55 protein-coding genes and 1 pseudogene are annotated in these 56,310 nt (G+C 60.9%); 30 read left to right on the top strand and 26 right to left on the bottom strand.

What is annotated here, in order from left to right; translation table 11 throughout:
• The first annotated feature begins 646 nt into the window (after positions 1–646).
• The 3 genes from HX866_RS25415 (at position 647) to HX866_RS25405 (ending at position 2,847) form a co-directional block, all read left to right on the top strand.
• Complete coding sequence (locus HX866_RS25415; protein WP_177097589.1) at positions 647–958, top strand: hypothetical protein; 312 nt, start codon at positions 647–649, stop codon at positions 956–958.
• A gap of 210 nt (positions 959–1,168) precedes the next feature.
• Complete coding sequence (locus HX866_RS25410) at positions 1,169–1,864, top strand: fumarylacetoacetate hydrolase family protein (RefSeq protein ID WP_177140615.1); 696 nt, start codon at positions 1,169–1,171, stop codon at positions 1,862–1,864.
• Between the two features lie 77 nt (positions 1,865–1,941).
• The gene (locus HX866_RS25405; RefSeq protein WP_177140614.1) at positions 1,942–2,847 is read left to right on the top strand and encodes a helix-turn-helix transcriptional regulator; all 906 of its coding nucleotides are present in this window, start codon (positions 1,942–1,944) and stop codon (positions 2,845–2,847) included.
• On the opposite strand, the gene rtcA is transcribed toward HX866_RS25405, so the two are convergent.
• The 4 genes from rtcA to HX866_RS25385 all read right to left on the bottom strand — a co-directional run bounded on the left by rtcA (position 2,848) and on the right by HX866_RS25385 (position 7,854).
• Entirely contained in the window at positions 2,848–3,870 is a 1,023-nt protein-coding gene (gene rtcA, locus HX866_RS25400; protein ID WP_177140613.1) for an RNA 3'-terminal phosphate cyclase, read from the bottom strand. It abuts the gene before it with no gap.
• Positions 3,871–3,879: 9 nt separating this feature from the next.
• Entirely contained in the window at positions 3,880–4,668 is a 789-nt protein-coding gene (locus HX866_RS25395; RefSeq protein ID WP_177140612.1) for a nucleotidyltransferase domain-containing protein, read from the bottom strand.
• Between the two features lie 22 nt (positions 4,669–4,690).
• The gene (locus tag HX866_RS25390; protein WP_371319289.1) at positions 4,691–5,917 is read right to left on the bottom strand and encodes an RtcB family protein; all 1,227 of its coding nucleotides are present in this window, start codon (positions 5,915–5,917) and stop codon (positions 4,691–4,693) included.
• A 389-nt stretch (positions 5,918–6,306) separates the two neighbouring features.
• Entirely contained in the window at positions 6,307–7,854 is a 1,548-nt protein-coding gene (locus HX866_RS25385; RefSeq protein ID WP_177140610.1) for a TROVE domain-containing protein, read from the bottom strand.
• 204 nt (positions 7,855–8,058) lie between these two features.
• Between HX866_RS25385 and rtcR the strand changes: the two genes are divergently transcribed.
• The 5 genes from rtcR to HX866_RS25360 all read left to right on the top strand — a co-directional run bounded on the left by rtcR (position 8,059) and on the right by HX866_RS25360 (position 14,705).
• A complete protein-coding gene (rtcR, locus tag HX866_RS25380; RefSeq protein ID WP_177140609.1) occupies positions 8,059–9,666 on the top strand; it encodes an RNA repair transcriptional activator RtcR in 1,608 nt (535 codons plus the stop codon).
• A 122-nt stretch (positions 9,667–9,788) separates the two neighbouring features.
• A complete protein-coding gene (locus HX866_RS25375; RefSeq protein ID WP_177097665.1) occupies positions 9,789–10,544 on the top strand; it encodes a YkgJ family cysteine cluster protein in 756 nt (251 codons plus the stop codon).
• Between the two features lie 171 nt (positions 10,545–10,715).
• Entirely contained in the window at positions 10,716–11,156 is a 441-nt protein-coding gene (locus tag HX866_RS25370; RefSeq protein ID WP_177097597.1) for a CBS domain-containing protein, read from the top strand.
• Between the two features lie 319 nt (positions 11,157–11,475).
• A complete protein-coding gene (gene arnT, locus HX866_RS25365) occupies positions 11,476–13,167 on the top strand; it encodes a lipid IV(A) 4-amino-4-deoxy-L-arabinosyltransferase (RefSeq protein ID WP_177140608.1) in 1,692 nt (563 codons plus the stop codon).
• On the top strand, positions 13,164–14,705 hold the full coding sequence (locus HX866_RS25360) for an ArnT family glycosyltransferase (RefSeq protein ID WP_177140607.1): 1,542 nt from the start codon (positions 13,164–13,166) through the stop codon (positions 14,703–14,705). Before arnT ends, HX866_RS25360 begins: the two co-directional genes overlap by 4 nt.
• A 92-nt stretch (positions 14,706–14,797) precedes the next feature.
• Here the strand turns inward: HX866_RS25360 and ggt are convergent, their stop codons facing one another.
• The 3 genes from ggt to HX866_RS25345 all read right to left on the bottom strand — a co-directional run bounded on the left by ggt (position 14,798) and on the right by HX866_RS25345 (position 19,234).
• On the bottom strand, positions 14,798–16,525 hold the full coding sequence (gene ggt, locus HX866_RS25355; protein ID WP_177125909.1) for a gamma-glutamyltransferase: 1,728 nt from the start codon (positions 16,523–16,525) through the stop codon (positions 14,798–14,800).
• A gap of 234 nt (positions 16,526–16,759) precedes the next feature.
• Positions 16,760–18,115, bottom strand: coding sequence for an MATE family efflux transporter (locus HX866_RS25350; protein WP_177104064.1), 1,356 nt, complete (start codon positions 18,113–18,115; stop codon positions 16,760–16,762).
• Positions 18,116–18,202: 87 nt separating this feature from the next.
• Positions 18,203–19,234, bottom strand: coding sequence for a hypothetical protein (locus HX866_RS25345; protein ID WP_177104066.1), 1,032 nt, complete (start codon positions 19,232–19,234; stop codon positions 18,203–18,205).
• A 243-nt stretch (positions 19,235–19,477) separates the two neighbouring features.
• Between HX866_RS25345 and HX866_RS25340 the strand changes: the two genes are divergently transcribed.
• Positions 19,478–20,299, top strand: coding sequence for a glycosyltransferase (locus HX866_RS25340; protein ID WP_177097666.1), 822 nt, complete (start codon positions 19,478–19,480; stop codon positions 20,297–20,299).
• Between the two features lie 177 nt (positions 20,300–20,476).
• Here the strand turns inward: HX866_RS25340 and HX866_RS25335 are convergent, their stop codons facing one another.
• Positions 20,477–21,355 carry a LysR family transcriptional regulator gene (locus tag HX866_RS25335; protein ID WP_177104068.1) on the bottom strand — a complete coding sequence of 293 codons (879 nt, stop codon included), beginning with the start codon at positions 21,353–21,355 and terminating at the stop codon, positions 20,477–20,479.
• Between the two features lie 247 nt (positions 21,356–21,602).
• On the opposite strand from HX866_RS25335, the gene ampC reads away from it, so the two are divergent.
• Both ampC and HX866_RS25325 read left to right on the top strand, forming a co-directional pair.
• A complete protein-coding gene (ampC, locus tag HX866_RS25330; protein WP_177140606.1) occupies positions 21,603–22,778 on the top strand; it encodes a class C beta-lactamase in 1,176 nt (391 codons plus the stop codon).
• 42 nt (positions 22,779–22,820) lie between these two features.
• Entirely contained in the window at positions 22,821–23,219 is a 399-nt protein-coding gene (locus tag HX866_RS25325) for a hypothetical protein (protein ID WP_177140605.1), read from the top strand.
• A 9-nt stretch (positions 23,220–23,228) separates the two neighbouring features.
• Here the strand turns inward: HX866_RS25325 and HX866_RS25320 are convergent, their stop codons facing one another.
• On the bottom strand, positions 23,229–24,137 hold the full coding sequence (locus tag HX866_RS25320; RefSeq protein WP_177140604.1) for a helix-turn-helix domain-containing protein: 909 nt from the start codon (positions 24,135–24,137) through the stop codon (positions 23,229–23,231).
• Positions 24,138–24,311: 174 nt separating this feature from the next.
• On the opposite strand from HX866_RS25320, the gene HX866_RS25315 reads away from it, so the two are divergent.
• From HX866_RS25315 to HX866_RS25305, 3 genes are read left to right on the top strand one after another with little or no spacing between them, the layout of a single operon-like run.
• On the top strand, positions 24,312–25,670 hold the full coding sequence (locus HX866_RS25315) for a glutamine synthetase family protein (RefSeq protein WP_177140603.1): 1,359 nt from the start codon (positions 24,312–24,314) through the stop codon (positions 25,668–25,670).
• Positions 25,671–25,715: 45 nt separating this feature from the next.
• Positions 25,716–26,804 carry a polyamine ABC transporter substrate-binding protein gene (locus tag HX866_RS25310; protein WP_177097608.1) on the top strand — a complete coding sequence of 363 codons (1,089 nt, stop codon included), beginning with the start codon at positions 25,716–25,718 and terminating at the stop codon, positions 26,802–26,804.
• Entirely contained in the window at positions 26,801–28,102 is a 1,302-nt protein-coding gene (locus tag HX866_RS25305; RefSeq protein ID WP_177140602.1) for an NAD(P)/FAD-dependent oxidoreductase, read from the top strand. The genes HX866_RS25310 and HX866_RS25305 overlap by 4 nt, the downstream gene beginning before the upstream one ends.
• 231 nt (positions 28,103–28,333) lie before the next feature.
• On the opposite strand, the gene HX866_RS25300 is transcribed toward HX866_RS25305, so the two are convergent.
• The 7 genes from HX866_RS25300 to HX866_RS25270 form a co-directional block, all read right to left on the bottom strand.
• Positions 28,334–28,687, bottom strand: a complete 354-nt coding sequence (locus tag HX866_RS25300) for a RidA family protein (protein WP_177097610.1) — start codon at positions 28,685–28,687, stop codon at positions 28,334–28,336.
• 22 nt (positions 28,688–28,709) lie between these two features.
• Positions 28,710–29,939 carry a D-amino acid dehydrogenase gene (locus tag HX866_RS25295; protein WP_177140601.1) on the bottom strand — a complete coding sequence of 410 codons (1,230 nt, stop codon included), beginning with the start codon at positions 29,937–29,939 and terminating at the stop codon, positions 28,710–28,712.
• The gene (locus HX866_RS25290; protein WP_177140600.1) at positions 29,939–31,363 is read right to left on the bottom strand and encodes an amidase; all 1,425 of its coding nucleotides are present in this window, start codon (positions 31,361–31,363) and stop codon (positions 29,939–29,941) included. Before HX866_RS25290 ends, HX866_RS25295 begins: the two co-directional genes overlap by 1 nt.
• 4 nt (positions 31,364–31,367) lie before the next feature.
• Positions 31,368–32,051 carry an amino acid ABC transporter permease gene (locus tag HX866_RS25285; protein WP_177097613.1) on the bottom strand — a complete coding sequence of 228 codons (684 nt, stop codon included), beginning with the start codon at positions 32,049–32,051 and terminating at the stop codon, positions 31,368–31,370.
• Complete coding sequence (locus HX866_RS25280) at positions 32,048–32,704, bottom strand: amino acid ABC transporter permease (RefSeq protein ID WP_177097614.1); 657 nt, start codon at positions 32,702–32,704, stop codon at positions 32,048–32,050. The genes HX866_RS25285 and HX866_RS25280 overlap by 4 nt, the downstream gene beginning before the upstream one ends.
• Positions 32,705–33,493 (bottom strand): amino acid ABC transporter ATP-binding protein, encoded by a 789-nt coding sequence (locus tag HX866_RS25275; RefSeq protein ID WP_256345003.1) that lies wholly within the window; start codon positions 33,491–33,493, stop codon positions 32,705–32,707.
• 66 nt (positions 33,494–33,559) lie between these two features.
• Positions 33,560–34,429, bottom strand: a complete 870-nt coding sequence (locus HX866_RS25270) for an ABC transporter substrate-binding protein (RefSeq protein WP_177097615.1) — start codon at positions 34,427–34,429, stop codon at positions 33,560–33,562.
• A gap of 99 nt (positions 34,430–34,528) precedes the next feature.
• On the opposite strand from HX866_RS25270, the gene HX866_RS25265 reads away from it, so the two are divergent.
• The 3 genes from HX866_RS25265 to HX866_RS25255 all read left to right on the top strand — a co-directional run bounded on the left by HX866_RS25265 (position 34,529) and on the right by HX866_RS25255 (position 37,258).
• A complete protein-coding gene (locus HX866_RS25265; protein WP_177097616.1) occupies positions 34,529–35,617 on the top strand; it encodes a GlxA family transcriptional regulator in 1,089 nt (362 codons plus the stop codon).
• A gap of 91 nt (positions 35,618–35,708) precedes the next feature.
• A complete protein-coding gene (locus HX866_RS25260) occupies positions 35,709–36,671 on the top strand; it encodes a GlxA family transcriptional regulator (RefSeq protein WP_177097617.1) in 963 nt (320 codons plus the stop codon).
• A gap of 104 nt (positions 36,672–36,775) precedes the next feature.
• Positions 36,776–37,258 (top strand): nuclear transport factor 2 family protein, encoded by a 483-nt coding sequence (locus HX866_RS25255; protein ID WP_177097618.1) that lies wholly within the window; start codon positions 36,776–36,778, stop codon positions 37,256–37,258.
• Positions 37,259–37,281: 23 nt separating this feature from the next.
• Here the strand turns inward: HX866_RS25255 and HX866_RS25250 are convergent, their stop codons facing one another.
• The 3 genes from HX866_RS25250 to HX866_RS25240 form a co-directional block, all read right to left on the bottom strand.
• Positions 37,282–37,596 carry an AzlD domain-containing protein gene (locus tag HX866_RS25250; protein WP_177097668.1) on the bottom strand — a complete coding sequence of 105 codons (315 nt, stop codon included), beginning with the start codon at positions 37,594–37,596 and terminating at the stop codon, positions 37,282–37,284.
• On the bottom strand, positions 37,596–38,294 hold the full coding sequence (locus HX866_RS25245) for an AzlC family ABC transporter permease (protein ID WP_177097619.1): 699 nt from the start codon (positions 38,292–38,294) through the stop codon (positions 37,596–37,598). The genes HX866_RS25250 and HX866_RS25245 overlap by 1 nt, the downstream gene beginning before the upstream one ends.
• Before the next feature lie 128 nt (positions 38,295–38,422).
• Positions 38,423–39,079 (bottom strand): ribonuclease T2 family protein, encoded by a 657-nt coding sequence (locus HX866_RS25240; protein WP_177125918.1) that lies wholly within the window; start codon positions 39,077–39,079, stop codon positions 38,423–38,425.
• Between the two features lie 195 nt (positions 39,080–39,274).
• Between HX866_RS25240 and HX866_RS25235 the strand changes: the two genes are divergently transcribed.
• The gene (locus tag HX866_RS25235; protein ID WP_177097621.1) at positions 39,275–40,099 is read left to right on the top strand and encodes an aspartyl/asparaginyl beta-hydroxylase domain-containing protein; all 825 of its coding nucleotides are present in this window, start codon (positions 39,275–39,277) and stop codon (positions 40,097–40,099) included.
• Positions 40,100–40,219: 120 nt separating this feature from the next.
• On the opposite strand, the gene fabV is transcribed toward HX866_RS25235, so the two are convergent.
• Positions 40,220–41,416 (bottom strand): enoyl-ACP reductase FabV, encoded by a 1,197-nt coding sequence (gene fabV / locus HX866_RS25230; protein ID WP_177097622.1) that lies wholly within the window; start codon positions 41,414–41,416, stop codon positions 40,220–40,222.
• Between the two features lie 218 nt (positions 41,417–41,634).
• Between fabV and HX866_RS25225 the strand changes: the two genes are divergently transcribed.
• On the top strand, positions 41,635–42,579 hold the full coding sequence (locus HX866_RS25225; RefSeq protein ID WP_177097623.1) for a sensor domain-containing diguanylate cyclase: 945 nt from the start codon (positions 41,635–41,637) through the stop codon (positions 42,577–42,579).
• A gap of 377 nt (positions 42,580–42,956) precedes the next feature.
• On the opposite strand, the gene HX866_RS25220 is transcribed toward HX866_RS25225, so the two are convergent.
• The 4 genes from HX866_RS25220 to HX866_RS25205 all read right to left on the bottom strand — a co-directional run bounded on the left by HX866_RS25220 (position 42,957) and on the right by HX866_RS25205 (position 45,368).
• A complete protein-coding gene (locus tag HX866_RS25220; protein WP_177125919.1) occupies positions 42,957–43,715 on the bottom strand; it encodes a molybdate ABC transporter permease subunit in 759 nt (252 codons plus the stop codon).
• 11 nt (positions 43,716–43,726) lie between these two features.
• A complete protein-coding gene (locus HX866_RS25215; protein ID WP_177140599.1) occupies positions 43,727–44,653 on the bottom strand; it encodes an extracellular solute-binding protein in 927 nt (308 codons plus the stop codon).
• A gap of 192 nt (positions 44,654–44,845) precedes the next feature.
• On the bottom strand, positions 44,846–45,043 hold the full coding sequence (locus HX866_RS25210; RefSeq protein ID WP_177104095.1) for a hypothetical protein: 198 nt from the start codon (positions 45,041–45,043) through the stop codon (positions 44,846–44,848).
• A 61-nt stretch (positions 45,044–45,104) separates the two neighbouring features.
• Complete coding sequence (locus HX866_RS25205) at positions 45,105–45,368, bottom strand: DUF2790 domain-containing protein (protein WP_177104114.1); 264 nt, start codon at positions 45,366–45,368, stop codon at positions 45,105–45,107.
• A 326-nt stretch (positions 45,369–45,694) separates the two neighbouring features.
• Here HX866_RS25205 and HX866_RS25200 point away from each other — a divergent pair, with 326 nt between their 5' ends.
• The 5 genes from HX866_RS25200 (at position 45,695) to HX866_RS25180 (ending at position 50,091) form a co-directional block, all read left to right on the top strand.
• The gene (locus HX866_RS25200) at positions 45,695–46,435 is read left to right on the top strand and encodes a response regulator (RefSeq protein WP_177097627.1); all 741 of its coding nucleotides are present in this window, start codon (positions 45,695–45,697) and stop codon (positions 46,433–46,435) included.
• Complete coding sequence (locus tag HX866_RS25195; RefSeq protein WP_177140598.1) at positions 46,432–47,742, top strand: sensor histidine kinase; 1,311 nt, start codon at positions 46,432–46,434, stop codon at positions 47,740–47,742. The genes HX866_RS25200 and HX866_RS25195 overlap by 4 nt, the downstream gene beginning before the upstream one ends.
• Positions 47,743–47,919: 177 nt before the next feature.
• A complete protein-coding gene (gene ppnN, locus HX866_RS25190; protein ID WP_177097629.1) occupies positions 47,920–49,293 on the top strand; it encodes a nucleotide 5'-monophosphate nucleosidase PpnN in 1,374 nt (457 codons plus the stop codon).
• A 208-nt stretch (positions 49,294–49,501) separates the two neighbouring features.
• Positions 49,502–49,753, top strand: coding sequence for a type II toxin-antitoxin system HicA family toxin (locus tag HX866_RS25185; protein WP_177097630.1), 252 nt, complete (start codon positions 49,502–49,504; stop codon positions 49,751–49,753).
• An 8-nt stretch (positions 49,754–49,761) separates the two neighbouring features.
• On the top strand, positions 49,762–50,091 hold the full coding sequence (locus tag HX866_RS25180) for a type II toxin-antitoxin system HicB family antitoxin (RefSeq protein ID WP_218177549.1): 330 nt from the start codon (positions 49,762–49,764) through the stop codon (positions 50,089–50,091).
• Positions 50,092–50,203: 112 nt separating this feature from the next.
• On the opposite strand, the gene tam is transcribed toward HX866_RS25180, so the two are convergent.
• Positions 50,204–50,968, bottom strand: a complete 765-nt coding sequence (gene tam / locus HX866_RS25175; RefSeq protein ID WP_177125923.1) for a trans-aconitate 2-methyltransferase — start codon at positions 50,966–50,968, stop codon at positions 50,204–50,206.
• Positions 50,969–51,070: 102 nt separating this feature from the next.
• Here tam and HX866_RS25170 point away from each other — a divergent pair, with 102 nt between their 5' ends.
• Complete coding sequence (locus tag HX866_RS25170) at positions 51,071–51,994, top strand: LysR family transcriptional regulator (protein ID WP_177125924.1); 924 nt, start codon at positions 51,071–51,073, stop codon at positions 51,992–51,994.
• Between the two features lie 54 nt (positions 51,995–52,048).
• On the top strand, positions 52,049–52,498 hold the full coding sequence (locus HX866_RS25165) for an antitoxin Xre/MbcA/ParS toxin-binding domain-containing protein (RefSeq protein ID WP_177125925.1): 450 nt from the start codon (positions 52,049–52,051) through the stop codon (positions 52,496–52,498).
• Here the strand turns inward: HX866_RS25165 and HX866_RS25160 are convergent.
• On the bottom strand, positions 52,471–52,941 hold the full coding sequence (locus HX866_RS25160; protein WP_177097635.1) for a MarR family winged helix-turn-helix transcriptional regulator: 471 nt from the start codon (positions 52,939–52,941) through the stop codon (positions 52,471–52,473). The two genes, HX866_RS25165 and HX866_RS25160, sit on opposite strands and share 28 nt — an antisense overlap.
• Before the next feature lie 77 nt (positions 52,942–53,018).
• Here HX866_RS25160 and HX866_RS25155 point away from each other — a divergent pair, with 77 nt between their 5' ends.
• From HX866_RS25155 to HX866_RS25140, 4 genes and pseudogenes are all read left to right on the top strand, one after another.
• Entirely contained in the window at positions 53,019–54,125 is a 1,107-nt protein-coding gene (locus HX866_RS25155; protein WP_177125926.1) for an FAD-dependent oxidoreductase, read from the top strand.
• A 316-nt stretch (positions 54,126–54,441) separates the two neighbouring features.
• Positions 54,442–55,317, top strand: a complete 876-nt coding sequence (dapA, locus tag HX866_RS25150) for a 4-hydroxy-tetrahydrodipicolinate synthase (RefSeq protein ID WP_177097637.1) — start codon at positions 54,442–54,444, stop codon at positions 55,315–55,317.
• 65 nt (positions 55,318–55,382) lie between these two features.
• Positions 55,383–55,757 (top strand): DUF2784 domain-containing protein, encoded by a 375-nt coding sequence (locus tag HX866_RS25145; protein ID WP_177097638.1) that lies wholly within the window; start codon positions 55,383–55,385, stop codon positions 55,755–55,757.
• 276 nt (positions 55,758–56,033) lie between these two features.
• Positions 56,034–56,310, top strand: a pseudogene (locus HX866_RS25140) (ribonucleotide-diphosphate reductase subunit beta); the annotation flags it as partial.

The raw sequence follows: 56,310 nt of genomic DNA, 5'->3' as shown, positions 1-56,310 counted from the left end.
TAGGCCAGTCTCCCGAGGTTTTACACCGGCAGATCAAGAAAGGTCTGTTGCGCAGGCTGCAACAGTACGAACCCCTTGAATTCACAGGCTGCGACCGTCAAACCTGTGAAAACAAGACTTATCGGTCACATTTCGTCCATTGGGCCCTTTTCCAATGTTGTAAGAAATAACGACTTTGCAATATGTAGTGCTTAAAAATATTCACTACAAAATGGTTGACGCCTTCTTTCGGCACTTGCATGATGGACCCGTCTCCCCGATCGGGAGCGCTGCAAAAGCTGTTGTTACAACAGGCTCGACAAGCCGTCGAGCTGTTCCGGATCTGTACTGCCCACAAGGCAGATTGATGAAGCTGACCTGGCGTGATCGTCCCAACGGGCGAGAAACACTGGCCTAACGTCCTCAAAATGCTTGTGGCTGACTTCGTTACTGTCGTCAGCGCCGTTCTAAGGATTGCGCTGTTGTTTCTGCTCGTTGAAACGTTGTGTGTAGCAGGCTTTCAACCCCGCTACACGAATCGCGCCCAGGGCCGGCGCCACACTCGACGGACACCATTGTCCGTGTGCGGCACCGCAGCAATTCGCCGTCTTGGCAACGATACACACGTAAACCAGACAGATTAACGAGTGGTCAAAGGGGCTTTAACATGAATCTGAACAATCAAACGACTATCGATCAACTGGCTGCCCTGTTCGCCTCGCGCAAGGACAGCCTTGACGACCATATTCTCTGGATCAGCCAGACCGGAGAGGTGAAACTCGACGGCCGCTCGCCTTACGCCGACGAGCGCGCCTTCAGCCAGGCCCAGCCCGCGCTGTTCGCCTGCGTCAAGATGTACCGCCGGGGCCAGGGCTATGTCGGCAAGAAAGCCGCTGCGGACAAAGACTTCATGGCTCGCGTGCTGCAATCGCTGAAATCGGAATGGGCCTCCCACCATGCCCTGCCGAAAAGCGCCTGACGACTCGCTATAACCGCGTCACACAAGGCGTCTCACACAAAACCCGGCTATTGCCGGGTTTTGTTTTTCTGCACGCACGACCCGACGGCACCTTGCTGCCGTGCAAAATCCAGAAGCATGCTGGATTTGTCCAATTTCCCGTCGCCCCGCTCCTCCACACTTGAGCCATGGCCAGAGACCCACGGCCGGATTCCAACGAGGAGAAATACCATGAGCGATTATGTGTTCGCCCCCCACGCCATCCCATCCCTGGCCATTGAAGGCGAGTCGGCACGTTTTCCGATTCGCCGGGTATTCTGTGTCGGCCGCAACTACTCCGAGCATGCCCGGGAAATGGGCCACGACCCGGACCGCGAACCACCGTTCTTTTTCATGAAACCCGCCGATGCGGTGGTGCCGGCCAGTGGTGTGATCGCCTACCCACCGTTGACCGAGGACCTGCACCACGAAATCGAACTGGTGGTGGCTATTGGTGAAGGCGGCACGAATATCGACCCGGACAACGCCCTCGCCCATGTCTGGGGCTACGGTGTCGGCCTCGACCTGACACGCCGGGACATCCAGGCCCAGGCCAAGAAACTTGGCCGCCCCTGGGATTGGGCCAAGGGTTTCGACGAGTCGGCACCTTGCACGGCCTTGCGTCGGGCCACTGCACTGGGGCATCCACAAAGCGGCGCGATCTGGCTGAAGGTCAACGATGTTGAACGCCAACGCGGCGATCTGGCGGACCAGATCTGGTCGGTACCGGACGTGATCAGCCATGTGTCGCGTTCGGTTGAGCTCAAGGCCGGCGATCTGATTTTCACGGGTACGCCGGCAGGTGTCGGTGCCTTGGTCGCAGGTGACCGGATCAGTGCCGGGATTGATGGGATCGCGACGTTCGAGTTGAGCATCGGCCAGCGCTGATCGGCAACCTGGATGCCCGGAGGTCGCCATTGCCCTAGAATGGCGACATTCCGGTTCAGTCATCAAGGACAGTGTCGATGTCGAGTTCCTCCCGTGTGCGCACCTATGGCATGCAGCAACGCAGCGACCGCCCGGACTTCTATATCCGTGACAAGCAGGCCCGCCCGGCCATCGTTACCCCGCACCGGCATGACTATTTCCAGATCCAGATCAACCTGGGCGGCGACACCGTGCAGCACATCGGCGGCGCCATCCGGCCTTATCCACACCAGGCCCTGGCGTTTATCCTGCCCCATCGCCTGCACCTGATCCCGCACCCGGAAGACGGCAATTTTGTCCTGATCAATTTTTCCCAGGCGTTTTTCCTGCCGCACCTGCATTGCGACCCGCTGGATCTGGAAGACCTGTCCATTCATGACCTGCCGGAACTGTCGCCGTTCCAACATCAGGAGCATCTGGACTTCATCCTCGCCGACCGTGACTTCGCCGAAGTCCTTACCCTGCTGGAAAAGATGCGCGAACTGGATCAGGGCCGCGACCTCGGCACCCGCCAAGCGCTGAAGGGCTGCCTGCTGCAACTGACCGGCAAGATTTGCAGCCTGTATGCAAGCGAGCTGCAGGCCTTGTCGGCGAACAAGGCTGCACGACGCGGACGGCGGGATGCCTTGGCGCGGGTCACGCGTTATCTGCGCGAGCATATCGCCGATCCGGCGCTGAACCTCAAGGACACCGCCGAGGCGGCATTCCTGTCCCCCAATTACCTGACGCACTTGCTGCGCAAGGAAACCGGCAGCACCTTCTCGGAGCTGGTCCTGGAGCGACGCATGCACCTGGCACGCACGCACCTGCTCAATAGCGAAAAGCCGGTGAGCCAGATTGCGCAATTGTGTGGTTTTGCCGACGAGGCTTACTTCTCACGCCGCTTCAAGGCCACCCAGGGCCTGCCGCCGGGCCAGTTTCGGCGCCAGCAACAAGCATCCTGATCAGCCATGACACTCGACGAGCAACACACCTTCCGCCAGCGTCGTGCAGGCAATCCTCAGCGGCAGAAAGCTCTCGATCACGCGAATATTGCTTTGCAGATGCTCGGTCATACGGAGTGTGGTGAAACTGCCACCCCCCGCAAGTGCCATGGGCAGCAGCAATTGATCGGCCAGGTGTTCACCCACCGCGGCGCTGCTGTTCAACCAGAGCCTGGCAGACTTGACCGCTTCATCAGCCACGGTCTCGGCCCGCAAGCGAGCCTGCCCAAATGCGCTGAAGACCTCAGTCACCTGCTCACAGCGGTACTCCAGCAACAATACATTCCCGGGACCTTCAGCCGGATCAATCAGTAGCGTACGGCGCGACTTGTTCGGAAAATCCAAGCGACTGCCGACCCTGGCCAGCTCACGCTCGGCCACCGATTCGGCAACACCGCAGAGCAACACGCAGGCCTCACGCCCCAATTCGGCCCCCCGCTCGTTCAGTTGCAAGGCCTTCAGTGGCGAAGGCTGGATAAAGGCTTCCAGTTCACCGCCACCGGCCGGCACAAAGCCATGTCGCGAGAGCTGCAACTCAACCTTCGCCCCCATCCGCCGCAACAATGGTAACCAGGCACGCTCGAGAAACTCGAACGGCGGCGCCAACGGGTTATGTGTTCCGCCGGTAATCACCACCCGGCTCGGCGCTGGTGCCTGCAACAAGGCCGGTAACACAGTTTGCAGCACCAACGTGCAGCTCCCAGCCGTACCGATAGCGAAGCGAAAGTCCCCACCACGAATAGGACCCGGCTCGAAATACAGGCTTTGCGAACCAAGCTCTGCGCCCTCCACTTTAGCGCCGCAAACCTCGGCAGAGGCCAGCACCGCCGCCAGGTGCTGGCGCATCAAGCCGGGGCGACTGCGCTTCGCCCGAATATTGCAGATCCGCAACGCCTGTCCCGTCACCATCGACAGGCTCAGCCCACTGCGCAACACCTGGCCGCCGCCCATGGCGCCATCCAGTTCGATCACTTCCCTTTCCATATCCTTCCTTCACTTATAGCGATGAACCATTTCCCTCAGGTAGTGATCCAGCCGTTGACTGTCCTCAGTGGTACGCGGCAACACCGGTACCGAGCGCTCCAATTGTGTTTCGATAAACCCGTGCAACGCCGGACGCCGAGGGCCATAGGCAGACTCATCGGCGCTGCGCTTGAGCCTCAATAGCTCATCGATCTCTTCCAGCAGCAACGGATCATCGACGGTCTTGAGCAAGGCATCGAACGTCATGGGCGGGCGACCCAGCCCCATGTCAATCCAGCGCACCGCCAACAAGGGGCGCAGCACATAGAAATACTTCTTGAAACGCACCGTCTCGCCCTGCAGGTAGCCACGAAAGTTCTTCCTGGCCATCGACAAGTAGTGATTACGCGCGGCCGGCGGGCTATAGAACGCTTCCGCCAACTCGCGCAGTTGCCGGGTCGCAGCCTCTTCGCTGCGGTACACCAGGGGCGAGTCAAGCCATTCGAGCAAGGTCGGGTTGGACTTGCGCAACAACCCGAGGGTCTTGCGCAGCTCCCAGCCACTGATATCCAACTCATCGTCCAGGGGGCGCTCGATCACATCCCGCACTTCGCTGACCTGGATGAACCAGTCCGGTTTCTCCACGTAAACAAACCGTACGTCGTAATCACTGTCAGTCGACGAAAAGCCCCAGGCACGGCTACCGGACTCACAGGCATACAACACCTTGACGTTGCGCTCACGCTCTATTCGCGCAAGCTCCTCCAGCACCCGGGTGCGCATGGCGCTATCCAGCGGGTGACGTTCTGCATGCTCCATCTTTATTTCCTTTCAATTCGTTTTATCCCTTTACACACACCACCTGCCGCAATGTATGCAGCACTTCCACCAACTCGCGCTGGGCGTGCATCACCTGGTCGATGTCCTTGTAGGCCATCGGAATTTCGTCGATCACCGCCGCGTCCTTGCGACACTCTACGTGGGCCGTCGCGCGGATCTGGTCATCGACGGTGAACAGTTGCTTGGCCCGGGTGCGGCTCATGGTTCGGCCGGCACCATGACTGCAGGAGCAGAACGACTCTTCGTTGCCCAACCCGCGCACAATGAAGCTCTTGGCCCCCATGGAACCGGGGATGATGCCCAACTCGCCCTTCTTCGCCGATACCGCGCCCTTGCGGGTCACCAGCACCTCCTCACCGAAGTGCCGCTCCTTCTGCACGTAGTTGTGATGGCAATTCACCGCCTCAAGCGCAACATCAAAGGGTTTGCTGATCACCTGGCGTGTCGCCGCGATCAATGCCTGCATCATCAACGCACGATTCTGCCGTGCGAAATCCTGAGCCCAGCCGACCGCCTCGACGTAATCGTCAAAATGCCGGCTGCCCTCTTCGAAGTACGCCAGGTCCCGGTCCGGCAAGTCGGCAATGTGCTCGCGCATATCGGCCCGGGCCATCTCGATGAACAGGTTGCCGATGGCGTTGCCGACACCACGAGAACCGCTGTGCAACATGAACCAGACGCGGTTCGCCTCATCCAGGCAGACTTCGATGAAGTGGTTGCCTGAGCCCAGTGTTCCCAGATGGCTGCGGCTGTTGCTCTTCGCAAGCTTGGGGTACTTGTCGGTGATCGCCTTGAACCGCGACTCCAGCGCCGCCCACGCCAGATCGGCCGCACTCGGAATATGATCCCAGGCGCCCTTGTCCCGACCACCGCGAGTACCACTGCGGCCATGGGGCACCGCCCGCTCGATGGCCGTGCGCAAACCGTGCAGGTTGTCCGGCAGATCATTGGCAGTCAGCGAGGTGCAGGCGGCAATCATGCCGCAACCGATATCCACACCGACCGCAGCAGGAATGATTGCACCCACAGTGGGAATCACGCTGCCAATGGTCGAGCCCTTGCCCAGATGCACGTCCGGCATCACTGCCATGTGTTTGAAGATGAACGGCATCTTTGCCGTGTTCATCAATTGCTCACGCGCCTCCGGCTCGACCGGAACGCCCTGGGTCCAGAGTTTGATCGGCTTGCCGTTGGCGACTTCGAGCAAGGTATAGGTCTGGTCTTGCATATTCTTCATTTCCTGATGGCCAATACACTGGCCTTGTCCTGGGGTAACGGCGACAAGAAGGAGGTGAAACATGCGCCGTGCTCTGACCACTGAGCTATTACCTTGCGGCAAGCGGGAATCGAACCCGCCACCACGGCGTGCTGTAGTTCCACCGGCATTCGCCGGGGTAAAACCATCAATCAAAAGCGGTACGACAAGAAGAAGTGACTGATCCGTGTTTCCACGGGCCGGACTCAAGCCGGCATTCAGATGTACAGCCACAGGCATTCGTACCTTCGTTACAACTGACAAGAGTGTGGTGAGACATCTTTGATGTAGTCCCACCGGCATTCAGTTATCGCGAAACTCAGCATCGCTGCACCCGCCCCCTTCGGCGCGAATGCGTTTTTTCATATCGACATGGCGTCAATCACCTGCACCCAATGTCGCGCCCCGTAGGTGCCCTCGGTGAACTGGCTGATGACATCGAACACCGCGTCACTGAAACCTCCGACATTCAAGATGTCTGGCCGGTCCGGCGCCTGGGTGGTCACACCGGGTTGCATGTCGATACAGATCAACCGCGCACTCGGGTTTATCTGGCGGATACGCTCCCATTGCCGCATCGTTTCTGTAACGCCATGACGTCGTTCGTCCATCCAGGATTCGTTATCCGACACCAGAATCAAGGTGTCCACCCGAGCCCCTTCATCAGCCAACTGCGCCAGCGGTGCCGAACAACGGGTTCCCCCGCCACCTATGGCGGCCAGTTTCTGGGCGTTGCTCATCACACTGTCCCGAGGATTGAGCCGCACCTTCACCACCTCGTTCTCGAACGGTATCACCCTCGCCTCCGGCGCCTTGCGCAATACGGCTGCCGCGACCAGTGCCGCCACATCAATGCAACGCACCGTTGTGGTCGCACCCTGGCGGTAACCGGTGACCGGGCTGTGCATCGAACCCGAGACATCCGGGCAGATCACCACCGAGCCCCGCAACGCCGGAACATTGCCCAGGGATAACTCCAACGCATCCTGCAAGGCTTCACGAATCACCTGTGGCACTTCAGCACCGGTCATCTGGTAGGCCGCGAGCAACCGATACGGATAAACCCTCGCCTTGGCCACTGCCTCCGGGTCAGCCAGTCGCGCCGCAACAGCCGCAGCACAACCCGGGACGTCAAAGGCACCGTGGCGAGCCAATGTGTTCAGGTTCATCCGCAAAGCCTGCCAGCCCATGCTTATGGCCAGCGCAGCCCACTGATGCTTGTCCAGCGTCTCGTTGCCAAGCAATTGAAACGGCACTTCAGGCAGTTGCCGAGTCGTGCCGCCGCGAAACTCCAGCAGCGAGCGGGTCAACGGTGGCAAGGTGTCGATTGCCACGGGCTTGCCGATGACCCAGGCAAAGAATGCTCCGCGCCAGTTTTCACTCGGCTTGGGATGAACCATCTTGATGACATCCGCCAAGGAAGGCTGATTACCCACCGATGCTTGCAGCAACTGCTGCTCGCTGGCCGTGTTCAGCCAATCCTGCACCAAGCGTTTGGGCTGTGACCCCAGCGACTTGCGCCCGGTGACACCGCTGCGCAGGATCTGTACGAAATTGCGCAACATCTTGCCGTTATCCACCACCTGTGCGAACACCACCGGCAGCATGGTCGAGTGTTGAGCGGCCAAGGCCGTCAGGAGCAGCGCCGGCATATCTTTCATGTGCCCCTTCTTGCGGGCATAAATCGCAGCCTTGGCGACAAAGACGCTGTCGAGTTCGATAACCCGCTTCAGGACTTCGTCCAGCTGGCTTTCAGCACTTGCATAGAAGGTCGAGTTCAGGCAACCGGTGACGGCCAACTGCGCCAGAGCATGGCGAGCCGTATAGGCATAAGCCGGCGCCTGGGAAGCGTTCAGTGTGTCGTATGCCACAGGCACGGCACGGGTCTGGAACAGTTGGGTATTGGCCATGCTGGCATCTCGCTCTGCTGTCTTGTTTGTTGTCAGAGGTATTGCAGACGCTGTGCCAGATTTTATTTTTTCGTCTTAAAAAATCACAAATAATTGATTTATAAGTAATTTTTTATTTATTCATTCAGAAACTCACTCTTAAGCCAGACAAAAAATCATTTTCTATTTATTATTTTGTATCGCCATTTATCCATAAAGATAAACATGCCCAGCAAACGCTCAGTCACCATCGGTTTTATCGGCTCCACCCTCGATCGCGTCGGCAAAGGCGCCAACCGCTGGAGCCACTGGCGACCCAGCGTGGGTTTATGCCAGCAGCCTGACTTGCTGGTGCATCGCTTCGAGCTGATTCACGGCACGGACGCCCGGGATGTGAGCCTTGCCGAACGGGTACGCCAGGACATCCAACAGGTGTCGCCGGAAACCGAAGTGCGCCTGCACCCCATGACCTTGCGCAACCCCTGGGATTTCGAAGAGGTGTACGCAACGCTGCATGACTTCACCACCGACTACCCCTTCGATACCGAGCATGAGGAATACCTCGTGCATATCACCACCGGCACCCACGTAGCGCAGATCTGCTGGTTCCTGCTCACTGAAGCGCGCTATCTGCCGGCCCGGCTGATCCAGACTTCACCTGCCCGACGCCTGGATGAAGCAGCTCGGGTCACCGGCACCCACGCACTGATCGATCTGGATCTGTCGCGTTATGACCGGATCGCCACACGCTTCACCCACAAGCGTCTTGAGGGGCTGGCCTTCCTAAAGTCCGGCATCGCCACCCGCAATGCCGCCTTCAACCGCACTATCGAGCAGATCGAACGTGTGGCCGTGCGCTCGCGCGCGCCGATGCTGCTGATCGGCCCGACCGGCGCGGGCAAGTCCTTTCTCGCGCGGCGCATTTATGAGCTCAAGCGCAGCCGGCATCAGATCCAGGGGCGGTTTGTCGAGGTCAACTGCGCCACCTTGCGCGGCGACGGCGCCATGTCGGCACTGTTCGGCCATATAAAGGGCGCCTTCACCGGCGCGCAAAACAGTCGCGAAGGCCTGTTGCGAGCGGCCGACGGCGGAATGTTGTTCCTGGACGAGATCGGTGAACTGGGCCTGGATGAGCAGGCGATGCTGCTCAAGGCCGTCGAAGAAAAGCGCTTCTTCCCCCTCGGCTCCGATAAAGAGGTCGAGAGCGACTTCCTGATCATCGCCGGTACCCACCGGGACCTGCGCAGCCGTGTTGCCGAAGGCCTGTTTCGCGAGGACTTGTATGCCCGAATCAACCTGTGGACCTTCGATCTGCCGGGCCTTGCGGGCAGACGCGAAGATATCGAGCCGAACCTGGACTTCGAACTGGAGCGCCATGCTCGGGAACAAGGTCATCTGGCACGTTTCAACGCTGAAGCCCGGCGCCGCTACCTGACCTTCGCCAGCTCCAGCGAAGCGAGCTGGCTCGGCAACTTCCGCGAGCTGTCGGCCTCGATCACGAGAATGGCCACCCTGGCAGACAGCGGCCGCATCGATGAAGCTCAGGTAGAGGAAGAAATAGAACGCCTGCGCCACGCCTGGGGCCTGGCTGAATCGCAGGACGCCCTGGATCAGCTACTCGGCGAAAATACCCGGGAAGTCGATCTGTTCGATCGCTTGCAACTCAATGCGGTGATTGAAGTGTGTCGTCGAGCCAACAGCCTGTCGGATGCCGGACGCCAATTGTTCAACGCATCCCGCCAGACCAAGGCCAATCCGAACGATGCCGACCGTCTGCGCAAATATCTGGCGCGATTTGACCTGGACTGGAAGCAACTGAATCCCAGCAACTGAGTTTCTTTCGGCACACCTGTAACAAAATGTGAACTCGCCACTCCACAGACTAAACCCCCGTGCAATCACGGGGACCGGCGCTCATGCGTCGGTTCAAAAAGGCTGGATGAGGTGGCGACGTGATCAACACAAGATTTTCCTGCGTGGGCTGCGGCAAATGCTGCAATGACCACTACGTTCCGCTGACGCTCGACGAGTCCCGACAATGGGCCGCGGACGGCGGCATCGTGATCGTCCTGGTTGAGGCGTTCCTGGAAAACGGCCATGGGGTGGTCGAAGCACAGTTCGAGCATGCCCGTCGCCGCTCGGTCCTGGTTGCCAGCGGGACAACCCAGGCCTGGCTGGCCGTCACGTTCGCAGCCTATAACAACGGTCCGTGCCGCAATCTCGATGCCGACAACCGCTGCGGCATCTATGAGCGGCGCCCGCTGGTCTGTCGCATCTATCCGGCGGAGATCAATCCCCATATCCCGTTGCGCACGGACCGCAAGGACTGCCCGCCCGAATCCTGGGAGCAAGGCCAGGACCTGATCGTCGGCGGAAAGCTGGTCGACCAGGAACTGGCCGAACTGATCGAGCGCTCGCGCCAGGCCGATCGCGAGGATATCGGGGCCAAAGCAGCCATCTGTGCCCGCCTCGGCATCAGCACGACCGCCCTCAAGGGCAACGGCTTCGCCACTTATCTGCCCGACATGCAAGATTTCATGAGGGCCCTCGAAGAGATCAACGGGGATCGGCCGGCCAGTTCCTCTGAACAGCAATGGGCGTTCCAACTAGCGGATGAAGACAGCACCCAGGCCTTACTCGCCCACGGCGCGACCATCGCTCAAACAGGTACCGGGAACTACCGGTTTATCCCCTTGCGCTCTCCCGATTGAGGTTCCTGGCTCAGCGAACGGCGGCCTTCTACGGCAAAAAACCGTGCAATGACGTTTTTTCAGCGTCTATAGGCCGCTTTCTGCATCGTCTTCGCGGTATCCGTCTACGATTCTGTAAGAGCGTCACGATGAAATGTGGCCCACAACAAGAACCGCAAGAGAGAGCCGTCCATGAAAACCGTCGCAGAGCTGTTGAAACTCAAGGGTAGCCAACATCAAGGGGTTCATACGATCGCCCACGACCATACCGTGTTCGAAGCGCTGATCCTGATGGCCTCGAAAAATGTCGGTGCCCTTCCGGTAGTCGAAAACGGCCAGGTCGTGGGTATCATCAGCGAGCGTGATTACGCACGCAAAGTGATCCTCCACGGGCTCAGCTCGGTCACCACCAAGGTCCACGAGATCATGAACGCCCCGGTCATCACCGTGGATTCGCGCCAGAGCGTGGACACCTGCATGAACATCATGACCGACAAACACCTGCGCCACCTTCCGGTGGTCGAAGACGGGCAACTGATCGGCCTGCTGTCCATCGGTGACCTGGTGAAGGAGGCGATTACCGAACAGGCCGACCTGATCCGGCAACTGGAACAGTACATTCGCGGCGAGTAAGAGCAGTCCCCAACCTTGAACAGGCTCACGACAGGAGCGAGAACACCGCTCCTGTCGAGAACATTGCCACCCACTAAATTATGTCAAAATGTTTATGAAACCCAGGTAATACGGGGCTTCCAGCGATATTTCCGTTTTTTTCACAACCCTTTCACTTCACTCCCACCTGCACTCCTCTACATTCCCCCCCTGCCCTCACACGGCCTTGTCTATCCTTTACAGTTTTAAACATCGAAACCCTGGATCGGGCCAGCAAGTCCATGCATTGTGCCTGCCCCGCTCAAACCCTAGCTGCGGCGCTTACCGCTAAGGTCGACCCATGAACCCTCACGTGTTTCCACTTTCCGCCGCAACGCTCAGGCGCTGGTCCGTGCCAGTGCTGCTCCTGGCCTTCGCGGTGTTCTACCTGTTGCCCATGATGGGCCACGGCCTGTGGATTCCCGACGAACCGCGCTACGCCCAGATCAGCCAGGAGATGCTGCTGACCGGCAACTGGACCGCCCCGCACTTCATGGGCCTGCGCTATTTCGAAAAACCCATCGCCGGCTACTGGATGATCGCCATCGGCCAGGCGATATTTGGCGAGAACCTCTTCGGGGTCCGCGTGGCATCCGCCGTCGCCACCGGCCTCAGCGTGCTGCTGACCTACCTGATCGCCCGGCGCCTGTGGAACGATCCGCGCAAGAGCTTCGCCTCGGCCTTGCTGTTCATGAGTTTCGGCCTGATCGCCGGGCAAGCCGGTTACGCCAACCTCGACCCGCAGTTCACCCTGTGGTCGAACCTGAGCCTCTTCGCCTTCTGGTTCGCGGTCGACAGTAAAGAGCGCCGCCATCGCCTGTACGCCTGGGCCGGACTGGGCGTGGCCTGCGGCATGGGTTTCCTGACCAAGGGTTTCCTCGCCCTGCTGCTGCCGGTCCTGATCGCCCTGCCCTACATGGTCTGGCAACGCCGCTTGGCTGAACTGCTGCGTTATGGCCCGCTGGCCGTGGTCGTGGCGATAATCGTCGCGCTGCCCTGGGTGCTGGCGGTCAACGCCCAGGAACCCGACTACTGGAACTTCTTCTTCTGGCACGAGCACATCCAGCGTTTTGCCGGCAACAACGCCCAACACGCCCGGCCCTGGTGGTTCTACCTGCCATTGCTGGTGGTGTCCTGCCTGCCGTGGTCGGTGCTGCTGTTGCCAACGTTCAAGCAGGCCTGGGAAGAAAAACGCCAGCCCGGCACAGGTTTCCTGTGGTTGTGGTTCCTGCTGCCCCTGGCCTTTTTCAGCCTGAGCCGAGGCAAACTGCCGACCTACATCATGCCGTGCCTGCTGCCGCTGGCGCTGATGATGGGCAATGCACTGATCGACCGGGTGACCCGCGCCGAAGGCCGGATGCTGCGGATCAATGGCTGGCTCAACCTGATCCTCGGCCTGGCAGCCATGGCGGCCCTGATCTACCTGCAAACCAGCCGCTCGATCTACGCCAACAGCCATGCGCAAGTCTTCAATCTTTCGCTGGTGTTCATCATGCTGATGGTCTGGATCATCGCCAACGCCCTGCAAGCGCTGCGCCCACTCACCCTCTGGGCCATGCCGGCGCTGGGGATCGGTTTGCTGGTGGCGCTGCTGCCGGCGGGCATGCCGGCCAGCATCGTCGACAACCAGATGCCGGACCAATTTATTTCAGAACATTTCAATGAATTGAGCCAGACCAACCGTCTACTGAGCAACGAGCTGGGGACGGCGTCCGCGCTCGCCTGGCGCCTGCAACGTCCACGGGTGGATTTGTTCAACACAGCGGGTGAATTGAAGTACGGTCTCGACTATCCTGACGCCGCCGAGCGGAAGGTCAACTCCGCCAGCATCGAACAATGGATGACTGAAGCCCGCAAACAGGGCTCGGTCGGTGTAGTCATGCGCGTCAAAAACGCAGACGAAATGACTGAAGTCGAGCAGCTCCCACTGGACGGCAAGCGTTACCAAAAGGGTAATACCATCATCATGATCTTCCCGCAGACCCAACCATGAATCAGAGTTTCTGGAAAACAGACAAAGGCGCACTGACGCTTCTGCTTATCGTATCGGCCATCCTTCTATTGGTTGGCCTGGGCCAACGAGAGTTGTGGGGCGCAGAAACGCGCTGGGCCAACATCGCCCTGCAAATGCTGCAGTCGGGCAACTACTTCGATCCCTACCTCAGGGGCTCGCCTTATTACGACAAGCCACTGCCCTCCTACTGGCTGATCACCGCCAGCGCCGGCCTGATGGGTGGCCTGGGCCACTGGTCGCTGCGCCTGTCGTCGGTGATTGCCGCCTGGCTGACGATCTGGCTGGTCTACCTGATCGGTGAACGCCTGTGGCGCAAGGGCACCGGGCTGATCGCCGGCTGGATGCTGGCCACCACCTTCTATTTCGTGTTCTGGGCACGGGTGGCAACCGCCGACATCCTCACGGTGTTCGGCGTGGTCGCGGCCATCTGGTGGTACTGGCGCGGGCCAGACGACACGCGGCTGGGTCGCTACACGGTGTTTTTCCTGATCCTGGCCCTGACGTCGCTGCTAAAGGGGCTGATCGGCTTCATCCTGCCGGGACTGATCCTGCTGCCCCACGTGCTGGCTGACGGGCGCTGGAAACGTCACCTCAACCCACGCCTGTTCGTCGCCATAGCCGTTGCTGGCGTGCTGTACTCCATTCCTTTCGTGCTGTCGCATTTCTATGGTTCACCGACCTATGGCGAGAGTGGCCTGGAGCTGGTGTTCAAGGAAAACGTGGTGCGGTTCTTCAACCCCTTCGACCATATGGGGCCGATCTACACCTACCTGATCTACCTGCCGGCCTACACCCTGCCCTGGGCACCGTTCTGGATCCTCGGCCTGTGGGTCGCCCTGCGCCAGTGGAAGAAGATCGAGCCCAACACCCGTTGGCTGGTCTGGGGATTGGGGCTGTTGTTCCTGTTCTTCACCCTCAGCGGCAGTCGCCGTAGCTACTACGTGCTACCCCTGGTACCGTTCGCCCAATTGCTCGCGGCCTGGTGGGTGACCCGTCGCCTGGAAGAGAAGCGTGCGGCCGGCAAAGTCGCAGGCCCCGGCTGGTCGAAAGGCTTTGCGGCGGCGGCGCTGCTCCTGCTGCTGGTGATCGACGTTATCTACCCGTGGACCAACGGCGGTGGCGGCGTGATCAAGTTCGCCGACGACGTGCGGAACAAGGCCAGCCAGCAAATGCCTTGGGACGAATGGAAAATCGTCATGATCGAAATAGACAACAAGGTGCCGATGTACATGAACAACCAGGGCACGCCGTTCTACTACATCAACGACTCCCAGGACTACCCGCGTACTGGCGACAGCGCCGCATTCATGGCCTGGCTGGAGAAAACCAGTGGCCAGCGCTGGGATCCGTCACGCACACTGATCGTCACCAGCTACAGCAAGCATGACGAGGTGCCGTTGAGCTACCTCTCGGTTGACCATGATGTGGTCAACACCGAGCTCACCAATGGTGCGCGGCTTGCCAAGAAGAAAGAGAGTGGCAGCGTGGCCTACATTCCCAAGGCCAAAGGGCTTTAGCCAATGAAACAGGGCACCGCAAGGTGCCCTTTTTTCTTTCCAGGCTACTGCCATCGCCCGCAAGCCGGTTCCCACCAGGTTAGGCGTAAGCCTCAATAGCCCAGCGACAACCCCGTATTACGACGCGGGTCGTTCGCGCCGTAGAAGCGATTGTTGCCTACTGGCTTGCCACCGAGGGACGGTGCGCCGACCAGGATCGCCGCCAGGTGATTCGACGGCTGAGGGCCAGCAAACTTGTGGCCCCAGCTTTCAAGAATCTTCTGCGTGTCCGGGCTCAGGGCAAAGGCCTCGATATTGGTTTCCTCCGGCAGCCATTGCTGGTGGAAACGCGGCGCGTCCACCGCTTCCTGGATGTTCATCTTGTAGTCGATGACATTGAGGATGGTGAGCAAGGTCGCGGTGATGATCCGGCTGCCACCCGGGGTGCCAACCACCATGACGGTCTTGCCGTCCTTGGTGACGATGGTCGGGCTCATCGATGACAACGGTGTCTTGCCCGGGGCAATAGCGTTGGCCTCACCCTGCACCAGGCCGTACATGTTCGGCACGCCGACCTTGGAGGTGAAGTCGTCCATCTCATCATTGAGGATGACCCCGGTCTTGCTCGCCATGACGCCCGCACCGAACCAATCGTTGAGGGTGTAGGTCACCGAGACCGCGTTACCCCATTTGTCGACGATCGAGTAATGGGTGGTGTTGTTGCCCTCATGCGGGGCCACGCCCGGATTGATGTCCTTGGAGATCCCGGCCTTCTGCGGATCGATGGCAGCCCGCAGTTTCTCGGCGTAGCCCTTGTCCAGCAGGTGGGCGACAGGATTCTTGACGAAATCGGGATCCCCCAGGTAGCTGTTGCGGTCGACGTAGGCGTGACGCATGGCTTCGATCTGATAGTGCACGCCTTGGGCCGAGTGATAACCCAGGTCCGCCATCGGATAGCCGTCGAGGATATTCATGATCTCGCAGATCACCACACCACCGGAGCTCGGCGGTGGCGCCGAAACCACGTGGTAGCCACGGTAGTCGCACTCGATGGGCGCCAGCTCGCGGGTTTTGTATTTGTCGAGGTCGGCCTGGGTGATGATGCCCTTGCCGGCCTTGCTCGAATCGACGATGGATTTACCGACCCAGCCCTTGTAGAACCCGTCGGTGCCCTTGGCGGAGATTTCCCTCAGGGTTCTGGCCAGGTCTTTCTGTACCAGCTTCTGGCCGACCTGCATCGGCTCGCCCTTGCTCAGGAAGATCGAGCCCGAATCGTGGATGTCTTTCTTGAATTCGTCGGTGGCGGTGTGCAGCAGGTCGATATCACCTTGCTCCAGCACAAAACCTTCCTCGGCCAACTTGATCGCGGGAGCAATGATCTCTGCACGTTTTTTCGTGCCGTATTTCTCCAGCGCCAGTTCCATACCCGAGACCGTGCCTGGCACGCCGACCGCCAGATACCCTTTCGAACTCAGGTTGGGGACGACATTGCCGTCCTTGTCCAGGTACATGTTGGCCGTAGCAGCCAGGGGGGCTTTTTCACGGAAATCGAGGAAGGTCTTGCGGCCATCGGCCAACTGCACGGTCATGAAGCCGCCACCACCGAGGTTGCCGGCAGCCGGATAAACCACCGCCAGGGCGTAACCGACGGCGACCGCCGCATCGACCGCGTTACCGCCGGCCTTGAGCACATCGACACCCACATGGGAGGCCAGGTGCTGTGCCGTGACCACCATCCCATTCTCGCCAGCGACCGGGGCCTGGGAAGCAGCATGGGCAGGGGAAACAGCCAGAATCAGCGCAGTCGCCAGGAGCGAACGCGCAAGGGGTTCAAACGTCATAAGCGTACTCTCTTGTTTTTATTGACTGGAAACGCAGGCTCCTGCCTGCACAGGCTTTTACCAAGGTAGGCGCTCTGGCGGTATTTACCTAGTACCAATACGCAACTTTTTAGCGGTACCAAACCTCGCTCGGGGACATGGCCAGCACTTGCTGCAAGCGCCGGCCGTCAGCCCTGGCAGCCCTATCGGGCGACAAAACCGAGACTGCATGTCATTGCCCTGCGAGGGGCACCTTCAGATCAAGCGTTCGATCCGCTTGTGCCGCCACACCACTCGGTAATAGGTGGCCTGCAAAGCCAGCATGCACAGGTAAGCCACCGGAAAGGCCATCCACACGCCCTCCAGTCCGAAACGTGCATCCAGCAGATAAGCCACCGGCAGCTCCACCCCGGCGATACAGAAAACCGAGATAAATACCGGCGCGAGCACCGTTCCGCTGGCGCGCATGATGCCGCCGATCACCGCCTGGAAACCGAACACCAGGATGCTCCAGAGCATGATATGCAACAGGTGCTCGGCCTCGGCGTGGGTGGTCGGGTCGGTGATGAACAGGCCCAGCAACCAGTGGGATAACACATACCCCAGGACAATCAGGGCACCGGTCAGGCAGGCGTTGATCATCAGGCCGGTGCGCAGGATCGGCCCCATGCGCTCCAGACGCCCGGCGCCAATGGCCTGGGCCCCGAGAATCGAGGCGGTAATGGCAATCGACAGCGCCGGGAACTGCACATAGTTGACGATCTGGGTCACCGCGCCATACGCCGCCGTCGCCTGGGAACCGTGATGGTTGACCAGGGACAGGATCACCAGTTCGGACAGCGACAGCACCACCATCTGCAAGCCCGTGGGCAAACCGATTTTCAGGACTTTGCTCAATATCGCCCAATCCAGGCGTATCGCCATCAGCAGCGCCCGGTCCGGGGCCATGACACTGGCCTTATGCCGCAGACGCAAGACCAGGAAGAGCATCGCCAACGCCGTACCCACCAATCCGGCTACCGCCGCGCTCTGGATACCGAGCTGCGGCAAACCCAACCAGCCGCGAATCAGCGCCGGGGTCAGCAACAGCCCGGTGCCGGTGGAGACCGCCAGGCCCAGTAACGGCGAGAGCGTATCGCTGATGCCCCGCAGCAACTGGGTGAAGAGTACAAAGATCAACAGCAGCGGCATGATCAGCATCATGACCTGGGCATAGCCAACCGCTTCGTCGAGGACATCGGCAGGCGTACCCAGGCCGATCAACGCCGGGCGCGCAAACACACTGCCCAGTATCGCGGCGACCAGGCCGATCAAGGCGCCCAGGGCCAGTGTCGTGCCGGCAACCGCCTTGACCGCGTCCAGTTCGCGAGCCCCCCAGGCCTGCCCGATCAACACCGAGGCCCCTGCCCCCAGTCCGATGATCAAGGCAATAAAGAAGAATACGATGGGGAACATTCCCGATACCGACGCCAACGCCTGGGTACCGAGCATCTGGCCGATATAGATGCTGTTAAGGGTGCCAGAGAGCGACTGGAGAAAATTGGAAAGCACCATGGGTGCGAGAAAAACCAGATAGGTTTGCCAAAGCGGGCGCGGGGCGTTTTTTTGCATGAAGGGATCGGCTTCCGAATGATGGCATCTGCGTGCTCGGCGACTCTACCTGATAGAGAAGCCCCTGTTGAGTTTTCATCACCACGATCAAGGATGCGTTGTCCCTGTTACCGGCGGCTCGGCCAGCACCCGCTGCTCCACCGCTGCCGCGAGATACCCTTCGATCTGGGCTGACAGGTAATGGGTCGTGGCCGTCACCCCACCACTGGGGTCCGAGACCAGCTTGAGCCACGCCTTGTCGAAGGCCTCCCCCAGGCTCTTGCGAATCCGTACCTGGGTATCCGGCTGTTCATGCTCGTGGACAATCGCGCGAAAACCCGCGACGCCAAGGGAAATCATTGCCCCAGCTACCCGCCCGACCGCTGTCGCGACCGCTCCCGCCACCCCGCGGCCGGTGAATTCGGACTGGAGCTTCTCGCTGGTCTGCTGCGCCACCGAGTTGATCCCCGCACTCGATGTCCCGTCATTCGCGCCCCCGGCCAGGTGAATACGCGCGCTCAAGGCCCTATAAGCCGGCAACTGGGTCAATGGCGCGGCATGCAGGGCTTGATAGAGGGACACGCTGTGATCGGCGGGTGGGGCCAGGGAGATTGCCGGTATCTGATTGATGTGCCGGTCAAGCTGGTCTGTCGGCACGCCATAACGCTGGGCAATCACCGCCAGCTGTTTGCCCATCTGCTCGAGATAAAACTGTGCGGCCTGATCCATGATCGAGTCGGGATCGATTTCCAACGCCACCGGGGCCAGCACCCGCGCGCGATATTGCTCCTGCAGGTAGCTGGCCAGGCGCTTGGCCGAGGGGTCCTGCTCGCCCTGGTCACTGAGCCGGTACCAGCCGACCTTGATCGACAACCACTCCTGGGTCCAGTAACCGTCGAACCAGGGGATGAATTTTTCGTCAGTTTGCTGATAGATACGCGTGCGCCAATACTCCATGGTAGTGCGTGCCCAGCCGTCCGCTTGCACGGTGGCTTGCTCGGAAGCCTGGATCAGATCGACATCGATCTGCTGCCAGACCTGCGCTGAAACCACCGTCGGTGCGACGACCTCATGGGCGCGCTGAGGGCCGGCACATCCGGCCAGCAGCATCCAGGCGAGGACCAGCACACGCAGGCTCAAGGTCGCAGCTCCCTAAAACCGGCTCAAGCACGGACGTGGTGTTGCCGGTGTCACCTGCCTTGAGTATAGGTCGCAAACCTGACAGGCCCGAGGGCCGGCGACTTTCATCTAACCCACGACAGTACAGCCAGGTATCAAAAAAGTTACCCAACGGAGAAACGCCTGAAACCTGAGCCCTTACAGAATGCGCCCACGCCTGAACGTCCAGGCACTCACATCGGCCCATGAGCGAGGCTTTCCATGATGGTGCGCACACGTCCCCTGCAAGCGAACTACAGCATTGTGCTAGTCAACTATAAGACCCATGACCTGACTAGAACCTGTCTGGAATTGCTGAAAATCGCTTTGCACGGAACCGATGTCCCGGTATTCGTGGTCGATAACGATTCAAAGGATGCGAGCACCGACTACTTGCGCGGCCTGGACTGGATCAACCTGATCGAACGTGAAAGCAACGCACCTGAACGCGGCAGCGCGGCCCATGGCCGGGCCCTGGACCTGGCCCTGGCGGAAGTCGAAACCGAATACCTGTTCCTGCTGCACACCGACACCTTTATCCATGACCCGGACGTGTTCAGCCTGATGATCCGGCAGTGCTCGACCCCAGAGGATGTCGTCGCCGTCGGCTGCCTGGAGCAGTTGGACCGGGGCGTCGTGCGCTCGGCCTGGCGCCTGACCTCACGCTTTGCCAAGCATTACACCCGACGCGGCCTGCGCGCCCTGGGTCTGAATGCCAGGGCACCGAGGCCTTTTCGGGAAGTGCACCTGAAGAGTTTTTGCGCCTTGTGGAATGCTCGCCTGATCAAAGAGCACGGGCTGCACTTCCATATGAGCGCTGGCAATCCCGGCTACGATCTGCAGGACCGAATGACCGAACTGGGCTACCGGGTCGAATGCATTGCACCACGCCAGATGTTCCGCTACCTGGACCATATCCAGAGCGGGACGGTGGCGGCCATGGGCGGCTTCGGCAAGAACCATCGCCGGGTCAAGATGTACCAGCAACTGAGCCAGGCGCCCGTAACGGTCCTATCCAGTTCGCCGTACATACAATCCGGTGCTTGAATCATCATTTCGATTGATCATTCAAATCGTAAAACAGAATTTTTTATTTGCCTGCGATCCGTCCAGGATAGGCCCGCCTCTACTGTCCCGGACGAACCCCCATGAATCTCAATTTTGCCATTGCCTGCGCCGTTGTCGTGTCCTTCGCCATCGCCCTGCTGCATTCCTGAGCGCTGCTCAAGCCTTGGCTACAGCCTCGACCAACCAACTCCTGAACGCCGCCATCGCCGAGGTTTCAGGACGCGACTGCAAACGTGTCAGCCAATAGCTGCCCGTGGTAATAGCGATATCGAAGGGTTGTAGAACAAGCTCCGCCTCCAGTTGCCGGGAAAACATCATCACCGGCACCAGTGCCACTCCAGCCCCCTGCTGCGCTGCCTCCATCATCGCCAACGAAGAATCGAAGACGATGCTTTCGGGCACCCGCCCCTCGTCCGGCAGGCCAGCGGCCTGAAACCATCGCGGCCATTCCTCCGTCCGGTAAGAGCGCAGCAACGTCTGCTTCAACACATCGACCGGGCCTTTCAGTTGCCGCGCAATCTGCGCAGTGCAGACCATTGACAGGGGCGCTTCCAGCAACGCCATGGCTTCCACGCCGTGCCAGGCACCGGCGCCAAAGCGAATAGCAAAATCAAGTCCCTCGGCGGCCACGTCGACGCGGTTGTTGTGGGTCGACAAGCGCAAGTCGATAAACGGATGCCGGGCGCGAAAGTCCGCCAGGCGCGGCAACAGCCAACCCAGCGCGAAAGTCCCTACCGCGCCTACCGTAAGCACCTCCCGATAATGCCCGCCCTCGAACCGTCCGAGGGTCTGGGCAATCCGGTCGAAAGACTCGTTCAGCACCGGCAACAAGCGTTCACCTTCGGCCGTCAACATCAAACCGCGGGCAATGCGCTTGAACAGTGTCACCTTCAACTGACGCTCAAGGCCCTTGACCTGATGACTCACCGCCGCCTGGGTCACGCACAGTTCAATCGCCGCCCGGGTGAAACTCAGGTGCCGCGCGGACGCCTCGAAGGCGCGCAACGCATTCAACGGCAAGTGAGGTCGAACCATGATCAAGCCCCTAAATTTTCTAATAGCTAATCTGAAATTTCATTGTTTGCTGATTTTCCTCGCGCTGACTACATTCGGCGTCCTGGCGCTGGCATGGGCAGCCGAATTTCACGGGAGGCCACGCAATTCCTGGGATAAAGCCCATCCATTAGCGCAGCCGAGCGATTGCAGCGGCATATTTTCGACATAAAAAACCGCTCCAGGGCGAGCAGTTAACATAATGAAACATAATGGGAGTCTTTGAAGCATGTTCAAGAAGAACCTTGCCAAACTGGAAGTCCTGATGACCTCCCTGCTGCTGGTCGGCGCGAGCAACAGCTTTGCCGCGGACAAAACCCAGGCCCCCATCCAGTCGATTGTCGACGCGGCCATTGGCCCGATCATGCAGGAGCAGAATATTCCCGGCATGGCCGTCGCCGTCCTGGTGAACGGCAAGCCGTATCACTTCAACTACGGCATGGCTTCGAAGTCCCGTCAGCAAGCCGTGACCGATGACACGCTGTTCGAGATCGGCTCGGTCAGCAAGACCTTCACCGCCACCCTCGCCGGCTATGCCCAGGCCCAAGGCAAACTCACCCCGTCGGAGCCCGCCAGCCACTACGTGCCGGAACTGCAAAACAGCGTCTTCGACAACATCACCGTGCTGCAACTCGGCACCTACTCGGCGGGTGGCCTGCCCCTGCAGTTCCCGGACGCTTTCGACGCCCAGGACAAGATGATCGACTACTTCAAACAGTGGAAACCGATCTATCCGGCGGGCACTTACCGGCAGTACTCGAACCCGAGCCTGGGACTCTTTGGCTATGTGACCGCCAAAAGCCTGGGGGCGCCCTTCGATGTACTGATGGAAAAAACCCTGTTGCCGGCCCTGGGTCTCAAGCACACCTATATCCACGTGCCGCCGGCACAGATGAAGCATTACGCCGAGGGTTACACCCTGGATGACAAACCCGTCAGGGTCGGCCCTGGGGCTCTGGATGCCGAAGCCTACGGCATCAAGACCACCTCGAGCGACCTGCTGCGTTTTGTCGAAGCCAACCTCCAGCCGGAAACCCTCGAAGCCCCGCTGCACAAAGCCGTCGATCTGACGCAGAGCGGTTACTACCAGGTCGATGGGACCACCCAGGGACTGGGCTGGGAGTTCTACCCCTACCCGGTCAAGCTCGAGCAACTGCTGACGGGAAATTCCTCGGAAATGGCGTCCGAGGCCCACAAGATCACGACACCATTCAACCCTGCGCAGCCGCCGCAAAAGAACGCGCTGTTCAATAAGACCGGCGCGACCCGTGGCTTCGGCGCCTACGTGGTCTACGTACCGGCTAAGAAAATTGGCATCGTGATGTTGGCCAACAAAAACTATCCCAACCCGGTCAGGGTCAAGGCCGCCTACCAGATCCTGAACGCACTGGAGCGTGTCAAGTAAGCGGATAGGCAAAGGCCAGCCGGGTGGCTATGATCGGAGTCCATGACAGCCCTACCGATCCGTCAGCCCTGCCCACCCGGCGCCTGCATTTGCGAGCGGGAACAACTGCTGCAGATACAAGGCGCCGATCTGCGCATCCTGGGCCTGACCCGCCAGCAGGAAAAGGTTCTGCTGGAGCGCCTGGAAAACCTGAAGAGCCTGGCCGACCTCGAACACCTGCAAAAGCGCATGTACGAACAGTTGGGCCTGCGTGTGGCCATCGCCCCGGGTTTCAATGAAGTGCGCACCATGCGCGGCATCGACATCCAGATCGCCGAACACCCCGGCCTGTGCCGCAAGACCCGCCAGTCGATTCCGGCGGCGATCCGCCGGGGCCTGGAGAAAAACCCGCAGATCGCCTACGCCCTGCTCAACGCCAATGACCTGCTGCGCGATGCCTGAGACGCCGTTTCAGCGAAGCCGCTGACCGCGCTTGAGGGTCTCGCTGGGCAGTTCGCCGAACAGCGCCCGATAGCTGTTCGAAAACCGCCCCAGGTGCCAGAACGACCAATTCATCGCCACCTGCGCCACGGTCTTGTCCAGGGCATTGCGCCCGAGCAATTCATGGCGGGCGCTGTTGAGCCGCCGCAAGCGCAGCCAATGGCTCGGGGTCATTCCGGTGTAAGCCTTGAAGGTGTGCTGCAACTGACGCAATGAAACCCCGGCAAAGCCGGACAGCTCCAGCAGGTTGAGGGTCTCTTCCGGTGAATCGGCCGCCCACTCGCCAATCCGCTTCATGATCGAGCGCTCCTCGGCGCGGCGCTGCAGGGAGCCTTGATCCAGGCAAACGGCGTTGTCGAGAATGTACAGGCAGTCGTCCAGCAATTGCTGGGTGAGGCTTTCCCGACTCGGCGGGTCGAGGGTCTGCGCCAGGCGGGTCAAGGTGCCGCTCAGCCAGCGGCTGAACAAGCCGTTCTGTTGCGAATTGAGCGGCGCCATGAACAGCCCCTCCAACCGCGCCACATCCAAAGCGTGGTGTTGCACGAACTCCGGACCGAACACCACCGCCACTTCCTGGTAGTTCTCGGGAGTGATCCAGATATTGCGGCTCTCGCCATTGAGCACATACAAGGCGTTGTCACTGCGATCGAAACAGAAAGCCAGCGCACCCGACGGCGCACTGAAGTTCTGCTCGACCCGGGTGTTCATGCACTCCTCGTAGATCTGCACCCCTTGCAGGTCCAGGTAACGAATCTGCCCGGCGAAATGCCCCGGCGACATCTGCTGGTAATGCTGCACCCAACCGGGTGTGGCACGCACCTGCTCGGCTACGTCGGCGGTGTTGAATGCTTGGACTTGCAAGGCGTTTGACTCTGTCATCGGATGACCGTTCGCACTTATTTGGTGCGTTTTTAGGCGTCATAAAGTGGATAGATGGGACCCCCATCGCTCGCCCAAGATAGTCGTCAATGCGCCGCAGGGGAAGTCTCTCGCCGCGAGAGCGGGATGCGGACACGTCGCCCGACGCAGAAAAAAACCAACAACGAGGTCTTTATGAATGCCCCTTTCGATCAGCTGTCTTCGTGGCTGAAAGAACACAAGATTACCGAAGTAGAGTGCGTGGTCAGTGACCTGACCGGTATCGCCCGCGGCAAGATCGCACCCACCAACAAGTTCCTGCATGAGCGAGGCATGCGCCTGCCGGAAAGTGTGCTTTTGCAAACGGTAACAGGGGACTTCGTCGACGACGATGTCTATTACGACCTGCTCGATCCCGCCGACATCGACATGATCTGCCGGCCGGATTCGTCGGCCATGTATGTGGTGCCCTGGGCCATCGAGCCGACCGCCATCGTGATCCACGACACTTTCGACAAGCAGGGCAACCCGATCGAACTGTCGCCGCGCAACGTCCTGAAAAAAGTCCTCAAGCTCTATGCCGACAAAGGCTGGCAGCCCATCGTCGCCCCGGAGATGGAGTTCTACCTGACCCAGCGCTGCGAAGACCCGGACCTGCCGCTCAAGGCGCCACTGGGCCGCTCGGGCCGGGCGGAAAGCGGTCGGCAGTCGTTCTCCATCGATGCCGCCAACGAATTCGACCCGCTGTTCGAAGACGTCTACGACTGGTGCGAAGCCCAGGGCCTGGACCTCGATACGCTGATTCACGAAGACGGCCCGGCGCAGATGGAAATCAACTTCCGCCATGGTGATGCTCTCGACCTGGCCGACCAGATCACCGTGTTCAAGCGCACCCTGCGTGAAGCCGCGCTCAAACACAACGTCACCGCGACCTTTATGGCCAAGCCCATCGCCGACGAGCCCGGCAGTGCCATGCACCTGCACCAGAGCGTGGTCGACAGCGCCACCGGCAAACCGATCTTCGTCGATGCCGACGGACAGATGAGCCAGCTGTTCCTGCACCATATCGGCGGTTTGCAGAAATACATCCCCAAGGTGCTGCCGATGTTCGCGCCCAACGTCAACTCGTTCCGCCGCTTCCTGCCGGACACCTCGGCACCGGTCAACGTCGAGTGGGGCGAGGAAAACCGCACCGTGGGCCTGCGGGTGCCGACCTCCAGCCCCGACGCCATGCGCGTGGAAAACCGTCTGCCGGGTGCCGATGCCAACCCTTACCTGGCGATTGCCGCCAGCCTGTTGTGCGGTTACCTGGGCATGGTCGAGGAGATCGAGCCGAGCGCCAAGGTCGAAGGCCGGGCCTATGAACGTCGCAATCTACGCCTGCCGATCACCATCGAGGATGCCCTGGCGCATATGGAAGACTGCCCGACCATCGAACGTTACCTGGGCACCCAGTTCGTCCGTGGCTATGTGGCGGTCAAGCGCGCCGAACACGAAAACTTCAAGCGCGTGATCAGTTCCTGGGAGCGTGAATTCCTGTTGCTGAGCGTCTAATCCAGAACCTTTACCCAGACTGAAAACAACCCAAAGAGGTGTCGAATGCGTCTATTGAAATCCGTCGTACCGGTGGCACTGGCGCTGCTGTTCAGCGCAACCGCCCAGGCCGAACCGACCGTCAGCGTCTACAACTGGACCGACTATATCGGTGATACCACCCTCGCCGACTTCCAGGCCAAGACCGGTATCAAGGTGATCTACGACGTCTTCGACTCCAACGAAACCCTGGAAGGCAAGTTGCTGGCCGGACGTACCGGTTACGACGTGGTGGTGCCTTCCAACCATTTTCTCGGCCGCCAGGTAAAAGCCGGGGCCTTCCTGAAACTGGATCGCTCGCAGTTGCCGAACTGGAAAAACCTCGATCCCAAGCTGCTCAAGCTGCTGGAGAAAAACGATCCGGGCAATGAACATTCGGTGCCCTACCTGTGGGGCACCAATGGCATCGGCTACAACGTCGACAAGGTCAAACAGGTGCTGGGCATCGACCATATCGATTCCTGGGCGGTGCTGTTCGAACCGGAGAACCTGAAGAAGCTCACCCAGTGCGGCGTATCCTTCATGGACTCGGCCGACGAAGTGTTCCCGGCGGTCCTCAACTACATGGGTATGGACCCACGCAGTTCGAAACCCGAGGACTACAAGAAAGCTGAAGCCAAGTTGCTGACCCTGCGTCCCTATATCACCTATTTCCACTCGTCCAAGTACATCTCGGACCTGGCCAACGGCGATATCTGCGTGGCCTTCGGTTACTCGGGCGACGTGTTCCAGGCCGCGAACCGGGCCAAGGAAGCGAAAAACGGCATCAACATCGCCTACTCGATTCCCAAGGAAGGCAGCAACCTGTGGTTCGACCTGCTGGCCATTCCCGCCGATGCGGCCAATGTCAAAGAAGCCCACGCCTTCATCAATTACCTGCTCGACCCGCAAGTGATTGCCAAGGTCAGCGCCACTGTCGGCTACGCCAACCCAAACCCGGCGGCGAAGCAGTACATGGATGAAGCACTGGTGAACAACCCCGAGGTCTATCCGTCCCAGGAAGTCCTCGATAAGCTCTACATCTCAACCACACCGACACCTGAAATCATGCGCCTGATGACCCGCTCCTGGAGCAAAGTGAAGTCCAACAAATGAGTCAAGCCAGCCCAATGGAACACGCTCGCTCCTACTACGCGGCAACCGCCGGTTCGATGCCGGATTATCCCCGGCTCGAATCCCGGGTGAGCGCTGATGTGTGTGTGATCGGCGGCGGTTTTACCGGCGTCAACACCGCCATCGAACTGGCACAGCGTGGACTCTCGGTGGTGCTGCTCGAAGGCCGACGGATCGGCTGGGGCGCCAGCGGGCGTAATGGCGGGCAACTGATTCGGGGCATCGGTCATGATGTCAGTGGTTTTGCCAAGTATGTCGGCGATGAGGGCGTGCGCTACCTGGAGCGGGCGGGGATCGAGTCGGTCGAGGTGGTGGGCAAGCGTATCCGCGAGCACGCCATCGACTGCGACCTGCGCTGGGGCTTCTGCGAGCTGGCCAATACCCCGGCGCAGTTCGCGGCGTTCCGGGCTGAGCAGGACCATCTGGCGGAGCTGGGTTACGCCCATGAAACCCGGATTGTCGCGCCCCAGGATATGGCTCAAGTGGTCGCCAGCCAGGCGTATACCGGTGGCCTGATCGATATGGGCTCGGGGCATTTGCACCCGCTCAACCTGGTGCTCGGCGAAGCCCGGGCGGCCCAGGCGCTGGGGGTGCGGATCTTCGAGCACAGCCCGGTGCTTGAGCTGATTCATGGCAGTACGGTGGAGGTGCGTTGTGCCGCCGGCAGCGTGCACGCGAACAGCCTGGTGCTGGCCTGCAATGCGCACCTGGAGGATCTGGAACCCCGGTTGAGCGGCAAGGTGCTGCCGGCCGGTAGCTACATCATCGCCACTGAACCGCTGGCAGCCGAGGTGGCGACACAGTTGATCCCGCAGAACCTGTCGTTGTGCGACCAGAAAGTCGGGTTGGATTACTACCGGCTGTCTGCCGACAAACGCTTGCTGTTCGGCGGGGCCTGTCATTACCTAGGGCGCGACCCGGCGGATATCGGCGCCTATATGCGGCCGAAGATGCTCAAGGTGTTCCCGCAGTTGGCGGATGCGCGTATCGACTATCAATGGGGCGGCATGATCGGCATCACCGCCAATCGTTTCCCCCAGGTCGGGCGCCTGCAACAGCATCCTAATGTGTTCTATGCCCAGGGGTACTCGGGGCATGGCGTCAACGTGACCCACTGGACTGCGCGGTTGTTGGCCGAAGCGATCCATGCCGGACAAAGCAAAGGCATGGATATCTTCAGCGCAGTGCCGCACATGACCTTCCCGGGGGGCAAGGCTTTGCGCTCGCCCCTGCTGGCGTTGGGGATGTTGTGGCATCGGTTGCGTGAGGCGCTGGGCTAACCCCCGATAGCCCCCTGTAGGAGCGAGCTTGCTCGCGATGGCGACCTCAAGGTCGTCCTCATGACCTCAGCCTGCCGGCTGATCGCGAGCAAGCTCGCTCCTACAAGGGCCCGGGTTGTCACGATAATTTGCGGTGAAGCGCCGATCGTAGAATCGGGATTGTCACGATAATTTGCAATGAGCCGCCGATCATAGGGACGTTGTTGTCACGATAATCGGCAACTTGAAGGCTCAGCCCTTGGCCGCAATCACCATGATTTCCACCAACACATCCGGGTGCGCCAGGTTGGCTTCGACCGTGGCACGGGCCGGAGCACCGCCTTCTGGCAACCAGGCATCCCAAACCCCATTCATTGGCGCAAAGTCGCGGTCGATGTGCTTGAGCCAGATCTGCGCGCTGAGCAAGCGGGTCTTGTCGCTCCCGGCCTGAGCCAGCAGCCCGTCGATCTTCTCCAGTACCTGACGAGTCTGGGATTCGATATCAGCTTGCAGATCACCCGGCACCTGGCCGGCGAGGTACAGCACATCACCATGGCTGACCACCCCGGACATCCGCGCATTGCTCTGGAAACGTTGAATCGTCATCGGTTTTCTCCTTGGTTAGATATCAGCCGGTCACTTGCGCGACCAATCGCACCAGTCGCTGTGCACTGCCAAAGGCCAGGGTCATACCCAGTGCGCCATGACCGGTGTTGAGGTACAGATTACTGCCCGCGCGCTGTTCAAGTACAGGCCTGCCGGTGGGCGTCGCCGGCCGCCAACCGCTCCAGGGCTGACAATCGGCAGTGTTCCAACCACCGCCGAACAGCGCCTCGGTCGAGGCTTGCAGTTGCTCGATCCGCGCAGCAGGAATCGACGCATCCATCCCGCACAACTCCACCATCCCGGCAACCCGCAGGCGCTCACCGATCCGCGCGAACACGGTCTTGCGGCGCATATCGGTAATGCTCACCGTCGGCGCCCGGGTGTGCTCGGTAATCGGCAAGGTAATGCTGTAGCCCTTGAGCGGATAAACCGGCAAACGGCTCCCCAATTGCCCCAGCAAACCGGTGCTGTAGGCACCTGCGGCCAGTACCACCGCCTCGCAGTGCAGCACTTCGGCGCCATTGCCGGCATGTTTCAGGTTCAGGGCGGTGATCCGCTCACCACGGCGCTGGAAACCGTCGACCTTACGCTCGAACAACAACTGCACACCCTCCGCGGCCATGATCCGGGCCATTTCACGACACAGCTTGAGACCGTCCACCGCGCATTCACTGTCGGTGTGAATCGCCCCATGAAACGCCGACTGGTAACCGCCCAGCGCTGGCTCGATCGCCACCGCCTCACGGGCGCTGAGCACCTGTTGTCGCGATCCCAGCCCCGCCTGGAAACGCAGCTGGCGCTGGGCCTTCTCCAGCCCTTCGGCATCCGGGTACAGCACCAGCTTGCCGGTGCGAGTAAAATCGCAGTCCAGACGCTGCTCCTGCATGAACCCATCCAGGGCCTGGCGGCTCTCGGCGGCCAGCGCCAGCAACTCCACCGTGGTCTGGCGTGAGACCGAAGTCCGGCAGGCCGCCAGGAACTCCATACACCAGCGCCATTGCTCCGGACTCCATTGCGGGGTGAAACGCAGCGGCCCGCTGCGGTCGAGCAACAGTTTCGGGATGCCCGGCAACAGCGACGGGTCGGCCAGCGGCTGCACATAGCTGTAGCTCAACTGCGCGCCGTTGCCGCCGACGGCGCCCATGCCCGGACCGGACGCCTGGTCGATCACCGTCACCCGATGCCCGGCCCGGTGCAGGTACCAGGCACTGCTCAGTCCGACGATACCTGCGCCCACCACGCAAATCTCCATTACACCGCCTCCTTGTCCAGGGCCCAGCCGCTCGGGCTCAGTTGATGCCAGTCGGTCTGCTGCTGATAGGCATGACCAATGCGCAGGATCAGTGACTCGGCAAACGCCTGGCCGACAATCTGCATCGACACGGGCATACCTTGACCGTCAAAACCCACCGGCAACGCCACCGAGCACAGATTGAGCAGGTTGGCGAAGCGCCCCAACAAGGCCAGCGGCGTGCCGTATTCATCGACCTGATCCAGCGGCACACTGCCGACCGCATTGGTCGGAAACACACAGGCATCGACATTCAGCATCGCCTCCTGCATGGCCTGGCGCGCGGCGCGGCGCTGGTTGTGCAGATCGATATAAGCCGCCGAATCGATGGCCTTGCCGCTCAACACGCGACGTTGGACGTGGGGGTCAAAACGCAGGTCAGTCTGTTCGAACAACGCACCGAGACTGGCATAACCTTCGGCGCTCATCAGCCCGCCGGCCACCCGCATGCAAAGCTCCAGCGAACGCGGCAGCGGTTGCTCCACCAGGTGCAGGCCCAGCGCCGCCAGTTGCTCCAGCCCACGATCGTAGGCCGCCAGAATATCGGGTGCAATGGCGCTACGCTCAGCCTGCGGCAACACCCAGACTCTCAGCCCCGCCACCGGTTGATCAAGCCCTGCGGAGGCGCTGAAGACCGGCGCCCGTACCGAAACAGGGTCCAGCGGATCAGGCCCGAGCAAGGCATCGAGCATCCAGGCCGCGTCCTCGACGGTGTGGGTGATCGGCCCCACCGAGTCCAGCGACGGACAGAGTTCGATCAAGCCATACCGGCTGATCAGCCCTCGGGTGGTCTTCAAGCCGACCAAGCCGCACATGCCGGCGGGAATCCGTACCGAGCCGCCGGTGTCGGTGCCCAGAGCCGCACTGGCCAGCCCGCTGGCCACCGCCACCGCCGAACCGCTGCTGGAGCCGCCCGGTGCCCGATGGACTTGGTGATCCCAGGGATTCCAGGGCGTGCCCATCACCGCATTGGTGCCCCAACCGCCAAAGGCGAACTCCACCGTGTGGGTCTTGCCCAGGATGATCGCCCCTGCCCGTTCCAGGCGCTGCACAGCGGTAGCCGTCAGGCGGGAAATACGCGGACGCTGCGCCAGCGAACCACCGGTGATGGCCTGCCCGGCGATTTCAAACAGATCCTTGATGGCCACGGGAATACCATGCAACGGCCCGAGGTCGATCCCGGCGGCTCGCTGCTGGTCCGCCGCGATGGCCGCGCCCAGCGCACGCTGGGCGTAGGCCTCGACATAGGCGTTGAGCTGCCCATTGAAGCGCTCGATACGGGCCAGTTGGGCACGCACCAGGGCCTCGCTGGTCAGGTGGCCACTGCGCAGCGCCCGCTGCAATTGGCCGATACTGTGGAAAGTGCTGTGGTCCAGGGAATTCATCCAGTCAACCTCTCAGGCTTTTGCGGCCACGGGAAAAGCGCTTCTCAAGCACACGTGACAGCAGGGAAAGCGGGAACGCGATCACGAAATAGAACAGGCCGACCAACAGGAAGATGTGCATCGGCAGAAAGCTCTCCGAGGCAATCGCCCGGGCGGCCAGCATCAATTCATCGGTGGCGATCAGGGCACACAGCGAACTGTCCTTGAGGATCGACACATAGGCGTTGAGCAGCGGCGGCAACATCCCGCGAATCGCCTGGGGCAGGATCACCGCGGTGAACGCCTGGAACGGCGTCAGGCCGACGGCAATCGCCGACTCGCGCTGGCCCCGGTGCAGGGCGTCGAGACCGCCGCGCAGGATCTCGGCGATATAGGCACTGCCCTGCAACCCCAGTCCGAGAATGCCGGCCTCGAAACCGGACAGGGTCAGGCCCAGGCTCGGCAAGGAGAAATACAGCGCCAGCAGCAAGGCCAGCAGCGGCAGCGCGCGCATGCCCTGGATGAAATACAGCGCCGAGCGACGCAGCCAGGCAAAAGGACCGCGCAAGGCCCAGGTCAGCAAGCTGCCGAGCAGCGCCGCCAGGGCAAAACCGCCCAGGGACAACTTCGCGGTGACGATGCCACCTTGCAGCAGCCGCGCCGTCCAGTCGCTCCAGTACTCGGGATATTGCGCAAAAAAGCTGATCATCGTGCGCTCCCCCAATGCCGTTCAAGGCGGATAAAACCCAAGCCGATGGGCACGATCATCGCGGCGTAGATGCACATCACCGCGAAATAGATCAGCGAAGTCTGGAAGGTCGAGGTCACCAGGTTGCGCGCCAGGAACATGATCTCCGGCACGGCAATGGCCGAGGCGATGGAGGTGTCCTTGATCAGTTGCGTGACATAGTTGGCGAAGGCCGGCAACGAACGACGCAGCGACTGCGGCAAGAGGACGTTGGCCAGGATCTGCACGCGGGTCAGCCCGACCGCCAGGCCCGCCTCGTATTGTCCGACATGCAGGGACTGCAGGCCGGCGCGAAAGATATCGCAGAGCACCGCGCTGCCCACCAGGCTGAGGCCGACAATGGCCGCCAGCCAGGCGGGCAGATTGATCCCCAGGTACGACAGGCCGAAGTAGATCAGGAACAGATGCGCCAGGGCCGGCACGTTGCGCATCCATTCGATGAAACAGGCAATGCCCATCTGCACCAGCCGCGAACGGCTGAAGGTCAGCCACACCGCCAGCAGCAAGCCGCCGACACTGGCCAACACCAGGGTGCACAGGGCGATTTCGAGTGCCGTCAGGGCACCGCTCAACAGCAAGGGCAACAAGCCGAAAAACGTCTGGAGGCTGCTCATTCAAGCCTTCTCCATGGCCATGCGCCCGAGGAAACTGCGGGTGCGTTCGTGGCTGGGCGTATCGATCACCTGGGCGGATGGCCCCTGTTCGACAATATGGCCACCGTCCATGAAGATCACCCGGTCGGCCACGTCCCGGGCAAAACGGACTTCGTGGGTGACCATGATCATGGTCCGGCCCTCCTCGGCCAGCTCGCGGATGACCGCCAGGACTTCGCCCACCAGCTCGGGGTCGAGGGCCGAGGTCGGCTCATCGAACAGAATGACCTTGGGTTGTTGCGCCAGGGCACGGGCAATCGCTACCCGTTGTTGCTGGCCACCGGACAGCTGCTCGGGATAGGCATCGGCCTTGTGCCGCAGGTGGACCTTCTCCAGCATCGCCTCGGCCAGTTCGTAAGCCTGCTTGCGCGGCATGCCACGGGCCTTGATCGAACCCAGCGCGACGTTGTCGCGTACGTTCAAGTGCGGCCACAGGTAGAACAGCTGGAAGACCATGGCGATCTCCAACCGTTGCGGGGCCATTTCCCGGTCGCTGAGCAAACGCAGGCGCGCGCCGTCGCGAGCTTGCCCGATCAGTTCATCGCCGAGCCAGATTTCACCCCGGCTGGGTTTCTCCAGGTAGTTGATGCAGCGCAGGCAGGTCGACTTGCCGGAACCGCTGGGGCCAATCAGCGACAGGGTTTCCCCGGCCTTGAGTTCCAGGCTGATGCCCTTGAGCACCTCCAGGTCGCCATAATTTTTATACAGATCACACACGCGCAGCAGCGCAGGTTCTACCAGGTTGGACATCTTGCTCACCCGCTATTTCTCGGTCTGGCGCTGGCTCGACAACCCGAGCCAGCGCATCACGCTGTGTTATTGGCAGCCGGGCAGTTTCCAGTCCGCCGGACGGTCGACGCTCAGGCGCAGGTCCTTGCCCTGGGGCATGAACCAGACATCCTGGGTCAGGCCATAGCGAGCACCGATCTTGCGCATCTCGCAGGTTTTCCAGAGCGCCTGGATCTGTTCGTTGACCGCCGCCAGCAGTTGCGGGTTGTCCTTGTTGAAGCCGAACACCACTTGCCCCAAGCCGGTCAGCAGGGGGAAGTCCGGGTCGTTATCGGTGAAGGCATTGAAGTGCAGGTGCCATTGGGCATTGCGCGAAATGGCGTATTGCATGACCGGTGGATCACCGATCACCGCGTCGATGCGTCCGGCGAGCAAGTCGCGCACGGCGGCGTCCGAGGTGTCGTAGAGCGTCACTTGCAGCCCCGGGATCTTGCGCATTTCAGGGATGAAGGAAAAGCCGGTGATGGTTCCAACCTTCTTGCCTTGCAGGTCCTTGAGGGTCTTCCAGTCGGTCTTGTCGGTCTGGGTGATGCCGTTCTTGAAATAGTGGATCGGATCGCTCAGGGCCATGATTTTCGAGCGCTGCTCGGTCCAGCCCATGGTCCCGGCCATGACGTCGACGCGGTGGGCCTGCACCGAGGCAATGGTCCCCGACCACTCCATCAGCGCCGGCTTGACCTTCATTCCCAGTTTTTCGGAAATTTGTTGAAGGATTTCACCGTCGTAGCCAACCATCTTGCTATCTTGATAACCGGTCCCCGGCATGTCACCGCTGAAGGCGATGGTCAGGCTGCCCGGCTCCACGGTGTCCAGCGCAAACGCCGGTACCGCAGCCAACAGGGACAGTATCAAACCGGCGCAAAGGCCGGTAAAACGTTGGATGTCAGGCTTGTTCATCGTGTGCACCTCGTTGGTTTTCTTATTGAACGACAGGATGTTGGGCAGGCCTCCATCCTAGGGCCGAGGGCACGTTAATCAGTTGGATGCTTTGCACGAATGATTGAATATTTGCGACATCTGCACGAAACCACGGACCGGACCGACGAACCGAGCCTGGTGGCGCGACTGGACCAGCAACCGGCGCCCTCCCCGCGCAAGCGCCGTGGGACGGCTGAACTGTCGGTGGGCATCGTGCTCTGGCCGCGCTTTCCATTGCTGTCCTTGTCCGGGCTGACCGATGCACTGCGCCACGCCGCCGACACCGGCGACCAGAGCCGACCGATCCGTTGCGAATGGAAGGTGCTCGGCACACCGGGGCAACGCGTCGCCTCCAGTGGTGGGCTGGACGTGCCCATCGACAGCGAGATGGGCGATCCGCAACGTTTCGACTACATCGTGGTGATCGGCGGCCTGCTGGATTCGCTGGCCGATGTACCGAAAAGCTACCCGGCGTTCCTGCACCAGGCCGCGGCGGCCGGCGTGCCGTTGATCGGCCTGTGCACCGGCAGCTTCGTGCTGGCCCGCCACGGGCTGATGGAAGGCCACACCGCCTGCGTGCACGCCTACCATGCCGATGACTGGAAACGCCTGTTCCCGACGCTGCGGTTTATCACCCATAACGACTTTCTCATCGACAAGGACCGCATCACCTGTGCCGGTGGTGTATCGGTGATCGAGTTGGCGGTACACCTGATCGGCATGCACTGCGGTCCGGACCGCGCCGGCAAGGTGGTGCACCAGATGACCGTGGCCAAGAGCGGTACCGGCAGCTTCCTCGAGCGGCGCAAGGCCCTGGGCTATGCCAGTTCGTCCAACCGACGCCTGCACGAGGCGGTGATGTTGATGGAAAAGCACATGGCCGAACCGCTGGAAATCGAGGCCATCGCCCATTGGGTCGGCACCAGCAAGCGCCAGCTGGAACGACTGTTCATGGCGGAAACAGACACCAGCCCGGCCCAGTTCTATCGCCAGGTACGGCTACGCTTTGGACGCTGGCTGCTGGTCAGCTCGGATCGCCAGATCGGCGAAATCGCCTTCGAATGCGGCTTTGCCGACGCGCCGCATTTCATCCGGCATTTCCAGAGCCTGTTCGGCCTGTCACCGGGCAAGTTGCGCAAGGAGTTGTTAAAGCACGCGGGGCCATGATGGGAAAACAACTCGCTGCGGATTCACTCTGAAATTTCATGATTGGGGTAATCTATTCTTCCCCACAGGTACAGGGTGCTTCGGAGTCCGTATGCTGCGTATCGGTTTCATTACCTTTCCCGGTTTTGGCGTCATGAGTTTCTCGGCCATCTCGGTGTTCGAGACCGCCAACACGGTGGTTGGCAAACAGCACTACGATGTCCGCCTGCTTTCAGAGCAAGGTGGCCTGGTGCGCAGCTCAATTGGCGTGCAGGTGCAGACCGAAGTCTTCGGCGCCGACACCTTCGACACGGTGATCATCGGCGGCGGCGCCAATCGGCCCTTCACCCCCGACCTGCTCGCCTACCTGCGCGAGGCCGCGGTCAGCAGCCGGCGCCTGGCGGCGACCTGCTCCGGGACCTTCTTTCTCGCCGAAGCCGGGCTGCTCGACGGCTTCCGGGCAACCACCCACTGGTTTTTCGCGGAGGAGTTCCGCGCCCGCTATCCGCGGGTCAGGCTGGAAGAGGAGCGCCTGTTTGTCGTCGATGGCTCGTTGTGGACTTCGGCCGGGATGACGGCGGGGATCGACCAGGCCCTGGCCATGGTCGAAAAGGACCTGGGGCCCGATGTGGCCCGCGCCGTGTCGAAAACCTTCATCCTGCAAAGCCGCCGGGCCGGTGCTCAGCCGCAATCCTCGGTGCTGCTGGAGGAACAACGCTCCGACCGCATCCAGGTCGCCCTGGCCTACGCGCAAAACCACTTGCACATCGAACTGAGCCTGGAACGCCTGGCCGAGGCCGCGCACCTGAGTACCCGGCAGTTCAGCCGGGTCTTTCGTCAACAGACCGGTACCTCCCCGGCCAAGGCCATCGAGAAGTTGCGCATCGACGCGGCGCTGGTGTTGATCCAGGAAGGCCGCCACCCGATCGAGGCCATCGCCCGCCAGACCGGCTTTGGTGACGGCGAGCGGATGCGCCGCGCCTTTGTCCGGGCATTCGGCGAACCGCCACGGGCTATGCGACGTAATGCCAGGATCAAGACCGAGCCGAGACAAGCACACGAAACCCTGTCCTGAAACGAGGGTAAAACGACACTTTTCACGGTCCTCGGGCGATTAGGCTGATTCACAGGCAAAAACACCCTTTCCTTCGAATCGCAAAACACCTGCCCGGAGCCACCATGAAGTTTTTCTCCACCCCCCGTCTCGCTACCTGCGCCCTGCTGCTGGGTGCACTGATCACCCTCTCCACCAGCAGTGCCTTCGCCGCCTCGAACGAGGACGAGGTGCGCGGCTTTTTCAGCGACTTCGTCAAGGCGCAGAACGCCCACGATCTCAAGCAGATCCGCTCGATGCTCTGGGATTCGCCGCAAATGCTCTGGTACGCCCGGGGCGGGGCGAGCTGGGGCCCGGACGCGGTGGTCGAGCGTCTGAAAGACTACTACCAGGGCGTCTGGCAATTAGACCCGGACATGAGCAAGTTCCGCACCACGCAACTCAATGACACGGTGGCGCAGATCCTGGTGCCGGTGACGTTCACCCGCAGCCATGCCGGTGAAGCCCCACAGAAAAATACCTTCCTGATCAGCCAGACCCTGCTGCGTGGCACCGACGGTTGGCGGGTCGCGACGATCATGCCGGTGGCCGATACCAACTTCAAATAAGCCCCCCGCAGCTCAGTCCGAGATCACGCCAACCACCAGCGCAAGAGGAAAAAGAACGCCATGCTCAGCAACATGCTGAGCAGGGTGTTGCGGGTGTAGAGCACCAGGCCGATGGCCACCAGCGAGCTGAGCAGATACGGATTGTCGTACTGCAGATTCAGCTGGTGATCAGGCATGAACACGATCGGTCCGCAGATCGCCGTGAGCATGCCCGGCACGGCAAAGCCGAGGAACTGCCGCGCATTGCTGCTCAGGCGCACCGGCAGGCGCGGCTCGAGAAACACGTAGCGGTTGAGGAATACCAGCAAGCCCATGCCAAAGATTACTGCCCAGACGATCATTCGTGCCCCCGATACAGCTTGTTGCAGACAAACCCCGCCGTCATTCCCGCCAACCCCGACAACACCAGGGCCGAACCCCACTGCCAGTAGCTGAACAGCACCGAACAGAACAACGACACCGCCACGCAGACCACGGTCGGCACATTGCGCACCACCGGGGTGATCAAGGCGATAAAGGTCGCCGCGATGGAAAAGTCCAGCCCCAGGTGTTCAAGACCGGGAATGCTGCTGCCCAGCACAATCCCCGCCAGGGTGAACAGGTTCCAGGCGATATAGAACGTCAGCCCCACCCCCAGCGCATACCAGCGATTGAACTGTTGCTTGTCGTGCTGGCTGGTCAGGGCAAAGAGCTCGTCGGTCAGCAGGAAACCCAGGCCGACCCGCCAGCGGCCGGACAACGGCGAGATCACCGAACGCATGCTCATGCCGTAAAGCAGGTGCTGGGATGTCAGCAAGGCGGTCGTGAGCAGGATCGAGAAAATCCCCGCGCCGCCCTTGAACATGCCGATGGCCACCAGTTGCGCGGCGCCAGCAAATACGATGCTGGACAGGCCCTGGCCCTGCAGGGGCGTCAGGTTGGCCTCGATGGCCATGGAACCGGCCAGCAGTCCCCAGGGCGCGGTCGCCAGGGACAGCGGCATGATCGCCGCGGCACCGCGCAGAAAGGCGGTGCGAGGTAATAGATGATCGGACATAAGACTCGGGCACACAGAAAAAGACGCTGACTTTGCCAGCCCGCAGCGCGCCTGTCTTGAACATTTGTGCACTCTCTCGGCACTTGGGCGGTGCGCCGAATCAAGCGCCCGCCAAGCTCCTGGCCCCATCAGCGAATCGCTGGCACCCGCACCGGACCTTGCCGGCATTGATTCCTGACGCCTTTGCCGCACTCACCGAAACCCAGGTCCCGGGTCAGGCAGACACGCACCTCCGCCAGTTCCGGTCCGCTGCAACGCACCGTCACGCCGCCCTCGGGCATCCCCGGATTGCTCTGCCGGAACAGTTGGACGATCTGGTCCACGGAATACTCTCGCGGCGTGGTCGAGGGTTGCAGCGCCGGTGGCACCACCACCGCCCCGAGGGCCTTGTCGGCCGCATTCAGGTAACCCGAAGCGCCCAGGCCACTGCAGGTTCCGTGTTTGTTCCATTCATGCTGAAGCAGTTTGCCCGAGGGAAACAGCGTGAGGCCCTTCTGCCGCTCCTGCTGGGTCAAGGGCGTCAGTGGCTCGCAGGATTGCGGCCAGCCGCCCTTGGCGTACTGCGGCCACAAGCCATGCAGCACAAAGCCATAACCTTTGCCGCTGCACTGCTGATCGTTGGCATGGGTCAGACAGAAGGTCGGCGACCAGGACAAGGTCAGCAGGTAGTAATCGAAGACCCCCGCCACCGACTCGGTCTGCGGCCTCGACTGCCGGGCTTCGCTGAGACCTGCATGGCCCAACGTCAGGACGATGAGCAAGGCGACTACAGAAGATAATTTCATTGGTTTTCCTATTCCTTCAGGCGCCATCATGGCGCTCAAAACAGCGTAAACATAGCGCCAGATCAATGTCCGGCTTGAACAAAAACTGTCAAAAGCCACTGTAAAACAGTAACATTCAGGACTTTTTTCAAGGCTTCACCGCGCCGTTCCGGCGCACGCCACACGTGACGTAGTCGCTCTAGGGAGCTGTGTTTCATGAGAATTCGCACCATCCGCAAGAAAGTCGTCTCCATCCTCTGGACACTGGCCGTACTCTTGCTGGTCTACTGCTTTCCGAAAACCGTCCTCGGTTTTCTGCTCCTGGTCGGGGTTTGCGGCATCTATGACTTCCTGCGAAACGGCATCTACACCGCCGAATTGGCAAAGAAGTACTTTATCGGCAACGGTCGCAACACCTGGGTGCTGTCGCCCTTCAACTCGCTGTTCGACCTGATCAGCAAGCCCAATCGCGGCGTCTACAAGATGCAGGACCTGCCCGAAGACTGCCAGCGCGACCTGCAGCAGGTCATCGACAAGGCAATGAGCCACAAGGACGAGATCATCGAATATCTCGATTCGCGGATGGCTGAAAACCGGCGCGGCATGCTGTTCTTCCAATGGTACGGACGCAAGATCGACACTGAGCTGGACATTTCGGAACTCCAGCAGAAGTTCCCCTACGTCAAGACCGTGGGCGTGTCGGTGTTCAATGAAAACCGTTCGACGTCCTTCCACTTCGGCCCGCTGCGCATGATGTTCCGCGTGCTCTACAACATGGCCCCGGCGCCCCATCATGAAGGCGTCTATATCCAGTGCCGGAAGCAGAAACACTACTGGCATGACGACCCGCTGTTCATTTTCGATGACACGCTGCTGCACGCCTCCTTCAACAAGAACGACGCCAAGCGCTACTGCCTGTTCATCGATATTGTCCGCCCGTCCTACGCCCCACGTATTATCAGCGGCGCGATCTCGGCGTTCGCCAGCGCAGCGTTCACCCTGCGCCAGGGCTTCTACAAGAACTGGAAGGTCATCAAGTAAAACAGTCGAGGTTGCATCGCGTCTGCGACGCTGTGCTGCCGAATCGGCAATAGCCTTGAGGAGCCGGATAACCCGGCCCCTCAAGCGCCCTTCTCATACCCGCAGGACGCGGGCGCTGATTCAGGCCTGGATCAGATTGACAATCGCCACGTCCGGGCTGACATCAGCCTCGTAGTCCACACCTTCGACCCCGAAACCGAACAGACGCAGGAACTCGGCCTTGTAGCCGGCAAAATCCGCCAGTTCGTTGAGGTTTTCAGTGGTGACCGAGTCCCACAGCTTCGCCACCTGCGCCTGGATTTCCGGCTGCAGTTCCTTGTAGTCGGCACGCAGGCGGCCGTCTTCGTCGAGGATCGGTGTTGGCGAGTACAGGCTGTCCTTGTACAGGCCGTAGACCTGCTCGATGCAGCCTTCGTGGGAGCCCTGCTCCTTCATCACCTTGAACAGCAACGACAGGTACAGCGGCATGATCGGAATCGCCGAGCTGGCCTGGGTAACCACGGCCTTGAGCACCGAAACCCGTGCGTCGCCGCCTTTGGCTGCGAGACGTTCGCGAATCTTCAGGACCTTCTGGTCCAGGTCCTTCTTGGCCGCGCCAATGGAACCGTTCCAGTAGATATCGTGGGTCAGCTTTTCGCCCAGGTAGGTGAACGCGGTGGTTTTCGCGCCATCAGCCAGCACACCGGCTTCGTCCAGGGCATCGATCCACAGTTGCCAGTCTTCGCCACCCATGACCTTGACGGTACCGTCGATTTCTTCCTGGGTCGCCTCGGCCAGGGTGGTGACGTTGACCTCTTCCTTGTCGGTGTTCAGGCCACGTTGGGTGACCGACTTGCCGATCGGCTTGAGCGTCGAGCTGTAGACTTCACCGGTTTTCGGATCGGTACGACGCGGGGCCGCCAGGCTGTAGACCACCAGGTCGATCTTGCCCATGTCGCGCTTGATGGTCTCGATGGTCAGGCGCTTGACTTCATCGGAGAAGGCATCGCCGTTGATGCTCTTGGCGTAGAGGCCTTCGGCTTCGGCAAACTTGTGGAACGCGGCGCTGTTGTACCAGCCGGCGGTGCCGAGCTTGCCTTCGTCGCCTTCGCGCTCGAAGAACACACCGAGGGTATTGGCACCGCAGCCGAAGGCCGCAGTGATGCGTGCCGCCAGGCCGTAGCCGGTGGAAGCACCGAGCACCAGGACGTTCTTCGGTCCGTCACTGACCGGGCCTTGCTGGGTGACGTAGTCAATCTGTTGCTTGACGTTGGCTTCGCAACCCACAGGGTGGGTGGTCACACAGATAAAGCCACGAACGCGTGGTTTGATGATCATAAGGTTCCCTTTTCTCATAGGCCGATATCGACACTGATGGTAAGCAGCGTCGCGGATTCTAGTCATAGACGTTCAAAAAGCCGAGGCGTCACTGCTTTTACAACACAGGCCCCTGCGGGGAAAGCAAAATCCCTTGCCTTGCATCGCCTGGGCCTTGATTAGCCGCCGTGTGCACAACATTCTAACGCCCATTCCCCGCCAGCGAAGCCTGATCGATCATGAGCGCCACGCCCTCCACCGAAACCGATAGTGACGTGTACAAGACCCTGCTGGAATCGACCCGGGCCATTCCCTGGCGAATCGACTGGGCCACCATGACCTTCAGCTACATCGGCCCGCAGATAGAAACGCTGCTCGGCTGGGCACCGGACAGCTGGGTCGGGGTCGATGACTGGGTCGCGCGCATGCACCCGGATGACCGTGAATACGTGGTGAACTTCTGTGTTTCGCAGTCCAAGGCCGGGGTCGACCACGAAGCCGACTACCGGGCGCTGACCCGCGACGGCGAATACGTCTGGATCCGCGATGTGGTGCACGTGGTGCGCAAGGACGGCGAGGTCGAGGCCCTGATCGGCTTCATGTTCGATATCAGCGAGCGCAAGAAGACCGAGGAGCACCTGATCCGCCTGCAAAAGCAGTTGGAGGAGTATTCGTTCCAGGACGGCCTGACGGGCATTGCCAACCGACGCATGTTCGACACCGTACTCGCCCGGGAGTGGGAACATGCCCAGCGTAATCAACTGCCGCTGTCGTTGATCATCCTGGATATCGATTTTTTCAAGCAGTACAACGATCACTACGGGCATATCAAGGGTGACGAAGCCCTGCGCCAAGTGGCGCAGACTCTGTCCGAGGCGACCAATCGGCCCCGGGACTTCATTGCCCGGATCGGCGGTGAGGAGTTCGTCTGGTTATTGCCCGAAACGCCGGCGGACAAGGCCCGGCAAGTGGCGGAGAAATGCCTGCAACTGGTTCGCCAGCAGCAGATCCCACACGAAAAATCGGCGATTTCCAACCTGCTGAGCCTCAGCCTCGGGGTCGGTACCATACGTCCTGCGGCCGATGAGCCGGCACTGAGTTTTGTCGAAAAGGTCGATGAACTGCTCTATCAGGTCAAGCGCAACGGTCGGATGGGCGCCGAGTACGGCAATTTCAGCGACTGATCGATGCGGATGCACCGGGCAGGAAAGTCGGTATTGGGCCGACACGGGCCTGGTGTCAATTCCCATACAACCGGACAGATTTGTATCAATAATCACTATCGATACGGCTGATAAGCCATGATTCGCCGACGATGGTACTGTTCGCGCCGATGGCAACGTTATGCCTCAATTATTCTCCGGCCAGTTGCCGCGAATAGTCATTGAGTCATCTCGACTTCATCATCCCTTTGGTAAGTTTTAGCTACTGCACTTTGTGTTCTGCACTTTGTGCGGTAGCTTTTTTTGGGGGTGTGCCAACCAGCCGCACTTGATGCCTTCGAGGAATTTTCTGTGGGCATTGCTTTTTCATTGCGCCGAGAACAGAAAATACCTGCGCACTACCACTTCGTGGTCCGGCCAAACGCCGACAGGCACCAGAGCGGAAACGGCAAGGTCACCAGCAACAGCAACCAGAGCAAGGCATAGACCGCATCCACCCCTTCGTTCTGCAGGTTGACGAACAACTTGACCGGAATGCCCTGGGGAAAATAGGCAAAGACCATGACGATGCCGAACTCGCCGATCACCCGCACCCAGACAATGGCCAGCCCGACGGCCAGCGCTCGGGCCGCCAGGGGCAAGGTGATACGCCACAGCACCTGGGCGCCCGAGCAACCCAGGCCGCGGGCGGCCTCCTCGAGGGATAACGGCACCGCTTCGAAGGCCGAACGTGCCGCCAGGACAAAATAGGAAAGCCCGCCATACAACTGGGCCAGAACGAAGGCCGGAGCATTGTTGCTCAGCGACACACCCAGCCGCGCCAGCGGCTCACCCAGGGTCCCATAGGGACCATAGGCCGAGACCAGCAAAATCCCCATGGCCAGCGGCGGGGTCAGCAACGCGATCAATACCAGCGATTCCACACCACGCTTGAACACCGAGCGTGTGCGCGCCAACCAGCGAGCCAAGGGCAACCCCAGCAGCACAATCAACACACTGGAAACCACACTCAAGCCCAGCGACACGCCCAGGGCACTCCAGTCGCCATAGGCAAGTTGCAGGTGGCCCCAGTCGGTTTCCCGGGCCAGCGCCAGAAACGGCAGGCCCAGCAGCAAACCTGCCGGTACGCAGAGCCAGGTCGAAAGCCGATGGCTCACCGTCGACACCCTCAGTTGACCAGGGCCTCGCCCTTGGGTTTGCCATAACCATCGTGGGCAAACAGCGCCTGGCCTTCGGCCGACTGCATGAAGGCGACAAACGCCTTGGCCTGCTCGGGGTTCGGCGCGTTCTTCAGCACCGCGGCATAGAACACCAGCGGTTGCGGATGCAGGACCTGATCCTTGCCGGCCTTGTCCTTGAGACTGAGGCTGACCGTGTCGTACCAGTCCTTGGCGAACTGCGGGTTACTCAGGTTGATCTCGTCCGGCAACGCCACATAGGGCAACCCCGCCGACAAGGTCGCACTCTCGTAACCCGAGGCCGCATCCACCTGCCCGGCTTCAAGGCGCGTCAACAGCCCGCCTTCGCCAAAGACCTGGGCCGGGTTCTGCACGTCGCCAAGGATCTTCTGCGCCAGGCCGGGCTGACGGTAGTATTTCTCGGCCAACTGCATGGCGAAGACAATGTTCTGCCCCTGCGGATCGGTCGCCGCATCAGTGCGGCCGAAACGCAGTCCCGGTTTTTGCATGACCTGCCACCAGGGCTCGCTGGCATTCGCGACCTTGCTGGCTTCGAACGCCCGGGCGAACGAGCTCTTGGGGTTATAGGCGATCACCATGCGCGTGCTGGCGACCGGCACTGCTTCGTCCACCAGGCCGGCCTGGCGGAGAATATCGATAGGGCCCGGGGTGATCGAGACGAACACATCCGCCAGCACTTTCTTCGACGCCAGCAGGCGCGCCAGGCCATAGGCGCCCTCGCCTTGCCCCTGGTAGGTCAACTGATGCTGCTGGGCAAACGCCGGCCCCAGGGCCTTGTCCATGACCACGCCCATGGAACCGGCATAGGTGACGTGCAGGGTCTGCGCCGCCTGGACCGCCAGGGACATCGACAAGGCCAGCCCGCTCAATGCCATTTTCCACAGGTACTTGCTCATGCCACCGCTCCGTCGCTATAGGGTTATGTATATAGCGCGGCAGCCTAATACCCCGCATGGAGGCAGGGAACAGGATTGGGCGGGGAAAGCATGATATTGGGACTTGGTCGCTATCTTTTGTCCGTTAGCCTTGGCCGGCGACCTGATCGTCCAGCGCTCGCAGCACGGAGGATCAGGTGCCTGACACGCGGATCAGGCTTGGGCGCTCGCCTGTTGATCCTCGAGATAATGTCCCTGCGGGGTACGGCTGGAACCGTCTTCAGCCAGCGGCGCCAGTTGGAAGCAGACGCCACTGTCGCAATCGTGCCGTTCAGTTGCAGCGTTGGCGTGCACTGCAACACCGGCCAGGGAAAAGGCAATCGCCGTCAGGTAATTTTTAACGTGGTTCATGGCATGGGCTCTCATATTCAGGAGTTAAAGGTGCAATGCTGGGGTAAACGTCGAACGCCATTCAGCTTCCTTCGTTGCAGCGGTCGGCAAACTTGCGGTAATCGAGGATATGTTCCTGACCCTGGGAGTCGAGGTAGGTCATCCGGGCGTTGATGACACTGCACGCGGCCCCCTCTTCCTCGGTCATGGACAGCACTTTGTGAACATCCAGCGACGTACCGTAGGTGTAGGTTTGCGGCTGTACCTGGGCTTCGGCACGGGCCGAGAAAGTGCAGATATTGAGTGCGGCAAAGAGGCAGGCGGCGTAGATGGCTTTGCGGTTCATGGTCGGTTCCTGTGGATTCAAGGGTTGATTGCTCAGTGAGGCCGAGGTGTTCTGCGGCGTCTCGATGGAGCTCATTGAATGCCCTTGAGGTATCCCGAATGTGTCGCCAACCGGCACGAAATCAAGCTCAAGTGTCTCAGGGGCGCCGGGATACAGAGCGATACAAATCGCTCGATTGCAGGCCGCCGCCCGCCCTGAACCGCAAGGCGTTTTTGCATACCTGTGTATCCGTAGCCCGCCAGATACACTGCAATACAAAGGCCCGATGCCAGCCGCCACGGCTCTCGCTAGACTGTGCCCTAAACCAACATTGACGGAGCAGGCCCATGGATCATGTCGATCACATCCTGATCGTGGACGACGACCGCGAGATCAGGGAGCTGGTGGGTAACTACCTCAAGAAGAATGGCCTGCGCACCACCGTGGTCGCCGATGGCCGGCAGATGCGCGCCTTCCTCGAAACCACGCCGGTGGACCTGATCGTGCTGGACATCATGATGCCCGGCGACGATGGCCTGCTGCTGTGCCGTGAACTGCGGGCCGGCAAGCACAAGGCCACACCGGTATTGATGCTGACCGCCCGCAGTGACGAAACCGACCGGATCATCGGCCTGGAAATGGGCGCAGACGATTACCTGGTCAAACCGTTCGCTGCCCGCGAGCTGCTGGCCCGGATCAACTCGGTGCTGCGCCGTACGCGGATGCTGCCGCCGAACCTGATCGTCACCGAAAGTGGTCGGCTGCTGGGGTTCGGTCGCTGGACACTCGACACCAGCGCCCGTCACCTGCTGGACGAAAACGGCACCCTGGTGGCTCTCAGCGGCGCCGAATATCGCCTGTTGCGGGTGTTCCTCGATCATCCGCAGCGGGTCCTGAACCGCGACCAATTGCTCAACCTCACCCAGGGCCGCGACGCCGACCTGTTTGACCGTTCCATCGACCTGCTGGTGAGTCGCCTGCGCCAACGGCTGCTGGACGATGCCCGCGAGCCGGCCTATATCAAGACCGTGCGCAGTGAAGGCTATGTGTTCTCGCTGCCGGTGGAAATCCTCGGTGCCACTCAATGAAGTCCCTGCATTGGCCACGTACGCTGGGCTCGCGCTTGTCGCTGATCTTCCTCGTCGGGCTGATTCTCACCCAGGCGCTGTCCTTCGGCGCGCAGTCCTATGAGCGCTATCAAAGCGCCAAGAACGCCATGCTCGGCAACCTGGAAACCGATGTTGCAACCTCCGTCGCCATCCTTGAGCGCCTGCCGGCGAACGAACGCGAAAGCTGGCTGCCACGCCTTGAACGGCGCAACTACCACTACCTGCTGAGCGAAGGCGAAACCGGCATCCCCATGCAAGCGGATGACGTGCCGGTCGCCGTGCCTTCGCTCAAGGACGCCATCGGGCGTGACTACTCGCTGACCTTTACCGACATTCCCGGCCCGCGAAAACACTTCCAGGCCCATCTGAAGCTGCACGACGGCAGCCCGGTGACCCTCGACGTCACCCCCTCGGTCATGCCCATGTCGCCCTGGCTGCCTTTTGTCCTGGTGGGCCAGTTGCTGTTGATGCTCGGTTGCGCCTGGCTGGCAGTGCGGATTGCCGTGCGTCCACTGACCCGCCTGGCCCACGCGGTGGAAAACCTCGACCCCAATACCCACGGCGTGCAGCTGGATGAAACCGGCCCGACCGAAGTCGCCCACGCGGCGGCGGCCTTCAACGCCATGCAGGCGCGTATCGCCGCCTACCTCAAGGAGCGCATGCAACTGCTGGCGGCGATTTCCCATGACCTGCAAACCCCCATCACCCGCATGAAACTGCGGGCCGAATTCATGGACGACTCGACTGAAAAATCCAAACTCTGGCAGGACCTGAGCGAGATCGAACATCTGGTTCGCGAAGGCGTGGCCTATGCCCGCAGCGTGCATGGCGCCACCGAAGCCAATTGCCGCATCGACCTCGACGCCTTTCTCGACAGCCTGGTATTTGACTATCAGGACACCGGACAGGCCGTGGAACTCATCGGCAAGAACGGCGCACTGATCGACACCCGCCCCCATGCCCTACGACGGGTATTGGTCAACCTGGTGGACAACGCGCTGAAGTTCGCCGGCAGCGCGCAGATCGTGATCACCACCCAGGAAAAGCGCCGGTTGTCGATCCTGGTCCTGGACCGCGGCCCAGGTATCGCTCAGGCAGAGCTCGAGGAGGTCCTCAAACCCTTCTACCGCGTGGAAAGCTCGCGCAACCGCAGCACTGGCGGGACTGGCCTGGGACTGGCCATCGCCCTGCAACTGGCCGTGGCCATGGGCGCGACGCTGACCCTGAGCAATCGTGAAGGCGGCGGCTTGTGCGCGGAGCTTGAGCTGGGCGCCAGCTTGAGCTGAGCACGGGCAACACGCCTGCGGGTTTCGCCGCGCGTTAAAATCCTGCAAGCTGAGCCGACCGGCACCAACCACCTGGGTGCCCGATTTAGCTATGCTAGGAACACGCGTGCGCGCGAAGCCTTTCTGGTGCAGCCGGCGCCTTGCAGCCCCGGCGACATCGCCTTGATGGAATAAAGCATGACCCAACGATCGGTAATCAACGCCTCGGTTAGCCCCAAGGGCAGCCTCGAAACCCTTTCCCAACGCGAAGTGCAGCAACTGAGCGAAGCCGGCTCCGGCAGCATCTACACGTTATTCCGCCAGTGCGCCCTGGCCATCCTCAACACCGGCGCCCATGTCGACAATGCCAAGACCATCCTCGAAGCCTACAAGGACTTCGAAATCCGTATTCACCAGCAGGATCGCGGTGTCCGCCTGGAACTGCTGAATGCCCCGGCCGACGCCTTCGTCGACGGCGAGATGATCGCCAGCACCCGCGAAATGCTCTTCAGCGCCCTGCGCGATATCGTCTACACCGAGAACGAACTGGAAAGCCAGCGTATCGACCTCGACAGCTCCCAGGGCATCACCGACTACGTCTTTCACCTGCTACGCAACGCCCGCACCCTGCGCCCCGGCCTGGAGCCGAAGATGGTGGTGTGCTGGGGCGGTCACTCCATCAGCACCGAGGAATACCAGTACACCAAGAAGGTCGGCCACGAACTGGGCCTGCGCAGCCTGGATATCTGCACCGGTTGCGGCCCTGGCGTGATGAAGGGGCCGATGAAAGGCGCCACCATTTCCCACGCCAAGCAACGCATCACCACCGGCCGCTACCTGGGCCTGACCGAACCGGGCATCATCGCCGCCGAAGCACCGAACCCGATCGTCAATGAACTGGTGATCATGCCCGATATCGAGAAACGCCTTGAGGCGTTTGTACGGGTCGGCCACGGCATCATCATCTTCCCGGGCGGTGCCGGTACCGCCGAAGAGTTCCTCTATCTGCTCGGTATCCTGATGCACCCGGACAACCGCGAGCTGCCGTTCCCGGTGATCCTGACCGGTCCACGCAGCGCAGAGGCCTACCTGCAGCAGTTGAATGCCTTTGTGGTCGCGACCCTCGGCGAGGCGGCGCAGAAACACTACGAAATCATCATCGACGACCCGGCCCAGGTGGCCCGGCAGATGGCCCATGGTTTGAAGGCCGTCAAACAGTTCCGCCGCGAGCGCAACGACGCCTTCCACTTCAACTGGCTGCTGAAGATCGACGGGGGTTTCCAGCACCCGTTCGATCCGACCCATGCCAATATGGCGAGCCTCAACCTCAGCCGCAGCCTGCCCGCTCACGAACTGGCGGCCAACCTGCGCCGGGCGTTTTCCGGGATCGTCGCCGGCAACGTCAAGGACAAGGGCATTCGCCTGATCGAGGAGCACGGTCCTTACGAGATCCATGGCGATGCGGCGGTGATGCAGCCGCTGGACAAGCTGCTCAAGGCCTTCGTTGAGCAGCACCGCATGAAACTACCGGGTGGCGCGGCCTATGTGCCGTGCTATCGCGTAGTGAGCTAAACCCGCGACAACGATCTGTTTGCGCCCGCCGAGCGGGTGCAAACAGTTCGCCCTCCTGTGTCCAATGCATCGTTCCTGTAGGACCCGTCCAGAAAGCACACGGGAAACGTAAGCAGGCCCGCAAACCCCATTGAACTCCCCGGTAAAACCCCTCAATCTTGACCCACAACATCAGTGCGACTATATTTAGTTGCAGCAAGGAGGCTTGGTGTCCAAGAATGAAAAATTGCTCGCAAAACTGCTCAACCCCTGGTCGAGCTTTACCTGGACGGAGTTGGTCACGCTACTGCGCCATCTTGGCTACCGCCCGCTCGAAGGCTCAGGTAGTCGAGTCAAGTTCGACAACGGCAACCCGCAGGCAGCCATCAACCTGCACAAGCCTCATCCTGGCAACGAGCTGAAAACCTATATCAAGCGCCAGGTGATTGATCACCTGCGTTCAGGAGGACTGATTTCGTGAGTAATCAGATGCATTACAAAAGCTATTACGGCTCCATCGAAGCCAGCGTCGAGGATAACTGCCTGTTCGGCAAACTCCAGTTCATCCGGGCCTTGGTAAGTTATGAAGGGCAAACCGTGGCGGAACTGGAAGCGGCGTTCAAAGCGGCCGTAGACGACTATCTCGACACCTGCCAACAGTTGAACCAGGCTCCCGAAATGCCGTGCAAGGGCTCATTCAACGTGCGTGTAGGCCACGACCTTCATCTGGCCGCCGCGCTGACCGCGACGCGCCAGAAAGTGACCCTCAACGACCTGACACGCCAGGCGCTGAGCGAGTACCTGCTGCATCACGCCTGACTCAAAGACGCCGCTGCCCTGGTGATCGCCCCCTTCAAACTTGAGCCGTGCGATGTCCTTTTTCATCGCACCGGGCCGCTGGCAGATCACCTTGGCAAGCACCGCGCTACGCTCAGCGACGCGCGACCACGAACAGCCGCGGGAACGGCAGCAGCACCGTGCCATCGGCCAGTGCCGGATAAGCCTCGCTGATCGCCGTCAGGTAGCGCTGCAAGTAAGCCGCCTTTTCCGCCTCATCCAGCGGCGCCAGGTATGGCCGCAGCGCGGAGCCCTTGAACCACTCCACCACGGCAGCGTGACCACCGGCCAACGGATGGTGATAGGTGGTGCGCCAGACATCCACCGTCGTGCAGTGCGGCCGCAGCAGTTCATAGTAGAAAGTCGCGTCATGCCGTGGCGGGTGCCGTACCGCACCGATCTTGTCTGCCCAGGGGCCCTCTGCCGCCACTTCCCGTGCCAGCCGGTGGGACGGCTCCTGCATATTGTCCGGGGTCTGCACCGCCAGGCTGCCGCCAGCCGCCAGCTTGCTCACCAGATGGGGGTAGAGCGTGGCGTGATCCGGCACCCATTGCAGCGAGGCATTGGCCAGGATCACATCAAAGGTCTGGTCCGGGTTCCAGGCGGCGATATCGGCCAGTTCAAAATTCAATGCCGGCAAGCGCTTCCGGGCACTGACGAGCATGTCATCGGAGCTGTCCATACCGGTGACCCGGGCCTCGGGAAAACGCTGGGCCAGAACCTCGGTGGAGTTACCCGGGCCGCAGCCCAGGTCGACGGCCACGCCAACCGAACCGGTGGGGATCGCGGCCACCAGATCGCGGACCGGGCGGGTACGTTCTTCTTCAAATGTCGAATACTGCTTGGCTGACCAGGTCATGACGCTTCCTCTTGTGTGTGGGAGTGAGCACAAGCGTAGGTTTTGCACGCCATGATGACAAATGCTAATAATGACGAGTTGCCATACTGAAAAGGTATTGAAATGCTAGAGCTACGTCGCCTGCATGCATTTGTCGTGATCGCCGAAGAAGGTCATATCACCCGGGCGGCGGAACGCCTGCATATGCAGCAACCGCCCCTCACCCGCCTGTTGCAGAAGCTCGAAGCCGAGATGGGTGTGGCACTGATGGAGCGCTTGCCGCGCGGTGTTCGTCCGACCACGGCGGGCCTGGCTCTACTGGAAGAAGCTCGCGCCGTGTTGGCCCGGGCCGAGGGCGTGACCGAGGTGGTGCGCCGCGCCGCCCGCGGCGAACAGGGCCGGCTCGGTGTTGGCTTCACCAGTTCGGCGGCGTTGCATCCGTTTGTCCCGGGTGTACTGCGGCATTTCCGCGAGACCTTTTCCGGCGTGTCGGTAGCCCTGGAAGAAGCCGGTACCGGTGAGTTGATGGACGCCCTGGTACACGAACGCCTGGATGCCGCATTCGTCCGCTCACCCTTGAGCGGCACACCGACCTTGCAGGCCGAACCGATTCTGGTTGAACCAATGCTGTTGGCGCTGCCGATGGATCATCCCCTGGCGCAAGACAGCAGCGTCCCCCTGCCCTTGTCCGCACTCGCTGGCGAAGCCTTTGTGCTGTATCGCCGCCGGGTGGGCCTGGGGCTTTACGACGCCATCCTGGTGGCGTGCCGTGAAGCAGGATTCAGCCCCCAGGTGATTCAGGAAGCACCGCGTATGGCCGCCACCTTGAGCCTGGTCGCGGCCGGGCTGGGGATTTCCATTGTCCCGGCCTCGATGCAACGCCTGCGCGGTGATGGGATCACCTATCGCGCGCTGTCGCAGTGCCCGGGCCTGATCGCACCACTGCATTTGGCGACCCGCGTGGGAGATACCTCGTCGGTGCTGCGGCGATTTCGCGAAATGGTGATCGAGGCAGCGTCGGTGGAGAGTCAGTCAACCCAATCTTGAAACCATCGACACTTTCAATTATTCGGCAAATACCGCACACAAGAGGTATATCCCATGCTAGCCGAAGTAATGCGAGAACCCGCCTACGGGGCCTATCGGCTGCGGCTGGAATACCTCCTGCAGATTCCGACGGATGCGAGCGAACTCGAAACCCACGAGATGATCCAGTTCGGCTTCGAAGCCCAGAGGCTGATGCAGCTGTGCGACCAGGGCGATGTCACGCCTCTGGAGCGCGATCAGATCATTCCGCTCAAAACCCTCAAGACCCGTGTAGCCAAGGATCAGCGGCTGACGGCCGATGAAAGTGACCGGTTGTTTCGTGCGGCTCACATCATCGCCATGGCTGAGACGCCTTTCGGTAATGACGAAAAAGCCAGGCGCTGGCTGTCCAAGCCCAAGGACCGCTTCTCGGGAAAAAGCCCCATGGCCATGCTGTCGACTATCCAGGGAACCCGTCAGGTCGAGGAGATGCTCATTCAACTGGCAGAAGGATTTGCCTTTTGATTTTCTGGCGAATCAGCACGCAAATTGGCATTGGCCCGCTGCAGAAAGTCCACAAAACGGGCCACCTCCTCCTCGCTGAACCCCTGTAGCGCCTTGGTGTTGCCCTCGCCCAGGATCTGTTTCGCCTCTGGTATCCGAGCGAGTGCCAACTCGGTCAACTCGACGAGCTGGATGCGCTTGTGTTCCGGATCGGGCCGGCGGCGGATCAATTGATCCCGTTCCAGACGGGCCAGGGTCTGGGCCATGGACGGCTGCTCGACCTGCAACAAGCGCGCGAGCTCAGCCTGGGTCCGCGCCTCTCCCCACTGCAACGCTCCCAACACCGGCATGCTGGCCATGCCAATCCCCAACGGGCGCAAACGCACCTCGGCCTGCCGGATCAACTCCTGCGACACGCGCTTGATCAGGAAGGACGGCACCCGGTTCAGATCTGAATAGTTCATGTAGCGACCCCTTGTCATAGGCACCTATGCTAATACATCATAGGTGCCTATGACAAAGCGCGCTCTGGAATGACACCATGGTCTCGAATCCACGTATCGCCATCGTCGGCGCCGGTCTCGGCGGCTTGATGCTGGCCCGCATGCTGTACCTCAAGGACGTGCCTTTCCTGATTTTTGACCGTGACGAATCCCTCTCGCACCGGCCACAGGGCGGCATGCTCGACCTGCACGTGGAAACCGGCCAATACGCGCTGCGCCTGGGCGGATTGTTCGATGTCTTTCAGCAGTTCGCCCGCTATGAAGACCAGGGCCTGCGCCTGTTCGACCAGCACGGCACGCTGCTGCTGGAAAAGGCCGATGCGGCCAGCGGAGAGCGTCCCGAGATCGATCGCGGCCAACTCAGGGAGCTGCTGCTGGAGTCGATCCCGGAAGACACCTTGCGCTGGGGCCACACCCTCAGGGCAGCCGAACAACAAGACGATGGTTATACCGAACTGCACTTCGATAACGGCCTGAAGCAGCGCTTTGAACTGGTGGTCGGCGCCGACGGTGCCTGGTCCAAGGTGCGCGCGCTGGTCTCGGCAACCGAGCCGACCTTCACCGGGCTCACCCTGCATGAAGTCTCCATCCCCGATGCCGATGCCCGTCATCCCGATGTCGCGCACCAGGTGGGGCGTGGCATGCTGATCGCCAAGGGCAAGCGCAAGACGATCTTTGCCCAACGCAATGCCAACGCGCGTATCCGCGTGTATGCCGGTCTCTACCACCAGGCAACGCCACACGAAGCAAAAACCAGGGGCGACCTGCTCCACGACTTCCAGGACTGGGATGCCTCCTTGCTGCAACTGCTTCAGGTCGCGGATGAGCCGGTGCGCCCCTGGCCGGTCCATGTGCTGCCGATCGAACATCGCTGGGAGCACCGCACCGGTGTCACCTTGCTCGGTGATGCCGCGCACCTGATGCCCCCCGCCGGTGAAGGCGCCAACCTGGCATTGCGCGACGCGGTGGACCTGGCGGATGCACTGCTGGATGAGCGGGACTGGAAAGCCGCGGTTCGCGCCCACGAGCAGGTGATGTTCGAACGCGCCGCCCTCGCGGCGGCCGAAGCCCATAAAATGATGATGGCAGACTCACCCGAAGAGAACCTGGAACGGATGAAAAGCCAGCTGGGCGCCGAAGCGTGAGCCGCACGTCCCACACATCGACGATTGACAAACCCATCGCCAGCTTTTAAAAATGGACGCCTGATCCAGGGTGCAAACAAACATGTCCGCAACGCTCAACTACATCGCTGTCGCCGTTGGCTTGAATGCCAAGGCCCCGGCGTGCGTTGCGTTTGCCCCTAAATCGAAGAAACAGTCGCTCATGTGACCGGGGCGCGCTGTCCCGTCAGATGAGCTGACAGGACATTGAGCGCGACGACGGGTCACCCCTCCTCCTTCCCAACTTCCTCCTACGCTTCTGACGGTGACGACACGGTCAACCATCAGGAGAAAGTGCATGTCATCGTTTCAAGGTATCTGGGTTCCCCTCGTCACGCCGTTCGTGAACCAGGCCATCGACTTCGTCGCCTTGCGGCGCCTGGTCGCTCATCTGCTGGACAGCGGCGTCGACGGCATCGTGGTCTGTGGCACCACCGGGGAAGCCGCCGCACTGGGCAAACACGAACAACTGGCGGTGCTGGATGCCGTGCTGGAATGGGTCCCGTCGCAACGGGTGGTGATGGGCCTGGCGGGCAACAACCTGACTGAACTGCTGCAGTTCCAGAGCGAGATACTCAAGCGCCCCCTGGCTGGCCTGCTGGTGCCCGCGCCTTATTACATTCGTCCTTCCCAGGCCGGTCTGGAAGGCTTTTTCAAGACCGTCGCCGATGCTTCCAGCGTGCCGATCATTGTCTACGACATTCCCTACCGCACCGGGGTGAGCTTCGAGCAGGCAACCCTGCTCAACATCGTCGCCCATGAAAATATCGTCGCCATCAAGGACTGTGGCGGCAACCTGGGCAACACCCTGGCATTGCTGGCCAGCGGCCTGGTCGATGTGTTGTGCGGCGAGGATAACCAGATGTTCAATGCTTTGTGCCTCGGTGCAACCGGGGCAATTGCCGCCTCGGCACATCTCCATCCCGAGCTGTTCGTACAGTTGCATCGACAGATCCAGGGTCAGCAGCTCGCGGCCGCCAGGACGACGTTTTTCCAACTGACACCGTTGATCCAGGCGCTGTTCGTCGAGCCCAATCCCGGCCCGGTGAAAACCGCCCTGGCCCTTCAAGGGCTGATCCGCGACGAACTGCGCGCGCCCATGCAAGTCAGCAGCGAAGCCACGAGCCAACACCTGGAAAACATCCTGGCAACACTCAAGAGCAAGGCGCGGTAGAAACCGGATCAGCCAGCCGCGTAGGATGTCCGGACTTGCGTCATGGATCAGAAAAGGAAGTCGAGATGTTCTACCGGATAGCGGCCGACGGGCTGGTGTCGTTTCACCTGTTGTTTATCCTGTTCGTGCTGTTTGGCGGGCTGCTGGTGCTCAAATGGCGCCGTTTGATCTGGCTGCACCTGCCCGCCGCGACCTGGGGTGTGGCCGTTGAAGTCTTCCATCTGGAGTGCCCACTGACCCGCTGGGAAAACCTCTTTCGCCAGGCCGCCGGACAAGGCGGTTATGGTGAGGGTTTTATCGAGCACTACCTGATTCCGCTGATCTACCCCGCCGGACTGACACCGACCATACAGCTTGGCCTGGGCGCCTTGGTGCTGCTGCTCAACCTCGCGGTTTACCTGCGCCTGTTCAAAACCAGAGGCCTGAAAGCCGCTCTCTAGGCACCTGGCCGACGTGCTGCGACGAAACAGCGCGTCGCGGCTTCCCAGATTGACCCTCTGACAAAACCACCATATAGTGTGCCGACCACGAAGAAAAACACTACATGATGTGCCATCAATGTCCTACGGCACCTCTCACCCCCCTGAAACATCAGGGTTTTCCGATGCCTGCTTGTGCTGTGAATCCTGTTGAACGGGAGTTCTAAACACGTGTCTACCTGCCTGACGAGAAGGCAGTGAACCAGGCCTACCAACACCCTATACAAGGAATATCCGATGCTGAGCTGGGACGAATTCGACAAGGAAGAAGGCGTAGCTGCCATCAAGGGCATCAACGCCGGTCACGCCACCGAGGCCAACATGGACCGCCTCGACAGCGCCGGTGGCGCCGCGGCCCAAGAGGCCCGCGCCGTGACCGCTTCCGACTCGGCCGCCATCGCGCGTGCCAAGGCTGCTCTCGACGCCCTGGACGTTGCCGAAGGCCTGGCTGAACTCGAAGGCGCCTCGGCCCGTGTCGCGGTCGACGAAAAGCGCATGATCAACTGCCGCGCCG

Origin of the sequence: Pseudomonas gingeri (genome assembly GCF_013386165.1) — a bacterium.
Taxonomy (GTDB): Bacteria; Pseudomonadota; Gammaproteobacteria; order Pseudomonadales; family Pseudomonadaceae; genus Aquipseudomonas; species Aquipseudomonas gingeri_C.
The sequence above is the reverse complement of the archived record's forward strand: the minus strand, read 5'-3'. Positions and strand labels throughout refer to the sequence as shown.

Coding starts and splice junctions, on each gene's coding strand:
- HX866_RS25415 (WP_177097589.1), top strand. CDS start 647: ATGAATCTGAACAATCAAACGACTATCGATCAACTGGCTGCCCTGTTC.
- HX866_RS25410 (WP_177140615.1), top strand. CDS start 1,169: ATGAGCGATTATGTGTTCGCCCCCCACGCCATCCCATCCCTGGCCATT.
- HX866_RS25405 (WP_177140614.1), top strand. CDS start 1,942: ATGTCGAGTTCCTCCCGTGTGCGCACCTATGGCATGCAGCAACGCAGC.
- rtcA (WP_177140613.1), bottom strand. CDS start 3,870: ATGGAAAGGGAAGTGATCGAACTGGATGGCGCCATGGGCGGCGGCCAG.
- HX866_RS25395 (WP_177140612.1), bottom strand. CDS start 4,668: ATGGAGCATGCAGAACGTCACCCGCTGGATAGCGCCATGCGCACCCGG.
- HX866_RS25390 (WP_371319289.1), bottom strand. CDS start 5,917: ATGCAAGACCAGACCTATACCTTGCTCGAAGTCGCCAACGGCAAGCCG.
- HX866_RS25385 (WP_177140610.1), bottom strand. CDS start 7,854: ATGGCCAATACCCAACTGTTCCAGACCCGTGCCGTGCCTGTGGCATAC.
- rtcR (WP_177140609.1), top strand. CDS start 8,059: ATGCCCAGCAAACGCTCAGTCACCATCGGTTTTATCGGCTCCACCCTC.
- HX866_RS25370 (WP_177097597.1), top strand. CDS start 10,716: ATGAAAACCGTCGCAGAGCTGTTGAAACTCAAGGGTAGCCAACATCAA.
- arnT (WP_177140608.1), top strand. CDS start 11,476: ATGAACCCTCACGTGTTTCCACTTTCCGCCGCAACGCTCAGGCGCTGG.
- HX866_RS25360 (WP_177140607.1), top strand. CDS start 13,164: ATGAATCAGAGTTTCTGGAAAACAGACAAAGGCGCACTGACGCTTCTG.
- ggt (WP_177125909.1), bottom strand. CDS start 16,525: ATGACGTTTGAACCCCTTGCGCGTTCGCTCCTGGCGACTGCGCTGATT.
- HX866_RS25350 (WP_177104064.1), bottom strand. CDS start 18,115: ATGCAAAAAAACGCCCCGCGCCCGCTTTGGCAAACCTATCTGGTTTTT.
- HX866_RS25340 (WP_177097666.1), top strand. CDS start 19,478: ATGGTGCGCACACGTCCCCTGCAAGCGAACTACAGCATTGTGCTAGTC.
- HX866_RS25335 (WP_177104068.1), bottom strand. CDS start 21,355: ATGGTTCGACCTCACTTGCCGTTGAATGCGTTGCGCGCCTTCGAGGCG.
- ampC (WP_177140606.1), top strand. CDS start 21,603: ATGTTCAAGAAGAACCTTGCCAAACTGGAAGTCCTGATGACCTCCCTG.
- HX866_RS25325 (WP_177140605.1), top strand. CDS start 22,821: ATGACAGCCCTACCGATCCGTCAGCCCTGCCCACCCGGCGCCTGCATT.
- HX866_RS25320 (WP_177140604.1), bottom strand. CDS start 24,137: ATGACAGAGTCAAACGCCTTGCAAGTCCAAGCATTCAACACCGCCGAC.
- HX866_RS25315 (WP_177140603.1), top strand. CDS start 24,312: ATGAATGCCCCTTTCGATCAGCTGTCTTCGTGGCTGAAAGAACACAAG.
- HX866_RS25310 (WP_177097608.1), top strand. CDS start 25,716: ATGCGTCTATTGAAATCCGTCGTACCGGTGGCACTGGCGCTGCTGTTC.
- HX866_RS25305 (WP_177140602.1), top strand. CDS start 26,801: ATGAGTCAAGCCAGCCCAATGGAACACGCTCGCTCCTACTACGCGGCA.
- HX866_RS25300 (WP_177097610.1), bottom strand. CDS start 28,687: ATGACGATTCAACGTTTCCAGAGCAATGCGCGGATGTCCGGGGTGGTC.
- HX866_RS25295 (WP_177140601.1), bottom strand. CDS start 29,939: ATGGAGATTTGCGTGGTGGGCGCAGGTATCGTCGGACTGAGCAGTGCC.
- HX866_RS25290 (WP_177140600.1), bottom strand. CDS start 31,363: ATGAATTCCCTGGACCACAGCACTTTCCACAGTATCGGCCAATTGCAG.
- HX866_RS25285 (WP_177097613.1), bottom strand. CDS start 32,051: ATGATCAGCTTTTTTGCGCAATATCCCGAGTACTGGAGCGACTGGACG.
- HX866_RS25280 (WP_177097614.1), bottom strand. CDS start 32,704: ATGAGCAGCCTCCAGACGTTTTTCGGCTTGTTGCCCTTGCTGTTGAGC.
- HX866_RS25275 (WP_256345003.1), bottom strand. CDS start 33,493: ATGTCCAACCTGGTAGAACCTGCGCTGCTGCGCGTGTGTGATCTGTAT.
- HX866_RS25270 (WP_177097615.1), bottom strand. CDS start 34,429: ATGAACAAGCCTGACATCCAACGTTTTACCGGCCTTTGCGCCGGTTTG.
- HX866_RS25265 (WP_177097616.1), top strand. CDS start 34,529: ATGATTGAATATTTGCGACATCTGCACGAAACCACGGACCGGACCGAC.
- HX866_RS25260 (WP_177097617.1), top strand. CDS start 35,709: ATGCTGCGTATCGGTTTCATTACCTTTCCCGGTTTTGGCGTCATGAGT.
- HX866_RS25255 (WP_177097618.1), top strand. CDS start 36,776: ATGAAGTTTTTCTCCACCCCCCGTCTCGCTACCTGCGCCCTGCTGCTG.
- HX866_RS25245 (WP_177097619.1), bottom strand. CDS start 38,294: ATGTCCGATCATCTATTACCTCGCACCGCCTTTCTGCGCGGTGCCGCG.
- HX866_RS25240 (WP_177125918.1), bottom strand. CDS start 39,079: ATGAAATTATCTTCTGTAGTCGCCTTGCTCATCGTCCTGACGTTGGGC.
- HX866_RS25235 (WP_177097621.1), top strand. CDS start 39,275: ATGAGAATTCGCACCATCCGCAAGAAAGTCGTCTCCATCCTCTGGACA.
- fabV (WP_177097622.1), bottom strand. CDS start 41,416: ATGATCATCAAACCACGCGTTCGTGGCTTTATCTGTGTGACCACCCAC.
- HX866_RS25225 (WP_177097623.1), top strand. CDS start 41,635: ATGAGCGCCACGCCCTCCACCGAAACCGATAGTGACGTGTACAAGACC.
- HX866_RS25215 (WP_177140599.1), bottom strand. CDS start 44,653: ATGAGCAAGTACCTGTGGAAAATGGCATTGAGCGGGCTGGCCTTGTCG.
- HX866_RS25210 (WP_177104095.1), bottom strand. CDS start 45,043: ATGAACCACGTTAAAAATTACCTGACGGCGATTGCCTTTTCCCTGGCC.
- HX866_RS25205 (WP_177104114.1), bottom strand. CDS start 45,368: ATGAACCGCAAAGCCATCTACGCCGCCTGCCTCTTTGCCGCACTCAAT.
- HX866_RS25200 (WP_177097627.1), top strand. CDS start 45,695: ATGGATCATGTCGATCACATCCTGATCGTGGACGACGACCGCGAGATC.
- HX866_RS25195 (WP_177140598.1), top strand. CDS start 46,432: ATGAAGTCCCTGCATTGGCCACGTACGCTGGGCTCGCGCTTGTCGCTG.
- ppnN (WP_177097629.1), top strand. CDS start 47,920: ATGACCCAACGATCGGTAATCAACGCCTCGGTTAGCCCCAAGGGCAGC.
- HX866_RS25180 (WP_218177549.1), top strand. CDS start 49,762: ATGCATTACAAAAGCTATTACGGCTCCATCGAAGCCAGCGTCGAGGAT.
- tam (WP_177125923.1), bottom strand. CDS start 50,968: ATGACCTGGTCAGCCAAGCAGTATTCGACATTTGAAGAAGAACGTACC.
- HX866_RS25170 (WP_177125924.1), top strand. CDS start 51,071: ATGCTAGAGCTACGTCGCCTGCATGCATTTGTCGTGATCGCCGAAGAA.
- HX866_RS25165 (WP_177125925.1), top strand. CDS start 52,049: ATGCTAGCCGAAGTAATGCGAGAACCCGCCTACGGGGCCTATCGGCTG.
- HX866_RS25160 (WP_177097635.1), bottom strand. CDS start 52,941: ATGAACTATTCAGATCTGAACCGGGTGCCGTCCTTCCTGATCAAGCGC.
- HX866_RS25155 (WP_177125926.1), top strand. CDS start 53,019: ATGGTCTCGAATCCACGTATCGCCATCGTCGGCGCCGGTCTCGGCGGC.
- dapA (WP_177097637.1), top strand. CDS start 54,442: ATGTCATCGTTTCAAGGTATCTGGGTTCCCCTCGTCACGCCGTTCGTG.
- HX866_RS25145 (WP_177097638.1), top strand. CDS start 55,383: ATGTTCTACCGGATAGCGGCCGACGGGCTGGTGTCGTTTCACCTGTTG.